The following is a 57,671-nucleotide window of genomic DNA, read 5'->3' on the forward strand; positions in this document are numbered from 1 at the left end:
GCGGGCCGCTAACCCTACGGGATTTCCACATCGCCTTCTTCATCGTGGCAGCCGTCTCGGCGGCGGCATCGATCACCTTCATGCGGCTTGCGCCGGAGGCCGGCAACGCGGTCTCGGGCCACGGCCGGCTGACCAAGCCGAAGACGCTGGAAACGGTGGGGACCGCGGGGAAGTGAGCGCCGCTTCTCCTTCTCCCCTTGTGGGAGAAGGAGAAGGCGCTAGCCTTTGAACTCCTTCGCCAGCAAATACAGCTCCACCGATTCATCGCGCGAGGCCGGCGGTTTCACATGATGGACGGATCGGAAATTCTGCTTCAGCAATGACAAAAGCTCGTTCTCGGCGCCGCCCTGAAAAGTCTTGGCGAGGAAATGTCCGCCGGGCTCCAGGACGTGCAACGCGAAATCGGCCGCGACTTCGCACAGATGCATGGTGCGCAGATGGTCGGTGCGGCGATGCCCGGTCGTGGGTGCCGCCATATCGGACAGCACCACATCCGGCCGGCCGCCGAGCGCCTCGGCAAGTTTTTGCGGCGCGTCGGGATCGAGGAAATCCATCTGCAGGATGACGGCGCCCGGAACCGCGGCCATCTCGAGATAGTCGATGCCGACGACATGTGGGTTTTCCGCCGTCGACTTCGTCCGCGCGGCCGCTACCTGGCACCAGCCGCCGGGCGCAGCGCCGAGGTCGATGACCTTCATGCCGGGCTTCAGCAGATGATGCTTGTCGTCGATCTCGATCAGCTTGTAGGCGGCGCGCGAGCGGTAGCCGTCGGCCTTGGAGCGCTGCACATAGGGATCGTTCATGTGGCGCTCGAGCCAGCGGCGCGAGGATTCCTTCAAGCCGCTCTTCTTCTTGATCCTGGTCTTGAGGACGCGAATGCCGGCGGAACCCGGCTTATCCGGTTTTCTAGCCATCAACGGCCTCGCCCGCCATCGCGCCAGACACCGTCATCAGCCATCAATTCGCTCAGGATCCCCTCGCGCAGGCCGCGGTCGGCGACGCGCAAGCGCTCGGACGGCCAGACACCGCGGATCGCTTCCAGGATGGCGCAGCCGGCGAGCACGAGGTCGGCGCGGTCGGCGCCGATGCAGGGGTTGGCGCAGCGCTGCTGGAAATCCCAGCCGATCAGGCGCTCGATCATGCGATCGACGCTGTCGCGGTCCATCCAGAGGCCATCGACGCGGCGGCGGTCGTAGCGATCGAGATCGAGATGCACGCCGGCCAGCGTCGTCACCGTGCCGGAGGTGCCGAGCAGGTGGAAATTGGGACTTGCCAGCACATGTGCCAGCCGGTCGCGGCCGTCGAAGACCTTCAACCGCGCGGCCACGTCGTCGACCATGGCGGCAAAGGTCTCGCGCGTGACCGTGCGGCCGCCGAAGCGCTCGGCGAGCGACACCACGCCGACTGGCAGCGACGTCCAGGAGACAATGTGGTTGGCGAGCCTCGGAGAGCGCCGTCCGGTCAGGTCGATCAGCGCGATTTCCGACGAGCCGCCGCCGATGTCGAACAGCACCACGCCTTGCGTGTCGCGCTCGACCAGCGAGCCGCAACCGGAAACGGCAAGTCGGGCCTCGGTCTGGCGGTCGATGATCTCGAGCTTGAGTCCGGCCTCGCGCTCGACCCGATCCAGGAACTCGACACCGTTTGCGGCCGAACGGCAGGCTTCGGTGGCAATCAGCCTGGCTTTCCTGATCTTGCGGTTGCGCAGCTTCTCGCCGCAGATCTTCAGCGCCTCGACCGCGCGGTCCATCGCGGCTTGGCTGAGCCGGCCGCTGGCGGTCAGCCCCTCGCCCAGCCTGACGATGCGCGAGAAAGCGTCGATGACTCGGAACTGGCCGTGACGGCCAGGCACCGCGACCAGCAGCCGGCAATTGTTGGTGCCGAGGTCGAGCGCGGCGAAGACAGGCAATTCCTGTTGCGGCGGACGCTGCGGGGCCGCCAGCCTTGGCTCAACCGGCGAAAGCCCGCTCGGAGGCTGTTTTGTCGCCGTGGCGGCAGGCGCGGCATGCGGCACGGCGACGTTCTCGTCACGCGCGAACACCTTGCGGCCGCGCTTGCGCTTGCGTCGCTTGCGCGTCTTGCCTTTCGGTTGATCGCCATGCTGGTCGGCCTGGCTTAGGCCAATCTGTCGCTGGCCGGCATGTCTTTGGTGCGCACCCGCGTGGCGGCTGAATCGCGCCGTGTGCGGGCCCGCCGATTGCGTCGGCGATGCCCCGGACATGCCCACTGCCGACGCGCCCGCGCCGGTATCGTGGTCTTCCACTTCAGTTCCTTCCGGCGCCGCGCGAACCGGTAGCGGACGCAGCAGGCACCTCGATTTGTTCAAGTTGCCAACAGAGTAGCAGCGCAGTTCACAATCACCAAGAGCGCGAGGCCGAATTTCGCAAACGTCGCATTTTGCCAGATCACGTTGGGGCAATGTCTTGCCGGTTGAATAGCCGGCTTCAATCAGGCATGTCTGAAATGAAGGTTCGAAGGTTGGGCAACATCAAAATCAATGAGTTGCAACGCATGATGACGACGCCATGAATTGGAGGCGCTATTTCTGGCCGGTCATAGGCATCGCGGCCGTGGCGTTCTCGCTTTGGCTGCTCATCCACGAACTGCGCGGCGTTTCGCTCGACGACGTCTGGGCCGGCATTGCCGCCATCCCGCCGCGCGGCTGGGTGCTCGCGGCACTGAGCGCGGTCGTCGCCTATGCCTCGCTCGCCGGCTACGACCACATCGCGCTGCTGCATATCGGCAAGAAAGTATCGTGGCTGTTCGTCACGCTGTGCTCCTTCACCACTTACGCGGTGTCGCACAATATCGGCGGCTCGGTGTTTTCCGGCGCGGTCATCCGTTACCGCGCCTACGGCACGCGAGGACTGACCGGCCAGGAGGTCGGCGTGCTGGTGGCGATCTGCTGGTTCACCTTCATCCTGTCCAGCGTTTTTCTCGGCGGCCTCGTGCTGTTGCTGGAACCGCAGATCATCGATCGTTTCACGGGCGCGCCGCATCACGGCGCCGCATTCGCCGCAGGGCTCGCCATGCTCATCCTTGCCTGCGCCTACGCCTTCGGCAGTTGGCTGCGGCTGAGACCGCTGAAGATAGGCAGCTTCCAGCTGCACTATCCGGCGCTGCCGATCGTGGCGCGGCAATTGCTGATTGGGCCGGTCGAACTGCTCGGGGCCGCCGCGATCATCTATTTTGCCCTGCCCGAGATCGGCAATCCCGGCTATTTCGTGGTGCTCGGCGTGTTCATGGTGTCGTTCTCGATCGGGCTCCTGTCGCACGCGCCTGGCGCGCTCGGCGTGTTCGAATTCGTCTTCCTCACCGGGCTTTCGGACATGGATCCGGTCGGCGTGCTCGCCGCGCTTCTGGTGTTCCGCCTGTTCTATCTCATTGTTCCGCTGCTGATCGGCCTTGGCGTGGTGCTCTATTTCGAGCATTCCCAATACAGCAAAGGCGAGAGCTGAGCCTTCGGCGCCCGGCGGCAGAGCCAATGCATGTCGCCCAAAGTGCGGAACGGCTTTGGGAGAACGACATGCATCGGACAAAGGCTCAAAAAGCCTGCGTTGATCTCAGCTGCGGGCTTGACTATTTTCCGATGGCGGCTACAAGGCAGCGCTCGCGGCACATGAGCCGCCCGCATCGCGCGATACCAGACGCGCCTGCTGGGGAATAGGTTAACGGTAGACCCACGGACTCTGACTCCGTTAGTCCTGGTTCGAATCCAGGTTCCCCAGCCAAACTGGACTCCCTGTCGTCACAACGGTTTGCTTTGCGCCTGTTGCCGCTCCAGATGCGACCGTTTCCGCAAGTAGATCAAACGGTTGCCTGAAGACAGCGTGAACCTCACCTAGGTCCCATTGGCAGTTCGACAGCACGAGATTCAAGAGCCGCTTTTTCTCGTGCACAGGCTGTTTCGCAAACAGTCGGCTGGCGTTGCGCGCCAGTTCCAACAGCCGGATGCCGTCCTCCATGTATGATTCCTCGGCACTGCCATGGCGCTCTATCTCGCGAAGCAGCCGCGTCTGTTCGGTTCGCCACTGTGCCGACATTCGGTCGTAGAAGGCGTTGTCGATGCGGCCATCGAGCTTGTCGAGATACATGGCGTGCAGCCGATCCTCGAGCCGCTTGTACTCGACCTGGCATCGATGGATCGCCTGCTCGTGCTCACGGCGCTCGTCGGCATGGCTAGCCATGAGGGCCGCCTTTACCCATTCCAGTATCTCTTCGTCGAAATGCAACCGGTCGAGCAGGTTGGCGAATGCCTGATCGAGCACCTCCTCGCGGACGTATTTGCGGCGGCAATCTGCGTATCCGCCGCGGCCTTTGTTGGTATGCCCCGTGCAGTGATAGTAGACGTATTTGCCCTTCTTGATCTCCGCCACGATGGCGCAGCCGCATTCGGTGCAGGTCATCAGGCCGGTAAAGGCGAACTCGTTTCCTGTCGGGTGAGTTGGGACCGCATTGCGGCCCGTCAGAATGTCCTGGAACCCGCTCCCACAGTTCGATCGATACGAGAGGCTCGTGCTTACCCCGGTGCAATTTACCGTTCCACTGGAACATTCCCGTATAGAGGCGGTTGCGCAGGATCGTATGCACGGTGCTGACCGGAACCGGATTGCCGCTCTTGGGATAGATCAGCCCGTCGCCATGAGCTGCCTTGGCCAAGGCCTTGAGCGAATACTGTCCGGTTGCGTAGCGCTCGAACAGCTGTGTGACGACTGGAGCCAGTTCAGGATGCGGCTCGATAACCTTTCTGCCATCCTTCCCCGTGGTGTTGACATAGCCCAGCGGAGCCTTTGTCGGCCATATGCCCTGCTCCGCCTTCTCCATCTGCCCCTTGCGGGCTTCTTCCGACAGGTTGTCGATATAGTTCTTGGCCATCAAGACCTTGATGCCGTGCATGAACTTTTCAGATGAACGCGAGTCTCGCGACAGCGTCACACCTTCCTTGGCAAGGTGGATTTCCACATCAAGTTCATCAAGAGTCACCCAGTCCTTCAGGTTACGATAGAGTCGGTCGGTCTTCTCGACCAGGACGCTTCGAATGCCGGGATGCTTTCGCAGGTATTTGACCATCTCGGTGAAGTTGGTCCGGCCGGTGGTCTTGGCTGTCTCGACGTCGATAAACTCCTGCACAATGTCGAACCGCTGTTGCAGGGCGTAGTCGCGCAGCAGCTTGCATTGCGCGGGGATGGAGAAGCCTTCCTTCTCCTGCTCCTTGGAGGAGACGCGCGCGTAAAGCAACGCCTTAACAAGGCCTGGAGGCCTTGCCACTTTCATAAGACGCTGGTTCATCTAGGTGTCTCTTTCCCTCGGTGGTCATCGAGTTTGCGGATGTACAGAGCCGGCGATCAAGCGGCCATGAAGCGCCGGCTATTTGCCCCGGTCAATCCGGTCCCATTCGGCAAGGATGCGGAAGAATCCACCGAGATTGTCGACGATTTGCCGTGAGTCTTCCGTTGACATCGGTCGCCCCATGCGTGCCTCGAACAAGCGAGCTGTTCGTTCCAGAAATGCTTCGTCAATGGCACGTTGGCGCGAAAACAGATCGGTCTCGGCGTTCCGCTCAACGCTACGTTTTGTAACGCGCCGCTTCACGTTCAATGGTTTCGTCCCGACCACATCTGCATCGGGACAAGATTCGCTGAAGTTGTCTCAGCGGCGAATGGCCGTTATGTGCGCTGTTGTTTCTTTTCTTACTCCGATTTCTCCCAACGGCGGGTCGCAGCCTCAAGTCGAGAGATTCTCGGTTTTGGTCTGCAGAACTAAATCGGCGGCCATCGCCCGGTACCGCCTACAATCCGCATCAATGGCCGACCGGTCCGGCTGTTCCAGCGGTAGGCTCCCGGTGATTTCCTTCAAATCATCAAGTATCGAAGCAATATGCGGCCAGGGAAATTCGGTGGGATCGTCGATGTCGCGATCTGCGCCGGCGACGATTTCGAGCTTAGCGACGACGCCAAGAAGCGAGCGCGCCGGGGTTTGAGGCAGTTCGTCCTGTAGTTTCAGGGCAGCCGTCATAGCTTCGATTTCTGCTTGATAGGCGATCGAGTAGCCGAGCTTCTCATCCATAGCTTCCCGGGGCGCTGTGGCGAGTAAGCGAGCTTCCAAACGCTGCTGCAGACGACACAACACCAGCGAGGCTCTTTGGGCCTGCCGACAGTTCGTGAACAATGCAATAGCTGGATCAGAAGCAGCTTCGCGGCTCTTGCCGCTCTCCCGAGGCCGGGTCGGTGTTCCGCGGTTCCGACGAGAATTTGTATTCAAAGATCCAGCCATCATTCGGTCGACCATCCGGTTCCTGGCTCCTGTGCCCAGCCGTCAAGATGCTAGCACGACAAATTGTTGTAGAGAATACTCCGTGGTGAAATACTCTTCAACCCGTTGATCTCCCACCGATGGAGATACGTGAGGTATTCGCTCGGAATTTGCGAACGGCCCGACTAGCCAAAGGCCTGTCGCAGGAAGAGCTTGCACACCGCGCCGACATTGATCGTACGTACATCAGCTCTCTAGAGAGAGGCGTCTACAACGCCAGCATTGATGTAGTCGATCGTCTCGCCAAGGCGTTGGAAATCGAGGTGGCCGTGTTGCTCTCCAAGAATGAGTCGGGATCAATCAAACGAAATTGAGCTGGCGTCCGCATCCAACGATGTCGGATGGTCGGAATCGGTTTGCCTCGAAAACGAAGTTGAATTGGAAATAACGCGTGGCCGATGAGCAAGATTGCACTGCTCATTCGCCAGTTGCCTCAGGCCAAGACAAAACCCACTGGAGCTGGATATCGCAATTAATGGTACCGGCTACAATCAAGAGCGGCCACTTTGCGCCTCCATATTGGCCATTAGATTTTGCCCTAACGCTACCTGGATTCGCGGACAAGAAGGACGCAGTTCTGCCCCAAGCCAACCTCGAGGATATGAACATAGGCGCTCTACTCGAGCGCGGCTTCGACGTTGCGGCTTGCGATTAAACATTAGGCCGATGTAAGAGCTGATTAGGCTTGGAAAGCTCCACTTCGATTATTCAGTAATTTCGAGTTGTTTTGCGGGGCACGATGACGTTGACGGTGGCAAATGCAGAGATTCTCTTACGCCGATATGAAGCCCCCGCAAACCAGGATCTTTTCTTTGTTGGGTCAGCAGACCGACGTATCACATTCTATTCACAGCAGGTTCGCGCGCTTGAGCTAGCCCACGCGCTCGATGCAAGCGGGAGGCTTCTCCCAGACGACCGGATCGCAGTCATCGGCGGTGGCGCCGCAGGCCTTACCGTCGAGATGGCCCTTAACGTGCTTGGCGCCCGTGTTGAACTTTTCGAAGCTTCAGCTCAAGTTCTTAATCTTCAGCGAGGCTCGCCAAGGCTGCTGGACCCCAAAATATACGAGTGGCCTCGACCGGGAGCACTTGACCTACGTGCTGACCTTCCATTCCTCGACTGGAGCCGGGGCTTAGCTACTGCAACGCGAGAGGAGCTCATTCAAGGCAACGTGAAACTTGAGGCGCTTGTTGGGACGCAGCGCCAAGTTCAGCGCCATTTTGGCGTGAGAATCGCATCGGTTGAGAGGATCGCCAACAGGTGGGAGGTAACACCCGTTGGCGGCGCTCCCCAAGCTTTCACGAAAGTTATCGTCACATCCGGGTTTGGCGTTGAGCCTAATGTCGGAACTGCTGTTGCGCAGGCATACTGGAGCGCGGATGGCCCCCCGCAACCACAGCCTGCAAACGCTCGCTGCCTAATCAGCGGCGTTGGCGATGGCGGCCTGACTGACATGATGGCATTGCTGGTCGATAACTTTGAGCACCGTGCGTTTACTGAAGATTTTCTCAATCTCGTTTCAGCAGCTGAAATAGCGACGGCGGTCGATGCAGCCGAGGCCGCGGCTATCGGTACCGTTACGCTGCAGTCTCAATACGACCTCACTGTCCGACCAGTTTTGGAAAAATGGGGAGTCATAAACGACCTAGCTCAGAGGCTTGTCCCAGGACGTACGGTCGTCATGAACGCGACCAACGGATCTATTTTAGTGAAAGGGGCGGCATCAAAGCTCAATCAGGTGATGGCCTACGCTCTTCAGCTTACGGCGGCAGCTCAAAATCCGCCTCAGTTCTCTATTGCCAGCGGAAAGCTGAACAACGTCACAGATGAGGCCGGCCGCAAGCTCGCGCACGGTCCGGTCCTTCCAGATGGAACTCCTATTGGGGCCTTTGACCTGGTGATAGTGCGTCACGGACCAAAAAGGGAAGACCACCTCGCCTGGTTGGGCGATAAGTTCGAAATTTTTAAGGCGCATCGTTCGGGATTGGCCGCGGCTGATCCGGCCTCGGCTGATCCGCCCGTACTGTTAAACGACACATACGGTTTTTTCCATGAGAAGCAGGATCGTTTCGTTCAGCCGGCACAGAAATTAGAGCGTGCACATACTCGAGAGCGAAGAGAACATCTGATTATCCTGCAGCTTGACCGAGCTACTCGTAGCGTCGTCGAGCGAGGAGCAATGTCGCTCCTAGATGCGATTACTGGTAACAAGGCGGGTCTTGAGATTTACCTAGCCAACGCACCTGCATCGCTTGGAACTCTGCCGAGTGTACTAGTTCGGGCACTTCGTAGCGCCGGAGATCGGATAGCAGTCACCTGCAGACCTGATGATCACGCGGCTTGGATAAATGTGATTCCATGGATCAGTATGCGTATTGCGCAGCTTCCGGTCCCATATCCTCCAGTGCTCGCCCCTCCTCCGCAGACGCTATCTGAGGCAGTCGATGCCGTTCTGCTCGCGAAACTGGACCATGAGCTTTCTATGGTCTGGCAGTCAGGAACTTGCAATCTCGGTGCTGTACATCAAACCATTCTGGCAGCGATTCAGCCGGTCTGGGATGTATGGCGCACCGCGCTGCAAAATAGCCCCAAGTTGCGATCACACGTGTTGCAGACACTCTGGAATTGTGAGGGTGGCAGCAGCTGGGACGGCAATGGTGGTTGCATGGCGCGCCTGACGTCTGCGCTTGTTCTTATGCTAGCGACCAGCCTCGCGGTGGCTGGTTTGAATCCCGACGGGAGCAGCAAACAATCCAACCTTGCCTATGCTTCCGGCTTCGGACTCGGATCAGGCTGCGAATCCAGATCCGGAAAGCAGATCGACGACTGCAATGACCCTAGCGAATGGGACGCCGATATCATCATTCTGTCTGCCGCGGTTGAACTCGATTTTGAACTTGCAGGCACCCTCGGCTCGGCGGGAGGAGATCCAGCGCGGTCTCTCGCCGGGGCAGCGCGGGTAGCTCCCGCTCTGGTCAAACGTAGTACAAGGTGGCGAACGAAGCTTGCCGGTCCACTCCAGCACTGGCACGATGAAGTTGCCCTGGAACTGGAAGAGTTCGAGGCACGACGCGACGCGGGGATATCAGCGCTATGATAACGCTTGCCGGTTTCTCGGACCTCCTGACGGCACGTGCATCCTCGGTTGGCCTTGAAGTCAGGGCTGACCCCGGAATCATTGCGGATGGGTTTCGTGGCCGCGAGCCAAGTGATGCCAGACTTCCTACAGAAAAGGTCGGAATATGGTGCGGAACGTATCCGGTGATCATTGCGCCGTTGACTCCGACTGCGGCATCCGATTTCGGACCGCAAACGAAAGCACTGCACACTCAAGTCTTGATAGCCAGGTCTTACGTACCCCCGCAGTGCGTAGTCGACATGCACCTCTTCCTTCTTTTTCAGGCGGACTCGATCGACGATGATCAGGCAGCTGCGATCGATCGGCTGGAGCGCGACGAGAGCATCTGTCGAAAGCAGGTATTTGTTCCCCGGGTTAACACCGCTGAAGCCTTCGAGGCATTCGTCGACCGGACATTTCTCGCTCGCCCGTGGGCGGAACAACGGCCCAGAACGCGCGGATTTCAGTTGGACCAACCTGCAGCAGTGGTACGGGAGATACTGGAAAGGCAGGGGCTCGCTCCGGTTGCCGCCGAAGCATGGGTGCGTATAGCGGATGCTTATCGAAGTGGTGAGATCGCGGCGCCGAGCGAGTTGGTGAGAGATCTGGTTGCCGCAATGGATGAAAGCCATGTCTGATTTCTTCCTTACCAAGCTCCTCATCAATGAGTTTCGCACGTTTTCGGAGTGCGAGATCAGATTGCCGAATTCCCCTGGGGTATTGTTGGTTTGCGGACCAAATGGCCTCGGCAAGTCAACGCTTTTTGACGGCCTAGAGTGGTGTCTGTCGGGTAAAGTGGATCGCTTCGAGCATGCAAATAGAGGGGTGACTAGTGATCAATACCTTCGCAATTGGCATAGTCGGCTCGACCGTCAAACCTCAGTTGAGGCTACCTTCACGGGCGGTGAATCCACCCGGAGAAGGATTGTAGATCAGCAGGAGATCCAAGACGGCGAAGAACCGTCAAAACTCATGCAGTCGACCGCTTGGCGATCTCCAATTGGCGACCTTCACAACTATCTCCTTCTCACACACTTTCTTGGCCAATCAACCCTCACCCGCATGACCCACCGTCAAGCGACACAACGATGGGAATATCTCAAGGGGCCGGCCCGCAGTGATTGGGCGACCGAGATTGCTACCTCGCTGCACGGACATGGAAACAGCGCGGAAGCGAGAGCGTTCAACACTGCTGCAACCGAAGCTCAAGCCGAGGCGAAACGACTGGAGGACCTGCTAAGATCGGAGGAAGCCGTATTTGCCAGCAGCCGTGTGGCAGGTGCCATCGACGAGACGCAGTTGATTGCTCAAGCTGCGACTGTCCTGGACGACCTTCAACAATTGGACGCAGAGGTAACCATCAACGAATCGCCCGCGTCAGGCCAAGTCGCTTTGAACCATCTTTCCGAGACGATCGGTAAACTAAGAACTTGGCTTACCGGTCGGGAGACGAAACTTGAGCGTGCGGCAGCTTGTCTGAGGCAATACAATGAGGCGAATGCACGAGTTACCGAATTGCAAGCAAACCTCACGCCTGCAACAGCATCAATGACGGACCTGCAACACCGTGTCGAGTCTGCGACGTCGGACCTCAAAGAGGTTGAGGCCCGCCTTCAGCAAGCCAAGATAGCGTCGGCTGAGTTGAGCAGTAAACTTGCTGCGATCGAAACATTACGCAACCTCTTAGACACGAGGGCCTTGCAAGAGAAAAATCGCATCGAGCTGGATAGTGAGGTCGAACGGCTTGACCAAGACTTGGCGGCAGCCGAAGAGCGGGTACGCGTTGCGGATAAACGACTGAGGATCTCCCAGTCGATCGATGCTCGCCTCCGCACAATTTTACAAGAAATAAACGATGAAGAGGCCCGCCAAAAACTCGGGAGTGACATCTCGGAACTCGACGAACGAATTGTTGCTCAATCGGCGCAAATTGAATCGCTCCAAAAGGCGGCCCCCGACCTTGTGTCCCGCTTGCAACTAGCGAGAGGCAGGCAGCAAGCTGCCAGTGAAAGACTTCAAGCGAACAGGACAGCGCTCTCTTCAGCTCGGTCGGCAGTCGATCAACTGACGGCCGCCGTCGTTCAAGTTGCCGCACACATTGAGGATTCGACCTGTGTTTGCCCAATCTGCTTCACGGACTTTGAGCCCGGCGAATTGCGTCGTCGGGCCTCAGCTTCAGCGGAAGCACTGGGCCCGACCCTCGCACCTCTCGAGGAGTTGGTTCAGCAGGCGCAAAAGGAAGTTGATGATGCCGCGTCCGACGCTAGGACGCTCGCTGCGCAGGAAAGTGAGTTGCGAGAAGCTCACCAACAGTTGTCAGCGTTAGTCGAAGAACGGAGCGCCAAAGTAGTTCGGTGGAACGCATCGCTTGGTGTGGAAGGGAAGTCGGATCCAGCCCCTACGCAGCCGAACCTTTCGGCACTTCAACAAAGGGCAAACCGGCTACGGCATTGGATACGGATCATCGGAGAACCTGGCACCCTTCAAAGCGCGTGGTCTACCGAGCTCCTGTCCCGCAACAACATTGGTACTCGTCTCACTGAGCGCAGGAAGTCACGAGACGGAGAGGCGCTGCTTGTAGTCAGGGCGGAGGAGGACATTCAATTCACAGTCGGACTCCTTGGAATAGGCAACATCGACGGACTAGCCGATGAACTGCTCGCCATCCGAAGTCAAAAGGGGCAGGCGGAAAAGGCTTCCATCGATGCTGAGATCAATCTCCAACGCGCTCAAGCGGCTCTCGATGGCCTAGAGCGCGAACTTTCCGCCGCCATCACTCGGCAGAAAGGCCTTTCGGTTGCGCTCGAAGCTGCGCGAGGCGAAGTCGACCGGACAGTCACAGTCTGGGCGGGCCTGGGAATGCCCGGCGATCGCCCCACGGAAGATGAAAGGTCGAAAGCCGAGTTGCTTACCCACTCGCATAAAGCCCGTATTAGCACCGCTGAGCAAACCATGGCGCGGCTGCGTCTCGGGTTCAGCATTACTCTTCAGCAGGACGCCCACAAGGAAGCTTTTTCGCAATTGCAAGCAGCGGTCGACGCGTCGCCTTCGCTGGGGCGGGATGAGACGCTTCAATTGGTCAGATTGTCCCAAGCACAGGCGGTCGCGAGAGCGCAGAACTACCTCAGGGCACAGCGGATCGCACATACTGCCTACCAGCAGATTAATCAGCGCGTTGGCGCCTTCAATCAGCGTTATCTCAAACCGGTGAACGATCTTATGAATAAGATCAATCGCGCCATCCTCACCGACCCGGACGTCGGCTTGGATCTAGAGTTCTCACGCAACGCTGTCCGCCAAAGAACTCGCCCTTTACCGAAAGCTCCGCGCAACATTGAGAACTTGGACCCATTGCTAGTCCACAGCGAAGGCCAAATGGCTGCACTTGCCGTAAGTATGTTGTGTGCAGCCAGCATAACCTTCACGTGGTCCCGCTGGCGTGGTCTGGTGATGGACGATCCACTTCAGCACAATGACATAGTTCACGCATCCGCATTCGCGGATTTGATGCGGAACCTCATCCGCGAGAAGAATTACCAGATACTCCTCTCGACCCATGACCTAGGTCAGGCCGACTTTCTGCGCCGCAAGTTTGTCGCCGGGGGAATCCCCTGCGTCTTGGTGCAACTCGTCGGGCGCGGGAAGGAGGGCACCCTTATTCAGGTGGACGATCAGTACTCGCATGCCGCCTAGACCAGCAGGTTGGCCGAGCCTCGATCCGAACTGACCTAGCGTCCGGTTTCCACGGCGAAGGAATTGGAGGTGTTTACCTCTACCATGGCAACTATTGCGCGACCTTGGTGATCAAACCGCTTGAGCCCACTCGCAGAATGAGCTTTGACAAGAAGCGAACTTAAGTGAACGGCAGCGGTGTGTCTGCCGACCCATTGCCCTTAATCGCGATTGTTCTGTCCCGATCCAGTGCGCCACGCAGCCGGATTACCGACCCATCGATTAATATCGGATTCCCGCCACCCCGCACCGTTGACGCTGATTTTCAGCTGAGCCGGGAAAGTGCCTTCGGCGATTTTGCGGTACATCGTCGAGCGGGACAAGCCAGTCCGTGCAAGGACAGTTCTTAGGCGAATGATACGATCCGGTTCAGGCATGGCTGCCTTACCTTTCGCTGGGAGCCTTTGGCACATCCTGGAACCAGACAGTGCAACTCAGGCTCGCGCAATCCGATTTGTCATCTTATCGATCTGTGGCGCGGGAACGGCGGCAATCGGAAGGAGTCACAGCCCGATGCCCCGTCCCATGCTGATGCCGTGGTTGAACATCAGTTCCACACCCAGGCGCCGGCCGGATTCGACCTGAATGCCGAGCGCCTTCTTATGATTGGCGAGCAGGGATTCCAGTTGCGGATCGCGTTCGAGGCTTTTGGCCATGTCGGACATTGCCGTGCGCGTTGACTTGTAGCCCGACATGTCGCCGGCCTGGTATTGGCCCTGGCTCGTGCGATCGAGCTTTTGCCAACGCTCCACGAAACGATCTGCGCGGCGGCTCGGATCGTTGTCCAGTCCGGTGCGGATTTCCGTTTCAAGCTGGAGAGCCAGCACGATACGATTGACCCGGCCGGCGCCCGTCTCATGAACCAGCTCGGGATTCTTGGCGTAGGCCGCTTCGGCATCGCGCCAGCCATGCGGCCGCACCTTCTCGAACGCGCTGCGGGCATCTCTCAATTCGCGCATCTGCTCGGCATTGCCCTGCCCGTCCGCATTTCCAGCACTGAGGATCGCGTCGAGCGCGCGCGCGTGGCGCACAAGCGCCCTCGTGCGAGCGCTGCGCAACGCCGCTTCCGCGTCCACCGGCACATCCGTATCGCGCTGCGCTCCCCTGTCGGAAGTATCTGTCCGTGGCGCAGCGCCGACATCGGTGCCCAGCACTTCAAAATTCTCCCTTCCCGGCCTGCGCCCACGGTCCTGGCCGGGCTCGGTATCTCCGGGCGAGCGCAATCCGTCCAGCAGTCCGCCGATCCGATCGCGGAGGTTCTCCGGAACGATGCGATGCACGATCTCGACCACACGCTCGCGGAAGGTGATGCCGCGCCTCTCGGCATAGCTCTGAGCTGGATCGGCTTGCCCGTAGTCCGACGCCATGTCCTTGGCGCGGTCGCGTGACAGGGCGCGGACAAGCCGTTCACGGGTGGCAAAGTCGTCGCTGCCATAATGCAGGTCCATCCCGTCTCGATGCCGTGACAGGGCGACGTAGCTGCCATGAGCATCCATGCCTGGCGTAGCGAGCACATGGGTGCGGTCGACTGTCATGCCCTGAGCCTTGTGGATGGTCGCGGCATAGCCGTGGTCAAGGTGGGCATAGTCCTTGAGATCGAACTGGACCGATCTGCCGTCGTCGGTGCGCACGGCCATGCTCTGTGTGCTGACCTCTTCGATTACAGCAAGCGTCCCATTCTTGACGCCGAGCCCGCGCTCGTTGCGCAGGAACATGACGCGGTCGCCACTGGCGAAGCTTCTCAAACCGCGTTCCACCTCTACCTGGACTTCTTCGCCGAGACCGCCGGCAGCGTGCATACGCTCGCGCGCTGCCTGGTTGAGTGCACGCACTTCGTCGTTTGTGTGGGTGAGAATAATCCGGTTCGCCTCGGGCTCTGCCTGCCTGCCGCGATCCCAGCGCTCGACCAGTTCGCTACGCGCCTCCTCGCGTGTCGCGGCCTGATGCACCATGCCTTGCGCGTCATACGCGCTGATCGCAGCGCCAATCTTGTCAGTTGCCAGATCGCGCGTGGCGTCACGCTGCCAGTCCTCGCGCTGCCGGCGCACCTGGCTAATTTCGACGCCGCCATGTCGCTCGTGGATGGAGCGGAATGCAGCGCCGGCCTCGATCGCCTGCAACTGCTGGGGATCACCGACCAGCACAACCTTTGCACCGACGTCCGCGGCATGGGAAAGCACGCGCTCCAACTGGCGCGTGCCGACCATGCCGGCCTCATCGATCACCAGAACATCACGAACGGTGAGCAGATCGCGGCCCTGTGCCCAACTGTGTTCCATGCTGGCGATGGTGCGAGACAAAATGCCCGATCCGCTCTCGAGATTCTCGGCCGCGATGCCAGAGAGTGCCGCGCCTCGAATCTCATAGCCTGCTGCCGCCCATGCCTGGCGCGCAACACCCAGCATCGCGCTCTTGCCGGTGCCGGCAAAGCCGATAACGACACCAAGACCGCGGTCATCCGTAATGTGAGCGAGTGCATCGGCCTGTGCACCCGAGAGGACAAGACCGCGCTGCTCTGCGTTTGCCAGAGCAGCATTGCGATTCTGATCACTCACCGCATGAAGCTCCTGACCAGCCATGCGTTCCGTAGCATGGTGAAGTCGCTGTTCGATCTCGATCATCCGCCTAGTGGTGAAGCGATCTTCGCCGCGTCCGTCCTTGCCGAGTTCGACCAGTTCGGGCGCCCCGCGCATCGCGCCGATCACCGCGTTGAACTGGTCGATCCCATCGCTGTGCCGATGCGCGAACTTCGCGATGTCCTTTCGGGTGAAGGTCGATTGCTGATGCGTGATGGCATCCAGCGCCAAGGACGGATCCGCGATAATCCGCGCGCCATTGCCGCGCGCGATTTCGCGATGCAGTTCGGCGCGGTCCGCTTCAATGCCGGCAGCGTCGAGGCCGCTGCCTTCAATGCGTTGAGCCGGAGCACCGATCTGGGTTTGCGGCTCAAGTGCAATGCCCTGCGCTTCCAGACTGCGATGATCGATACGGGCGTCGGTGTCGAGTTCGGCAAGCCGCTCATTGGCAAGCTCCGCCCATCGCTCGCGCCAGCGCTCGACCAGCTCCGTCTGGTTCCAGTCTCGAACCTTCGCACCAAAACCGTTCTCGTCGACGGACCGCATGGTCAGCATGACATGGGCATGCGGCTTGGGACTGCCATCCTCCGCCCTGTCCCAATGCACATTGAGATCGGCAACCATGCCTCGGCTGACAAACTCGGCCCGCACAAAGTCGCGCGCCAGTTCGATGCCTTGCGCCTGGCTCAGTTCGCGCGGGAGCGCAAACTCCACCTCGCGGGCAAGCTGGGCATCCTTCCTCACCTCGAAGGCCTCGACATCATTCCACAGCCGCTCGCGGTCGCTCCAGGCTCCCGGTGCATTCTCCGGCAGCATCACCTCGGAATGGACAACGCCGCGCTTGCCCGAGAAGTCATGCGTGCGTTCGATCCGATCGTCGCGCAGCCGCGAGGCCGAGCGGTAGGCGGCCGACGCCACGGCGCTTGACCCAGCCTTGCGGCCAATGACCTTGACGTGAAGATGATAGATCGCCATCGCGACCAGATCATTTGCACGGCAAACCGCACGTTGGCACGACGTATAAGCGCGCCCTCCCTCGAAAAAATCTCGGGATGGACCAGTCCGTCCCGGGCTGTCTCGGCAACTGTGAAGCCTTTCGGCAGGCGCTCCCCTATCATTGCCACATCGACAACCGATGGAGACAACCATGCGAAAGCCGCGGGACTTCGACGCCGAACTGAAGGCGCTGGAAGAAAAAGGGCGAGAGCTCAAAACCAGAAAAGTGCAGCAACTTGGCGAACTGGTGATCTCCACGGGCGCCGATCAACTCAGCACCGACGAACTGGCCGGGGCGTTGATTGCACTCGCCGAAACGAAAGACACCGCAAAGCGAGAGGCATGGGCTAAGCGTGGAGCGATGTTTTTCGAGAGCCGGTCCCGGCTATTTGCTCCTGCATCTCGGCGCAACCTGCGCGGCGCTCCGGCGCAACCGGGCAGCCCAAAATCGCCGGAAAGCGGCGATGGCTCGCAATGACATGCGCGTGTGGCAGGTCGAGCGCCGCAAGCGCACCCGACATTTGATTGAACTCGGTGGGCTGGTCGTCAAGGCAGGGATCATCGAACTGACCAATGACGATCGCGACATCATCTACGGAGCGATGCTCTGGATCGCCGCCAAGCTGCAAAATTATGAAGGCGAGCATGCGCGAGACCTGTGGGCCGCGAAGGGGAAGCAGGCATTCGATGCGGAACGGCATGAAGTCCATAAGAACCATCGAACATAGTCGTGGTTGGCGAGCAGCGGCGATGCAAAGCCGTCCATTTGGTGACACCCCGCCAACAACTAATTCAGTGTGAAATGGTCTTTCCCACTCAACTTCCGACGGCATTCATTTTTTCCGACGACGTTCATTCTTCCACCAAATCGCGAAGCGCCGAACGGATGCGCGGCCGAAGTGCATTCACAAATGCGTTGGTTCGCTCCTGAAGCCAGTTGAGGGCACGTTCGCGGTCTTCTGGATTCTCCAGGTCCCGCACGGTGAAGTCCTGCGCAATAATCGGCCTGTCGCCCTCAAAATCGATAGTCACCCCCGGGCCCAATTCCGCAGCCAGTTCTTCCGCTTGGGGGGCCAGCGCTTTAGACGCCCGCTCGCCCACGGAGTTTCGATTTGAGGAAAGGTCCAGACCGACGCGGTTGGTGCGCACATCACGGTAAACGGTCAACCAACTTGAGCCACCGGGAGCTCCGAACTTGAAGACGATATGGCCGCCAAGGGCAGGCGGGGGCCGCATCTGATCCGGATCGTCGAGATGGAGTCCCGACAGGAAATCTAGCCAGAAGCTCTGCCTGATGGCGTTGCGCCGCTCCCGCCCGGCTCTTCTTTCCGGTGACTCGATGGAAGCAGAAGATTCCCCTTCTTCGTCCTCAGACAGAGCGAGGCCTTCCGGAAGCGCGATAACGGTCCTCACAATTGTCTGCGTCTTGGCGAGCACACGCGGCACAACGATCCGTGCCCCATCTACTAGCTGGTAAATCGGCATTTCGACGAGGCCCAATGTGAAATGAAGTCCGGAATGACCTTGCAGATACTCAGCGATCGTCTCCACACCGACGCGAATACCATCACCAACAATCAGAAGCAGGAATCGCCCGCGCCTTAGGTTCAGCGTCAGCGCGTCATTGAAGCTTATCTCGTCCACATCGTTCCCTGCTGCCCGCACCAAATCGAGAATGACATTTCCTTCTCTGCCTACTCGTCGACTGGCCTCGCGCTGCAGGTCGGATGAGGTCCACAGAGCGAGTTCCTTCGCATAGTCGAGAATCTGCCCAACTACCTCCCGCCTGCCTTCTGGATTGCGCCAAAGCTTGCATTCAACGAGCACCGGCAGGCCAGTAGGCGTGACCATGAAGTTGTCGATTGGACCAGCCGGCGTCGAAAGCTCTCGGCAAATCGATACCGGGTTAGCGAATAACGGATCGATCTCGGCGATGGGCAGGCAAGATGGAAAGCGATGAATGAGGTCCTGAATCGCCGCCTCGGTCATGCCATGTCCCCCTCCGCCAAGCTCGAGGAGCCTTGCAGTCACTACCGAAGCTCCGTCGTCGGAGATAACCAGAGGCGTTGAATGCTGCCTCGCCATGCGTCATTCCTCCTGTTTAGGCTGCGGCTGAACCGCATTTGCCAGCGGCCCGATTGCCTCTCTGGGCAACAATTTCTTCTCCAAGCACCGCTTAGGCGCGCGGATTGAGTAGTTCTGTCGCGACCGCGCCGACCTCTGTCCCTATGTTCGCGCGCGCTTTGGCCCACAGCCTTCGCAAAAGTGGCTCAGGGACCATACCGTCGAACCTCGCTGTCTCGAGGTTCTCGACGAACTCCGAAATGGACTGAATATCCGGTGGACGTTCAGCTACCTGGCGAAGGACCGCCTCAGCTTCTTCAGGTGTAGTCTCCAGAACCGTCACACCGACGTCGTGCATCACGCATTCAAGGCCCGCCGAAACCAATGTGAAGGCGAGAACGGCATTGGCTTCGGTGCCTCTCCAGGTCAGGACCTGCGTATCCTTCACTGCCGGCAGGAATCTGGTCTGCCGCAGTCCGAACTCCGCATATGCCTCCCTCCCCTGGCGCAGGAAGTCGGCGGCGGTCGCATCGAGATAAGCGGGAATGTCGCCGCCTTCTAGGACCGCTCGCATCTCGGCCGAGAGCCTGTCGTGGACAGGTTCGCTCATCACGTTGTCGAACTGAGGAATCTTTCCGGACCGATGCCGCTCGACCTCGAGCACCTTGCTTCGGTCGTCCACCGATGCGATACGCCAGCGCTGTCCGGCGAAGGCAATCACCACTCCGACGGCTACCGGATTTGAGATCGGGATAGTCCCAAGAGTACGACCGCCGCAGACGATCCGCCACTCCTCGTCCGTCGAGAACACGGCGTAGAAGTCGCGGCCAGCCGTAAGCCGCTCCCCGAATTCGCCGAGCATAACGGTACCATCGGGCGCCTGCTCCAGCAGCCGGTTGTCCGCCGAGGCCATTCCGCGCAGCAACTCGACATAGTCGCCTTTTCCCAAAACAGAAAGCGGACCCGCCGAGCATATCGTCTCGAAAAGGCGATCAGCGCGCAGCCCCCCTTTCTGCGCGATCACAGAGAGTGTCTGGTGAAGCGCGACGGTCGCGACTGCGTCGACGGCAGAAGGCGGCTCGACGAACTTCGCGACGAGCAGGCGCACAGAAGCAACTGCACGCACCGTCTCCAGCCTCAGGTGATCTAGTGGGTCGGAATCCTGTCCGAGATTTCGCTCCCGCACATACATGCGAAGGATTGCAGGAACGCCGCGCCGCCGGCCACTGCGCCCCAGGCGTTGGCGGAGCGACGCGAGCGACCGCGGCGCCCCGACCTGGGCCACCGACTTGATCGATCCGATGTCGATGCCGAGCTCCAAAGTGGTCGTCGCGACCGCCGTCGTGGGCAGGTTGGCCTGCTTCAGCCTGTCTTCGAGCTCCTCGCGCAACTCCTTCGAGAGGCTGCCATGGTGAGGAAAGAACTCGTTCGGGACGCCGCCATTCTCGGATCGCGTCCGCAGCCTGTCCGCCAGGGCTTCCACGCGCCTGCGCGACCCGGCGAATACAAGGTTGTTCGCTCCGCGAAGCGTCGCGAACATATGGTCGGCGATGAAGTCCAGCGCGACTGGCTTCTCCTCCGCCTCCAGTCCGTCGATCTCTTCGGCGTCCTCGCCATCCCCGTACGCCCGCACCTGGAGCCTTAGCTCGGGCGAGTCCGCCGAGGACTCCACGATCGAAACGGACGAAGGCGAAGCCGGGTTCAGCCAGCCGGCGGCAACGGACAGGTCGCCAATAGTGGCGGACAGCCCGATCCTCCTTGCTGGCGCGGGTGACAGCGCATCCAGCCGCCGCAGCAAGGTAGCCAGATGGAGGCCGCGCGGCCCGCTCAGAAAGGCATGCAGTTCGTCGATTACGATGAAGTCCAATGCGCCCAGCATCCTCCTTGCATCGCCCGGACGACGCAGGAGCATCGCCTCAATGGATTCCGGAGTTATCAGCACGACACCGCGCGGGTCGCGTCTTGTACGCTGCTTGGCGGCTTGTGGCGCATCCCCGTGCCATCGAACGACGTCGATCTCCATCCGCTCGCAGAGGTCGTCCAGGCGGCGGAATTGGTCGTTGATCAGGGCCTTGAGCGGACCCACATAGAGGACCGACACGCCTGGCTCCGCCCGCGTCGCCACTTTCGTCAGAATTGGCAAGAAGGCGGCTTCCGTTTTCCCAGCCGCCGTTGCGGCCGCGATCAGGACATCATTCCGGCCGCCCAGGATCGCGGTGATCGCCTTGTCCTGGACATCGCGGAGTTCCTCCCACTTCTGCTCCCAGATCCAGCGCCGGATCGTTTCATGGAGCCTATCGAATCCGGAGGGAGCCTCAGAGCCTGACGGTGGCAAGATCCTCGTCCCCGCCCTCGGTTTCGCCCTCGCTCTCGTCCGCCGAAGAGCTTTCGGCGTCAGGCGCGATATCGACGCGGCCCACTAGGCTCGCCCATTCGGTTCCAGGATTCTGCTCAAGGATTGCCAGAAACTGCACGAACGCCTTTATCGTGTTCCGCGGCGTCCTGAAGTAGGCATCGCCAACGTGCTTGTTGCAATGCTCCATGAACGCTGGAAGGGCTTCATCCGGAACAAGGTTCTTGGCGGGATCGCCGGAGGCAAACACTGCTCGAATATTTGAAAGAAGGATCAGAAGGTCCTCGGGCGTGAGGCTTTGGAGGCGCAGCACCGGACCCGAAAGATCGACCAGGCCGTTCGTCGCGAACGCATTCTCGGAAAGGCGGGATTGCAGGGCCGAGTAGCTGTACAGGCCGCGGCGAGTGTCCATGAGGAACTCCGGCGTGCCGCCCAACGCGAAACCGAAGCCGCCAAAGCTGCCCTGCAATATGTCGTTGAGCATGCGCAGGATCTGCTCGAAGTTCTGGTTGCGAGCCTGGGCGCTCTGAAGCTTGTACAGGTTCACCATTTCGTCGAAGACGACGAACAGTCCGGCGTATCCTGCAAGCTTCACGAACGCTGCCAGCAGCTTGAGGGAATCATAGACGTTGTCGTCATCGATGATGTTGCGGACGCCAAGCGCCTGGCGCGCCTCCGTCTTCGTGGAGTATTCCCCGCGCAGCCAGCGGAGGGCGGAGGCCTTGAGAACCTCGTCGCCCTCCTCGCTTCCTTTCCAGTACGCCTTCAGGACCGTCGCGTAGTCATAGCCGCCGACATGTTCCAGCATGTGCGCGAGACGCTGGTCGATGATGCGCTCGACAAGCTCGCCCGCTTGTGCCGCCTCCTGGACGCACTCCGTCACGAAGCGCTCGACCACGCTCGGCAGTGCGCCGCCATCGGGCCGGGTCCGCGTCGCCATGTTCCGGACGGCTTCGGCATAGAGTCCCCTCGCCTGGCCTGCCGTCGCATGAATCCTGCGGTCGGGCGCGAGATCGGCGTGGATCGTGACGCATTTGCGCTCGAGTGCAACCAGTCGCACGAGGTTCATGAAGAAGGTCTTGCCGGCGCCATATTCGCCGATCACGAAACGGATCGCCGCGCCACCGTCGCAAATGCGGTCGATATCGCGGACCAACGCTCCCACCTCGGCGGCGCGGCCGACCTGCACGTGGCGAAGCCCCGTCTTGGGGACGACCCCGGCTGCGAGCGCCTGCAGAATGGCGTCGCGATCGCGCGTCTTGATAGTCGTCACAGCCGTCATGCTTCCACCCTTGTTTGCTTCAGCTTGTCCCTGAGATGCTCGGCGACTGAAATGCGTTCGTCGCCATCGACTACAGGTTCGTCGAACCTGTCGAAACCCCATTCGTTTATCGTTTCGATCGCGCCGTCGGGCAACAGCCGAAGCTTCCGTGCCTCGTCTTCGAAGGCTTGCCGATCAAGTTCGCCGCTCTCGGCCAGAAGGCGCAGCAACGTGGCGTGAGGGCCATCGAGACCCGCGAACTTCCCTTCCGAAGCTACAGGTTCCCTGACCTGAGGCGGAGAGGCTGTCGGCTCCTCTTCGATGAAGATGCCGGCGAGAAGTTCCGACACGGCCGAGGTCTCCGATTTGATCCGCTGCAGGCGACCATGATCTATCCTGACGCCGCCCGAGGAAGATGCAGGAGGCTGCGCGGTGATCGGAAGGCCGGTTGCGCGCGTCTCCCGAGCGACGGCGACGGGCTCGTCCAGCGCGACCGACCCGCGATGGAGGGCGGAATACAGATCTTCCACCGGGTAGCCGAGAGCCTTGTACAGCCGCTCGAGGAACTTGACCTCGTCAGGAGCCGCGTGTCCATCCGCCATGACTGCCGACAAGGCCGCCCTGACGACGCTAGCGCGGGCATCCGCACCGATGCTGCCCAATTTCTTGATGGCGGATTGCTGCGCCGCCGGGTCCCTGAGAAGCGTGCTGGCGTACGCCATCAGCCTGCCGCGCTCGACGCCACCCACGCCGGGAAACGAACGGATGTCCGCCTTGATCGATTCGAATTCGCTGGGCTCGACCCTTCCGTCGGAAACGGCCGCCAGCGCCGCCACTTCTACCATCGCCCTGGCGGCAGCATAGGCGGGGGCCTCGCCGTCCACGGGGGCCCCTTCCTTCGCCTTGAACAGCAGGATGTAGCCGTCGGCTTCCAGGCCTCGCGAGCCGTACCTGCGGTCCGGCTCGAAGCCAACATCCAGCTTGTCCATCAAGGCGCCGATCTGGTTGCACACGCCAGCGCCGAGTTTTCCCTTGGGCGGGATTTCCATTTCCAGGGCTTGCGCCAGTCGCGTCACCTTGACCCCCGCGATCCTATGATCGCCAAAAAGATCGTCAACGCGCTTGAGCGCCGCGGCTCCGGTCCCAGAGCTGGACGTCAGGATCTCCTTGGGCAACAGGAAAGCGGCCTCGACGGTATCCTTGGCCTCAGGTTTCTTCCCAAGAAGACGGCTGTAAGCGGCCAGCTCGTCCGTACAGGCGTTGAGAAGGTCTCTCAGTCCATCGATCGGCGCGGAAAGGGCAGCGACGTCGGGAAGCGGTCCGAGCTCGCTATCCAACAGGTCCACCCTGCCCCCGAAGCCTCCGCTCGCCGCCCGGTATTCCACTTTGATCTTGGTCCTCGGCGAATTGACCTTCAGCCCGTCCGGATACCGCGACCCGAACCGCACGTGCCAGAGTTCGGCGAGTTTCTCGAAGCATCTGGATGCGGGCGTGCGTAGTTGCGTATCCGGAAGGGACAGTACCCACAGAAGCGCGTCGGTGCTGTCGAAAGGAAGTTTGGAACCCAGCTTTCGTCCGAGATGCAGCCTTACGGACAGCGGCATCTCATAGCCGTCCCTCAGATCCGGCGAGAGTGCCGGGCGGGAGATGTCCGGGTTCGCCATCAAATCCGCCACGTCCAGGAACTTCGAAGCGTAGCCCTTGAAGGAGTAGTTCTCGCCATGGAGCGCAAGGAGGCGCCGGACCTCCGCGGCCATCGCCGACGCCTCGTTCCTGGCCTCGTCGACGAAGAGACGACGTTCGAGGCCGTAGAAAAATATGAAAACGTAGCCTATGCCGATCGAAGGATCGTTCCTGCCTCCTGCAAGCCACTCGAGATACGTCCGCCGCGCCGCCGGGGAGATCGACTGATATGATGGCCAGTAGGGCAACGTTTTGCCTTCGGGATCGCCTCGTACGGATCCGACCTGGCAAGTTGGATCAACCAGGCAGTTCTCCGCCCCGGATTTTCCGGCGAAGGACGCGCCGAGATAGAACATGCCCGAGTTGATTGAGACTCCCGCCACCCGAACATCTTCTCCAGAAGGTATCCATTTTGCCGGAGTTTTGGGCTGACGACCGCTATCGCGTGCGAGCATGCTAGCCGTGACCGGGCGCCTTTCCCACTGGCTGCTTCCATCGGTGAAGCGCCTGTCCGGACGAGATCGCGAATCGTGCCAAGGCTGCTGCGGCGACACAGTCCGCTCGCTCGTCGGCGCAGACCCGTCCTGCACAGGTAGGCGTGAGCGCTGCGGTGTCTCTGCGAGACTCTGCTTGCGTCCCAGATAGATCAGCCACGCAACCAACGCCGCGCCGATCAGGAACCATTCCATAGTCGTCCCCCCGGACCCTCAGGATATTCCGTTGACATCATGGCATGGTCTGCGGGTATCGGACAATCTTCGAACAAAGATTGCCGCCGATAGCAAACAACTTCGGTGACGAAGAGCACACTCCTGGTCATCGCCGCCAAAGAGAGCCGGACAATAGGGCTGCGTGTTGACCATGCGAGTACCACGCACCCCATTATCTTGCGGCTTCCGGGTGCCGCTACGTGGCGAAAGTTTCTTCCGCTAGAGTTTATTAACGACACGGAATGGAAATAGGCTCCGCAACAGCAATGGGGGACACGGTTATGCAGCTGGTTGCGGGCGAACTTCGGCTTAGCGCGAGTGACTTGGTAGGCCATCTAAGTTGCCATCATCTGAGTGTCCTTGACCGGGCAGTTGCGGAGGGACAGCTCGCAAAGCCCTCCCATTGGGACCCGCAGCTCGAGGTTCTGCGGGAGCGCGGCGCCGTCCACGAACGGAACTTCGTGCAGCATTTGATCGACAGCGGATTGGAAGCAGCACGGATCGACGGCGTCGACGTCTCTGACCCGGCCGTTGCGGCGACTCTCCGGTCGATGGCAGCGGGCACCGAGGTCATCGTCCAGGGAGCGCTGCGCTACGGTCGTTGGGGCGGTCGAGCCGACATCCTGCGGCGTGTGGAGAAGCCAAGCAACCTTGGCTCGTGGTCGTACGAGGTGCTCGACACCAAACTCGCACGGGAAACAAAAGCCGGAACGGTACTCCAGCTCTGCCTCTATTCCGACCTGTTAGAACGCGCGCAAGGCCTAGCGCCGGATCAAATGCATGTCGTGGCGCCTTGGTCCGATTTCGTGCCGCAGACGTTCCGCTTCGACGACTACGCGGCCTACTATCGGCAAGCAAAGCGTCGGTTCGAGCAGTCGCTTGAGCAGGAAGATGCTCCAGCCACGTATCCCGACCCGACTCCTCACTGCGACATTTGCCGCTGGCGCGACACTTGCGATGGCAAGAGGCGAGAGGACGATCACCCCTCCCTGATCGCCAGTGTCACGAAAGTGCAGATCAACGAGTTCGCGCAACACGGCGCCGCGACGATGGCCGGCATCGCATCGCTCCCCCTTCCCCTTTCCTGGCGTCCCGAACGTGGGTCGCTTGGCTCGTACCGCCGCGTTCGGGAACAGGCGCGCGTCCAGGTGGAGGCGCGGGAAACCGGAGAGCGCAAATTCGAGATGCTTGAGATCGAGCCAGGGTTCGGACTGGCGCGCCTTCCTGAACCATCCGACGGCGATATCTTCCTGGATCTCGAAGGGGATCCGTTCGTGGGAGAGCACGGCCTCGAATATCTCTTCGGCTACCTGTCCAGCGACGGTCAGCGCCAAAACGTCTATCGCGGCGAATGGGCTTTAAGCCGATCCGAGGAACGGCAGGCTTTCGAGCGGTTCGTCGATTTCGTCATGGCGCGCTGGGAGGCGTATCCGGACCTCCACATTTACCACTACGCGCCCTACGAGCCAGCAGCCCTCAAGCGTTTGATGGGAAGGTACGGCACGCGCGAGGACGAAATCGACCGCATGCTACGCGCGAAACTCTTCGTCGACCTCTATTCGGTGGTTCGCCATGCCGTTCGCGCCAGCGTCGAGAGCTACTCCATAAAACGCCTCGAACCTTTCTATGGCTTCATAAGGCAGGTGCCGCTCCCGGAGGCGAATAGCGCGCTCACAAACTTTCAGGCCAATCTCGAGCTCGGCGACGTCGCGTCCATCAGCGAGGAAACCCGCGCGACAGTGCGCGGCTACAATGAAGACGACTGCCTCTCGACGGCCGCCCTCCTCTCATGGCTCGAGGATCGGCGGGCAGAATTCATCGCCGCCGGCTCGGATGTCCCACGGCCTGGAGGCGGGGATGACGGTGCCCCGAACGAGAACGTCACTGCCTGGCTTGCGCGCATCGCTCCCGTTATCGAGCAGCTTCTGGAAGGCATCCCTGACGATCCTGCCGATCGCTCGGAAGAGCGGCAGGCGCGTTGGCTGCTTGCCAACCTGCTGGATTGGCACCGGCGCGAAGCCAAGGCGACCTGGTGGGAGCTCTTTCGCCTTGCAGCGGTGTCAGCCGAAGAGCTGCTCGACGAACGGGCGGGGCTGTCAGGGCTTGTGTTCGTCGGGGAAGTCGGCGGGACGGCTCGTGCTCCCATTCACCGCTACAGCTACGCTCGGCAGGAGAGCTCCCTGCGCGGCGGTGAAGACCTTCGCAATTGCGGCGGCGAGAAGCTCGGATCAGTCGCAGCGATTTCGCTTGAGGAGCGGACGGTCGACATCAAGAAGCGTCAGGACAGCGCGACCCTGCACCCTGAAGCCGTTTTCGCCCACAAGGTAGTTGGCGCCGAGGTCATTGCGAAAGCGCTCCTACGCATTGGCGAGCACGTCGTGGCCAACGGGATCGAAGGCCCCGGCCCGTACAAGGCCGCCCGGGATCTTCTGTTGAGGCGGCCGCCTCCAGTCGGCGAGCATCCCATCAGGGAGGCAGGCGAGAGCACGCTGGATGCCGCGTCGCGGCTGGCGGGGCATCTCGCTGAAGGCGCCCTGCCCGTCCAGGGACCGCCGGGTGCCGGAAAGACGTTCACGGCGGCGCGGATGATCTGCGACCTCGTTCGGCAAGGCAAGACGGTCGGGATAACCGCAAACAGCCACAAGGTCATCCGGAACCTCATCGACAAGGTCATCGAGGAAGCGGATGGGCTCGGCGTCGATCTCCAGTGCTGTCACAAGGCCGACGAGGAAGAAGAAGAACACCATCGCCTGACCATCGCCCGGCGCAGCGAAGACCTCATCGCGGCGATTGGCCATGGCGTACACGTCGGAGGGGGAACGGCATGGCTCTGGTCTCTCCCTGACGCCTTTGAGGCGGTCGACGTGCTTTTCGTCGACGAGGCAGCCCAGATGGCCCTCCCGAACGTGCTCGCCGTCTCGCAGGCAGCGAAGACGATTGTCCTCGTGGGCGACCCGCAACAGCTCGACCAGCCGATTCAGGGCAGCCACCCTGACGGCTGTGACGTGTCAGCCCTCGACCACATCCTAGGCGGCGCCCAAACCATTCCGGCGGATCGCGGCCTGTTCCTCGACGAAACGTGGCGGCTACACCCCGACATCTGCAGGTTCACCTCCGAGCTCTTCTACGCGGGGGAACTCCATCCTCGCCAAGGACTGGAGCGCCAGTTCATCGGCGGCGACACGCGTGTTTCAGGCGCCGGCCTCCGGTGGTTGCCAGTCGAGCACGACGGCAACCAGAGCAATTCGCCGGAAGAGGCCGAGGCCATCGCGGGTCTGGTGAACGAAGCTATCGCGGCGCGCGTCACCTGGACGGATCGCGACGGAAATCTCCGTCCTTTGACGCTGGACGACATTCTCGTCATTGCGCCGTTCAACGCGCAGGTTTTCGAAATCCAGAAGCGCCTGCCCGGGGCGAGGGTCGGGACCGTTGACAAATTCCAGGGGCAGGAAGCGCCGATCGCGATCTATTCCACGGCGACTTCAAGCCCCTCCGACGCACCGCGCGGCATGGAGTTCCTTTACAGTCTCAACCGCTTGAACGTGGCGACCTCCCGGGCGAAATGCGTATGCGTCCTGGTATCGTCTCCAATGCTGTTCCAGGCCGAGTGCCGAACGCCGCGCCAGATGCAGCTTGCAAACGCACTTTGCCGCTATTTGGAGCTCGCAACATCGCTCTAATCGGATACACATCCTCAGTGCGAAATGGCTATTTCGCCCTGAGCACCGTCACGAGGCCGGCGCCGGGAAAGGGTCGGCATGGTTCGCTTTTCCGGACGAACACAGCGACATTACAATAGCCGGGAATGCACCCGTCACACAGCCGCTCGCGCAGAGCGGCTCGTCTGTCACCGGGGGGTGAACCACCGTGCTGGTGACAAAGGAGCCTTCCTATGCTGCTGTTTTCACAATTAGCTTATATGCGGCTACTAACTCGCGGGTCAGTTGGCATGCTGTTCGCTGTCCATGGCCAGCTTCTTTTTGCTCTTGCGTACCCTGATCTCGATACGGCGTCTCGCCGGAGCATCACCAGACTGCGCCCCATCTGTTAGGCGATCGTCAGGAAGGATCAGCTGGCCTCCTGACATAGGAAGAATGTTGAGGTGATCGAGCCCTGGAAGCTTTTCAGGAGCGATGCGACTGATATCGCACGCGCGAGGCCTAGCCCAGCATTGTCGCCCGGCTCCATTTTGCTCACACCTTCATCGCCGGAAAGCACCCGCTTAAGAACGAAGTCCATATTGGACTGACGCGAAAGCCGCTGTTCGTCGGTGTGTCCAATGACCTCAACGACGTCGACATCATATCTCGCAACGATGTCGGCGATCTGAGAAGCGATATCGCCTTCAAGCTTCGCCCTGAAGTCCGGTTTCAATTCGGCACTGCTGACTTCAAACGAATAGCCGTTGGCTTCACTCAAATCGATGATCGGCGGCAGATCCTTGGGCTGCCGCGTCGTCTCAGCGAGTTGCTTCTCGGCGTCTGCCAGCTTCCGCTCCGCTTCGGACGCACGCTTGTCCGCCGACACGAGTTTGCGAACGTCGTCGGCATTTAACTTATTGTCACGGAGAACCGCTGTGGCTTCTGCCAAGTTGATGGCTTCTTCGGCCGTTAGCCCTTTTTGCTCAATTTGCTCGATTGCCTTCCTCGCAAGGATCAGCTTTCGCCATTCCTCGTCGGGCACCTTGTGTCCCGTGGTCTGGGCCATGAGCTCGGCAATTTGAGCCAGCAAATCCTTGTTCTCTTGTCTCAGTTGCTGGACCGCCGCCTCGCTGCGCGAAACCGTCTCCTGGGCGATGCGAAGCTGCTCCCGCGTCTTCTCAACAATGGCTCCAGCGACCAACAGCAGACAGAAAACGAGCAAGAGCATCGTCTCAGCCATTGTTAGGCCCAAAATCAACCCTCGGGCGTACCCCTTACGCTCGTAACCGACAGAAGCCCCGCTCGGTTCGCTCAGCGCCACCATCTCAACCTCGATTGTGCCCTCTCAACGATCGGCTCCGCGACCTCCGGCTGTGGCGGCACTTCGTTTGCGCCATTGTGAGAGGCCCCACTTGTATCGGGCTGCCCATCCTGCGCAGTTGCCTCTGACAGCGGGACAAAGATAGATGGCTGGACAACTGGTTCGGTGACAGCAACCGCGGCTACCGGTGGGATTTCGTTAGGGACGGGAGCGGCCCGATCGTGATCGAGAAGGCGCGACAACAATGCAGTCGTGCCAGCGTTTTGTTCCGACTGCTTATCGAGCTTTTCCAAGAGAATCTTCTGATGCGCTGCCATCCTGAGGACGGCATCAGAAAGCTTGTCAGTCCTTTCTCCCTGCTCTTTCGAAAGTGCTTCCGCTCGCTCCGTGAACTTCCCAACAGATGCAGCAAGAACCTTGAGGACCGTAACGACATCGGTCTTGAGGACCTCGTCGGGGATTACCACTTTCGAAAGCTTATCGGCTACAGCGTCAGCCTGAGCCTCGAATTTCGAGACCGTTCCGGCCATGGAGCCGTTCGCCTTGTCCAGGGATGCGGCAACAGTCTCGACCTTTTCGGCAACCCCTGAAAACCTGCCCTCGATACGGCCGAAAGTCTCCTCCAGGGTTTTGGCGATTTTTTCCGACGTCTCCTGGACCGGCTTTATTGCTTTGCTGGCCATCGAATCGAAGGCTTGTCGGACTTGGTCACCGTTCTTTTCTGCTTGGCGGGCGATTTCATCGAAACCCTCTTCCAGCATTTGGTTGCAAACTCGGCGGAAGTCGGCGAATTCTCGCGCAACGCTCTCCATTTCAGTGCGTACGCGACGTGTCATATCCGCAAGCTCGTGCCGAGTACTCCTGAATGCCCGTGAGGCGAGCCACGGCCGATCCGTGGCCCGCCCATCGATCACGCCTGCAACGCAAGGTTTCCTGTCCCCGCGAGCTCCGTGGACGATTCAGCCTGACGTGGTTCACTGATCCGGAACCACGCGACATAGAGAGCCGGTAGGAAGATCAGGGTTAGAACCGTCGCGACGGCGAGGCCGCCGATGATCGCGAAGGCCATTGGTCCCCAGAAGACAGTCGGCGCGATCGGCACCATGCCGAGTGTCGCGGCGGCTGCCGTGAGCAAGATCGGACGTGTCCGGTGAAGCGCGGCTGTGACGACGGCGTCCCACGGATGGGCGCCGGTCCTTCTTTCGGTCTCGATCTGATCGATCAGGATGACTGAATTGCGCGCGATCATGCCGGTCAGCGCCAGCACACCCAGGATCGCGACGAAGCCGAGCGGAGCTTGTGCAAGTAGCAGGGCCGCCACCACACCAATGATGCCGAGCGGAGCGACACTCAAAACCAGGAACATGCGCTGGAAGCTCTGCAGCTGGAACATCAGGATCGTCAGCACGAGAAGACCCATTGCCGGCAGCACCGCCATAACGGAAGCTTGGGCTTTGCCGCTCTCCTCCACTGAACCGCCAGTCGAGATGTGATAGCCGCTCGGCAGCGCCGCCACGAGTTTGCCAAGTTGAGGCTCAAAGGCCTTGACGGCCGTCGCTGGCAGCACACCGGGCACCACGTCGGCCTGCACGGTCAGGGTCGGAACGCGATCGCGCCTCCAGACGATTGGGTATTCCTGGGAATAGTCAAAGGTTGCGATCTGCCTTAATGGGACCACCCGCCCGCCCGGAAGCGGGATCTGCAATGAGCGAAGCGATTCAAGAGAGGTCCGCTCCGTCTGCGCGGCGCGCGCGACCACGTCGACCAAGTAAATATCGTCGCGAACCTGCGTCACCGTGGTGCCGGAGACAATGGCATTGAGGGCGGTCGCCACCACGGCGGAGCTAAGGCCCAGCTGTCTCGCCTGGTCCTGGTCGACTTTGACACGCATAATCCGTGATGGCTCGACCCAGTCGAAGTTGACGTTGCGGAGGCCCGCCGTCTTGCCCAGGGCATCGGCAACTTGCAGGGCAATTGAGCGAACCTGGGCCGGATCCGGTCCGTCCACTCGGTATTTCACCGGCCAGCCGACAGGCGGACCGAGTTCCAGCGGATTGACACGGGCGACGACCTGCGGGAACCGCGTCGCCAAAGCCTTCTCCAGACGCGCGCGAACCTGCTCGCGTTCCTTAAGCCCTTTGGTGACAATGACCGACTGGGCGAAGAACGGATTCGGCAGGGCCACATCGAGCGGCAAATAGAAGCGAATGGCGCCCTGGCCGACATAGGTCGAGAAATGCTCTACGTCAGGATCGGCGGCCACGATCTCGTCGAACTGTTGCACGACCTCGTTGGTCGCAAGGATCGAGGCATTATCCTGCAGCTTCAGATCCACCAACAACTCAGGCCGGTCGGAGGAGGGAAAGAACTGCTGCGGGATGAGACGGGCTCCAGCCAGGGCTGCAGCGAAGAGACCCGCCGTCACCAGGATGGTGATCCATTTGGCGCGCATCGAAGCCAGCAGAGCACGCTTGAACAAGCGCATCGGCGCGCTCAGCGTTTCACTGTGGGAGTGCTTTGGCTTTCCCAGGAGCGCAACGCCCACGACAGGGGCAAACAGGCCCGACACCACCCAGGAAGCGATTAGGGACAGCGCCACCACGGCGAAGAGTGAGAAAGTGTATTCGCCTGCGTCGCTGCGCGCAAAACCAACTGGCACAAAGCCAGCGACCGTGACCAGCGTCCCGGCAAGCCGCGGCATGGCAGTCGAAGCGTAGGCGAAGACGGCCGCGGTCGGCTTGTCGTCGCCACGTTCGAGACGGCTCACCATGGTTTCGATGGTGATCATGGCATCGTCGACCAGCAGCCCGAGAGCGATGATGAGGGCGCCAAGCGAGATACGCTGAAGGTCGATGCCCAAGGCCAGCATTGCCGCGAACACGATTGCAAGAACCAGCGGAATCGAGATCGCGACAACGGAGCCGGCGCGGAAGCCCAGGCTCAAAATACTCACGACAAGGACGATGGCGATCGCTTCCCACAGTGCTTCCATGAAGTCGCCGATTGCATGACTGACCGTCTCCGGCTGGTTGGCGATCATTGTGGGCTCGATGCCGACCGGCAAGTCCTTCCTGAGTTCCTTTATCGTTTCTTCGACGTTGCGACCGAGCGCCAGGACGTCGCCGCCGTCGCGCATGGAGATCCCGAGTCCCAGGCCAGGCTTGCCGTTGATGCGAAAGATTGGATCTGGCGGGTTGGCATCCTCGCGGCGCACTTGAGCGATGTCGGCAAGGCGAATGATGCGATCGCCCACTGCAAAGTTGACGGCGAGAATATCCTTCTCGGATTTCAGCGCGCCGCTTACCTGCAGTTTGATGCCTTCCTGATCGGTGACGATCTCACCCGAGGGAACCACGACGTTTTGGGCCTGCAGCGCTGTTGTCAGAGCTTCCGCGGTAAGGCCGTAGCCCGCGAGCTTTTGAGGCGAGAACTCGATGTAGATGCGCTCAGGCTGAGCTCCGATCAAGTTCACCTTGGCGACATCGGGCACCTGCAAGAGCCGCGAACGGACGCTTTCCACGTAATCCCGCAATTCGCGGTTGGAGTACCCGTCGGCGGTGAACCCATAGATGATGCCATAGGTATCGCCGAACTCATCATCGGCTACCGGGCCGATCACGCCCTGCGGCAAGGTCAGCCTGATGTCTTCGATTTTCTTGCGCACCTGATACCAGGTATCCGCCACCGTCTTCGGTGCCGTCGATCCCTTCAGATATACGAAGACGGTGGACTCGCCGGCCTTGGTGTAGCTCTTCAGGTAGTCGAGATGAGGTGTTTCCTGAAGTTTGCGCTCCAGGCGCTCGGTTACCTGGTGCAGCGTGTCATCGAGCGTTGCGCCAGGCCACCTCGCCTGCACCACCATGGTCTTGATGGTGAAGGTAGGATCCTCGTTGCGACCGAGCTGCAGGTAGGCTCCAATGCCAAGGACCAGGACAGCGAGCATTAGATAGTAGACGACCGAGCGATGCGCGAGCGCCCAAGCGGAGAGATTGAAGCGGCTCATTGGGAAGCTCCCAGCAGGTGGACGTTCTGGCCGGGCCTCAGCGCATGCACGCCGGCGGTCACCACGATTTCGCCGCTCTCGACGCCTCGAGAAACCACAATATGGGAAGAATCCTGTCGAAGCAGGTCGACGGTTCGAAGCGAGACTTGCTGCGTTTTGCCGTCGACGATCCAGACCGCCGGCCGGTCCTCTGCCGTCGTTAAGGCGGTTGCTGGCAGCTCTATGCCGCTCGCTACCTGTATATGCGTCTGACCGGTTACTGTTGCCCCAAGGCGCATCGCCTTCGGCCAGGCGCTGAGCCCAACTTTAACCCGATAGCTCCGGGTGACGGGATCGGCCTGTGGCGCCACCTCCCGGACCTGGCCAACGGCGCGCACCGACCGATCGTCGGTTAGCGCGATGTCGATCGACGCGTCAGGGGCAACCTGGCGCATGAGGCTCGCGGGCACGTCGAACACTGCGTCGGCACCGTCACCATGTGCGACCGTGACAATCATCTGACCTGCCCTGACGACCTCGCCGGCCTCCGCCCCGGTGGCGATCACGGCGCCGGCCGAGTCAGCGACCAGTTTGGTGTAGCCGAACTGGTCCTGAGCCGTGTGCAATACGGCCGCCGTGGAATCCACCTCGGCTTTCGCGCTCAGATATGCCCTCTCGGCGGCATCGAACTGGGCTCGGGTTGTCCAGCCCTGCCCGAGCAGCCTCCTTTGACGCTCCAGGGTGTTGGCGGCTTCGTGGACGGCCGCTCGCGCTGCCTCGTTCTGCGCCTGCGCGGCATGCAGGCCATTCTGCTGGGGCTGCGGATCGATTTCCGCGACGACGTCGCCCGGCTGGATTATCTGCCCCACGCTGGCCTTGCGGCTAATCATGCGCCCGTCAATGCGGAAGGCAAGGTTCTCCTCCGTGCGTGCGCGGACATGGCCCGTCAGCGAAACAGGCTCCCCTTCGGTGCTAGCGGAGGCGACCACGGTTCGCACTGGGCGAACCTCCGGTGGCGGCGGTGCGGACGCACCAACGCACGTAAAGACGGTTAATCCCAGGCAGGCAAGTGTGGATGCGGACTTCATTGACAGACCCTCTGTTGTGGCCAGTCCGATGAAATTCCTCGCTGGCCTCTACAATTTCGGGCTTGCTTATATACATTCGTGCATGTATGTAAATAGGGAAAGCCCTGGATGTATGTAAAAATTGACGCAGAGGAAGGATTTCACTGATGAGACGCACCAAGGCCGAGGCCGAACAGACCCGCGAGGCTGTCCTCGCTGCGGCCATCGACGTGTTCCTCGAGCGCGGCGTGACCCGTGCTACCCTGGAACAGATCGCAAGTGCCGCTGGCGTAACGCGCGGGGCTGTCTACTGGCATTTCCGCGACAAGCAGGAGATATTCGCTGCCCTGGAGCGGCGGGCGAACATGCCGAACGAGGAATTTGGCGATCGGCTTAAGGCTCGCCTCGCCGCCCACACCGACCTTGATCCGTTGCACGAGCTGGCAGACGCAATCCGGGAGGGGCTGCAGGCGTTCGAAACCCATCCGGAACGTTCCCGCATCCTTTCAATACTCTGGCTGCGTTGCGAATATTCCGAGGACATGCTGCCGGTGGTTACGCGTCAGCGGGAAGCGGACCTGGCGCTCCAGAAATTGTTCGAGTCCGTGATAGCACTCGCCGCAACCCGCGGCCGGCTCGCGGCTACTCTGTCGCCGGAATTGGCCGCGCGCGCGCTCCTGCTTCTGGTCAATGGATCAGTTCTCGATTGGCTCCGCGCTCCCGCGCAGTTGGAGCTCACAGCAACCACAATGCCCCTGGTGGCCGGGTTTCTCGAGACAATCGGCACGACAAAAGCCCAACCATCGGCCGGTCAGGCGCGGGGAGCATGATTCCTCGAAGTATGCGGGAGGGATGCGGTTCAGCATTGGCGCGGTCAATGTGCGCACCGGCCGGTCATCCGGCCCGAGCGCGTGATGCCGACTGGGTCTCTGACGGCCAGTCGACAGGCGCCAGCTGCGGCTCCTTCATGGATAGCTGGCGACCGGGACATGCTCGATGGGACGGCTCTGAAAAGAAAGTAGCTCGGAGGGACGCAGGGCCTTCCGAACACATCTCTCAAATGGATTCCACAATGCCCGGACGAGGCAACACCCGTGATTACACCGACAAGATGCTGCTTGCTGCTCTGCAGGAAGCGCAGACGACGGTACGGGCCTATGACACAAAGGCGCAAATCGTCGGCGTGGGCTACATCCTGGCGCTAAATCTTGTGCTCCATTTCGGCGATCTCCTGCCAACGCACGCGCCGCTCGGGCCACTGTTCTTCGCAGGTGTCTGGGGCGTTCTCATCATGCCGATTCTGCAGTTCGGGCAGGTTATCCACCCAAGCCGGACCCGCGCGGAAAAGGATCTTGTCGCGAAGAAGTTCTGTGGCTCGGAGCAGCGCATTTATTATGTCGACCCCAGCACATTCGCCAATCTCGGGGACTTCGTCCGCGAGGCGCTAACCGCCGATTGGACCTCTGTTCTTTCCGCCGAACTGCTCAAGGTGTCTCGCGTCAGGATCATCAAGCAGACGCGCTTCCGGCGCGCCTTGATGATGACGGTTGCCGCTTTCATCGTCCTTGCAGCCGATCAGTTTCTGCGCAGTCTGGCCGTCGGCCGATGAGAAGAGAACGTCACGCCTGGCCGAGGTTGAGGTTTCGTGTGCGTTGGTGGCGAGGCCTGCTCGTTCCCCCGATGCTGTGCCTGCTGATCAGCTGCGCCACTCGACCCGAAAAAGTTTTTCAACCTCTCCCCTTTGCCGCCAGTGATACTGGCCACGTCGACATGCTGGTCGCGACGACGCGCAAGCCATCCGACGATCGCGGCCAGCTCTATAGTGGCGATCGCGGAACGGCGATCTCGCTCAACAATATAGTCATCTCCATTCCTCCGGACCGGAACCGCACGGTCGGAAAGATCCAGTGGCCTCTGCTCGTGAAACCCGACCCCGAAAGGGAGTTCGCGGTACTCAGCGTGGGAAAAGTCGCCTCGCAAAGCGCAGTTCTTGAGTGGGTTCGCAGGAATCGCAACGGCAAGCGGCAGGTGCTTATCTTCGTGCACGGCTTCAACAACACATACGCCGATGCCGTCTTCCGCTTCGCCCAGATCGTTCACGATACCGGAACCGATGCAGCGCCGATTCTCTTCACATGGCCGTCGCGCGGTGATCCGTTTGACTATCTCTATGACAAGGAAAGCACCAACTACTCACGTCGCGCCCTGGAAGACCTGATCCTCCAGGCCACAAGCAGTCCCGACGTCGCCGACGTGACGATCCTGGCGCACTCAATGGGCGCATGGCTGACGGCCGAGGCGCTGCGCGATATCGCCATGCGCGACCAGACAATCCCGACGAAAGTCAGGAACGTGGTTTTCGCGTCGCCGGATATCGACATCGACGTGTTTCGGCGCCAGTTCATCGAGATGGGCCCGACCCGACCGCATTTCACGATCTTTACGTCAACCAATGACAAAGCCCTGCAAGTCTCTCGATTGCTTTCGGGAGGAGTTCGACGCGTCGGGGGAACTGATCTGAGACCATACGCTTCCGAGCTCGAAGAGCTTGGCGTTTCGGTTATCGACACCAGCGACATCACGCCCGGCGATCCGCTCGGCCACAGCGCGTTTGCCGATACCCCCGGCATTGTGCGCGTGCTTGGGCGACGGCTTGCGGGACAAAGCTTGGCCGGAGAAGAGCCGACTTACGCCGACAAGATCGGGGTCACGACCGCCGATTTGGCCGGTTCGGCAGCGCGGGTGGCCAGTGCTGCCCCAGCCGCAGTCATCAGCCCGAAGGCTCGCGAGATCTTGAAACGGGAGCTCTCCTCGGACGCGGGCCAGATACGGGACGGGCAGATTTCCTACTGATCGTCGCGCCTGGCTACAGGCGATTTGGTGATCCGAGCATACCGTTTGAGAGTGAACGATGACCCTTTCCAGCATGGCGAGCAACGATCATTCAGCCGATGAGAGATTTCCGATCATTCAAGCTGGCACGGCGGCTTGTCGCATGTATGGCCCCTCGAAAACGACAGTCGCAGACATCGCCCGACTGCTCGGAAAATCTCCCGCAAGCCTATACCGAATATTCCCCTCGAAGGCCGAGATATGGAACGCCATCGTAGCGGATTTCTATGAAAGTGACCTCAGCTATGCACTACTCCCCGCAGGGGGCTTGGTGAGCGCAGCAGACCAAATTAAAGAAACGATGCTTAGCCACCATCGCTTGCTGCTGCAGGCCCAACAGGCCGACCCGCAAATGTTCTGCCTGATTGTCGTTGCCGCGAGCAGCAACTGGTCGTCCTACAGACAATATCGAAATCGGCTTCAGGGCCTCGTGGGACAGCTTATTCGCGCCGGCATTGGCACAGATGAGTTTCAACCGACAGATGTGCGCGCGGCCTCCTGCTTGTGCGCCTCGCTCGCCGTCTTGTGGGATCCCCGATTTGTCAGTGCAACGCCCCCGAACTATTGCGAGACTTCAGCTCAGGACTCGTTTCCTTCGCGATTGAGGCCCTGCGGTGACTGGGTAGGCGCGCATTGATCACCGGAAAAAGGCCTGTGGGCGGCTCATGCAAAAAATGCTGACCTCAGCTTGCTGGAGTTCCGAGTTCCAGTTAGGTCGTGCTTGCGGTTAAGTGGCGCTCATGTGCGTGCAGGAATGATGTAAATTCGGCGAGAGCAGCCGCCCGATGGGAACCACTCGGCAAACCCTCTTCCAACAGATAAAGAAGGACGGTGAAGCTCAGTTTGCAAGTGGAGAAATACGGAGTTCACCTCCACCGGCAGATATGGGCGCAAAGTTGCCGTTCAGAACGTAGAGGGGTTAGGCCGACACACGTTGTCACGAAGGCGCAGAAGTTCGATGCCCCCTAGCCTACTCTAGATTCGAATCTCGTGGCCCACTTTGTCCATGAGCATCCGCAACTCGGGCTGAGCCGAGACCCAAAACGTTCGAAAAGCTTCCAGGAACCCCAGTCGATTGCGAATTGTAGAACTGTTTGTCGACCGTTTTGGGGCCGGAAGCTGACTGACAGCTTTGGGAACGCAGAATCGTGATAGCGGACAGTCCGACCGGGCGGGCGCGGGTTCGACAAAAACTCACAAGACGGTTCTCATCCACGCCAGGAAAGATTCCATCACCGCAGATCGCGGACCGTGCTGCATCCACACGACATAGAAGCTGTAGCCCGGCAAGGACAATGGATGCGCTTTGACGAGCGAGCCGTTTTCCAGTTCGCGGCCGACCACGATGTCACTTAAGATCGCAATGCCCTGCCCGGCGACAACTGCGTCGATCGCATGCAGTTCCTCGCGGAAGCTCAGATCCCAGGCCTTGTCCGGGATCAGGTCCGGATCGATTGAACGCGCCGTCGCCAGCCACTGGCGCCAAGTGGGAGCGTCCGGATCACGATTCATCCAGTCAAAATGGATCAGCGGATAACGGAGGAGATCGGCAGCACGCTCAATCGCCCGTCCGTCGCTTGCCAACAATCGCGGGCTGCAGACGGGAAAGAAGGAATCACGGCATAGCTCTTGCGCGGCAAAGCCCAAAGGCGGGCGACGCGTGTAGCGGATCGCCACATCCGCCGCGCCGGCGCGCAGATCGAGCAGCGCGTCCGTCCCGATGATCTCCAGTGGCACGGCCGGGTTGGCTTCTCGCCATTTCGGCAATCGTGGCACTAGCCATCGGCTGGCGAAAGCGTTCGGACTTGTCACCCGCAACGGCGCCTGAACATCCGGCTCGGCGACCGCCGCAAGGGAGCCGCCGAGAAGATCAAAGCCATTACTCAGGATAGGGAAAAGACGCGCTCCCGCACTCGTCAGCACGAGCGGGCGTGGGCGGCGCTGGAACAGCTTGAGACCGCAAATCTCTTCCAGCAAGCGGACCTGATGGCTGATCGCTGTCGGCGTCACGCCGAGCTCCGCCGCCGCGGCCTTGAAGCTGCCGTGTCGGGCGGCGGCCTCGAAGGCGTGCAAAGCGCGCAGCGGCGGACGGTTTCCCATGCCGGCAGCGTAGATGAATTCTGCTCATCCAGCAGCTAAGAATTTCGCTTTTGCAGAAGGTTGCGTCCCTGTGAGACCATCGTCCTGCTGGAACCGGGGGCGACATCGATGGAGATACCACGACAGACCGAAGCGTTATCGGGCCGCTCCCAATCTCCGGGCTCGCTGACCGAACAGCTGCGGCCGGGCTTGCGGGGCGAACTGGTGTTGCCGACAGATGCTGCCTACGACCGGGCGCGCAGGGTCTGGAATGGGGCGATCGACAAACGCCCAGCCGCAATTGTCTTTTGCGCCACTCCCGACGACGTCGTCCATGCCGTAACTTATGCCAGGTCGCAAGGCTGCCTCGTGGCCGTTCGCAGCGGCGGCCATAACGTCGCCGGTCTGTCGGTCTGCGATGATGGGATGGTGATCGATCTGTCCCGCATGAAGAAGATCTCCGTCGATCCTCAGCGCCGCATCGCCAGGGCCGAGGCCGGTTTGAACCTGGGCGAATTCGACGCAGCCACACAGGCGCACGGCCTTGCGACGACCATGGGTGTCAACGGCGACACCGGCATTGCCGGCCTGACGCTCGGCGGCGGCTTCGGCAAGCTCGGGCGCAAGCATGGCCTAAGCTGTGATAATCTCATCGCCGCTGAAATCGTCACGGCCGATGGACGGATGTTGCGAACAAGCGCCAGCGACCATCCCGAGCTATTTTGGGCCCTTCACGGCGGCGGCGGCAATTTCGGCATAGTAACGGCGTTCGAATACCGGCTGCACCCGCTCGGCCCAGCGCTTCTCGTGGGCTCGGTGCTTCACGCTTACAATCAGGCGCGCGAGGCGATGCGGTTTTACGATGAATTCTCCCGCGGCGCCCCCGACGAATTGAGTGTGGATGCCGCGCTTGTCACTCTGCCTTCAGGCGAGCGTGCCTTCAGCATCGCGGCCTGCTACGCCGGGCCGCTCGAAGCGGGCGAAGCTGTCATCGCGCCGCTGATGAAATTCGGATCCCCCGTCGAAAGCCGCCTGCAGGCCATTCCTTATATCCAAATTCAATCGGCGGGCGACAGCCTGTTTCCACGCGGACGACGCTATTACTGGAAAGCGCAGTTCCTGCGTGAGATCGCAGATGGTGCGATCGACGCGCTGCTCGACTGTTACGCGAAAGCTCCCAATCGCTCGTCCCTGCTGGTCTTCCAGCAGGTCGGCGGAGCGATCGCTCGGGTACCCGCGTCGGATTCGCCCTACGCCAATCGCGATGCGGCCCTCGACTGCTTCCCGATCGCGATCTGGGACGATCCAGTCGATGACGAGGCAAATATTGGCTGGGCGCGCGACCTGTGGAATGCGGTCAGGCCATTCTCCACCGGCGGCGTCTATGCCAACAATCTCGGTGATGAGGGCGACGAGCGCGTGCGGGATGCTTACGGCGGAAATTATGCGCGCCTCGCCGCTGTCAAGAAGCAATATGACCCGACTAATTTCTTCCGATTGAACCAGAATATCAGGCCTGGATAATTCGCAATCCGTGGGGGATCCGTGCGCAGCCGCTGGACAATTCTTGCTGTCCTGTTTGTCGCCCGCGCCGCCATGGCGTTTCAATTTCAGAGCGTCGGCGCCGTCGTGCCCCTTGTCCGCGACAACCTCGGCGCGAGCCTGGCCGACATCGGCATTCTAATCGGCCTCTATCTTGCGCCGGGGATAGCGTTGGCCCTGCCCGGCGCCACGATCGGCCGGCGCTATGGCGACAAGACGACCGTTCTCGCCGGCCTTCTGATGATGCTGGCGGGTGAAATGCTGATGACGGCGTCGACATCCTGGAGCCTGCAGATCGGCGGCCGGCTGGTTGCCGGCACCGGCGGCGTTCTCCTGAACGTCCTGATGACCAAGATGGTCGCCGACTGGTTTGCCGGCCGGGAAATCGCAACCGCCATGGCCACCTACATCAATTCGTGGCCAGCGGGCATCGCCATCGCTCTCTTGCTCTTGCCGGCAATCGGCACGACGTTCGGGATGACTGGCGTGGGCATTGCCGTTTCGGTTCTGATTGTTGTCGCCATCGGTCTGACGGCCTTCGTCTATCGCAGCCCGGGGGTAGCGCCTGCTGGTGGCGTCGAACGCCTCGGCATTTCGGCCGGCACAGCCTATGCCCTCGTCGCCGCCGGACTCATCTGGTGCCTCTACAACGTCGGCTTCGCAATGGTCTTCAGCTTCGGTCCGTCGATGCTCGTCGAGCGTGGCTGGTCCACCTCTGCGGCGGGGTCGACGATCAGCGTCGTGCTTTGGCTGGCGACCCTCTCCGTCCCCTTTGGCGGCATCCTGACAGATCGCACCAGACGCGTCGGCGCGGTACTTGTGGCGGGCTGTGTCGGCTTTGCATTGCTGATGCTGCTGCTGTCGCGAGGCGGAGCAGTGTTGCCCCTCACCTTTGCCATGGGGATCGTATGCGGCTTGCCTGCCGGCGCGATCATGAGCTTGCCCACACGCGTGCTCGATCTGAGGACGCGATCGATCGGGATGGGCGTGTTCTACACCGTCTATTATGCCGGCATGCTGGCCGCGCCGGCGATCGGCGGCAAGCTTGCTGTCTGGACCGGCACCGCGACGGCCGCACTTGATTTAGGCGCTGCCGCCCTCCTGCTTTGCCCTCTCCTCCTTTGGTCATTCCACCGGATCAGTTACCTTCGGCGGCGCTGTTCCGAGCTAATCTAGGCGACTGATCTTTGGCTGAGACCGAACGGAGCAAGAAGAGCAGGCACTCGGCGTGCTGCCAGTATTGTTACTCCGGCAGGCCAGCAATCTCCAGCGCCTCACCGAGGCAATTCGAGAGCGCGGGAGCACAGTTCACGCCTGCAAACTGGCGGCTGTAGCGAAAGCCAGGTTGAAGCTCGATCACGCGAGCGGCGGCTGCCCTCGCTTCGTCCAACCGGCCAAGCTTGGCCAGCGCGGCGGCCAATTGCACATAGGTGATGCTGTGCGCCGGATTGGCTTGGACGGACTTGTAGGCAGCACGGCAAGCCTCTTCGTAACGGCCGTGCAGCAAATGGCTCATCGCCTGCGCGTCAAATGCGGCCCAGGCCCATGAATCGAATGGGCTCAGCCGCATGCCCTGCTCGCTCCACTCTATCGCGCGCTCCGCTTCACCGCTCCATCCGAGCATGACGCTGCCGAGGATGTAGGTCAGCGCCGATGACGGGCTGATGGCGAGGGCGGCTTCCAATGCCGCGAACGCACCGGCGCGATCATGCGCATCCATTCCGATGGAAAAGCCCGCCCACGTCAGGGCGAGCGCATCATCTTGCCCGTGGACGATGGCCGACCGCGCGTGGCGGATCGAAGACGCACGATTGATCTCCTGCAGGCCGGCGCGAAGGAACAGGCAATGATGGCACATCGCGGCATTGCCATGCGCCAGCGCATAGGCCGGTTCGAGCGCGAGCGCACGCTCGAGAAGCACCAGCGCCCTGGTCACCTGATCCGGCATGCCTGAATCCACGTCAGGCTGGGCCTGCAGCACGAGATCGTAGGCATCGAGACTGCCAGGGCGCTTGCGCCTGACTCGTTCGATTTCGGCTTTCCGCACGCTTGGCGCAATCGCTCCTACTGCTGCCAGTGCGATCTCGTCTTGCAGCGCGAAGATGTCTTCGGAGCTGCGATCGTAGCGCTCGGCCCAGACATGCGCACCGGTCGAAGCATCGATCATCTGCGCGGTGACACGCACGCTGCCGCCGGCCTTGCGCACGCTGCCTTCGAGGACATAGCGAACGGCAGGGGCCGACGCGGCTAACTAATGATTATAGGCGTGAGTAACCGCGCAGTCTCCATGCCATACCCGTCAGTTGAGGGAGGGACGCATGCGTACGTGCTGATCAAGCTTGCCCCATAGCTCCTCCTGATATCCCGATCTCAGCCATGAGCACGCGCAATTTGGCCGCAGGTGCAAGGCAGAACGTTCGAAGAGCTTCCAAGAACCCGAGTCGCCGCCGAATTGTAGAACCGCCTTTCGACTACTTTGGGCCGTGAGCGGACCGGCAGCTTTCGGACTGGCGAGCCGAGAAACCGACGTTCCATTCGGCGCACCACGCCGTCAGCATCGGACCATGCTCTGCTTGGCTTCAGGTACCCAGAACTGCCTCGGCCTCTGTTCATTCCGTTGGCAGTGGCACAAGGTCGAGCTTCGGCACGAATTCCTCTATCTCATCGTCAAGCGGTGGCGGTTCTTCTTCAGCTTCCTGCTTCGGTTCGACCATCAGCAGGCCGACCACGATCAGCGCTAACGAAACCCAGGTGAGCGCCGGTATCGCTTCGCCCAGCAGCAACATGCTCCACCCTATACCGGCCGCGGTTACGGCGTAGGCGTTCTGGCTTGCGAACACAGCACCTGTGCTGGAGATCAGCGCAATGAAGAGCAGCATGGCCAGATTGCCGGCAACTGCCATCAGAATGACGATGATGCCAAGCCTTCCGGTCAACAAACCAACCGGTATGAAATCCCCATAAAAAGCCGCCAGGGGGATCAGCATCAGAAGCGAAGCAACAAGAACGATGCCGAGCATCGCGACGCTGTCTATGGCAATCGGTTTGAATTCAGAAAGGTAAATATCCTCCGTCGCATAAGTGACCGGGATGACGAGTGCGATGGCGAGCCACAACCAGTTGGCATTCATTTCCCCTGGCTCGCCAAAGAAAAGGATTATGACGATGCCGATGAGACCCAGTCCAAGACCCAGAAACCGTTTCATGCTGGGCGCTTCAGTCCGCATCAAAGCCGCAAAAAGGAATACGGCGAAACCCTCCAACACGATCACAATGGAGACGATAAAGGCGGGAAGCTTGCTCGCCAGCCAATAGACCAGCACCTGATTGACCACCGAGCTGATGAACGCCAGGATGATGACGAAACGCCAATCCGAGCGCTTGAGAGCAGATAGGCTCGGCATTGTCCCGCGCTTAAGGCTAATCCCGAGGCAGAACGCAGCTCCCATGAGATCAATAAGGATCGCTAGTCCAATTGGGTGAGCTTCAACGAGCGAAGCCATTTTCGACAGCGGGACGACAAGGCCCCACAATCCTCCGCAGGCCAACAGCAGCAAGGCTCCACGGAAGGTGCGGATGTTTTGCCGCATCTTGCGCTCGCGCTCGTAGACCTTTTGGGCCATCGTAGCGAACACACTGGCAAGTTTGCCCAGACCATCGGTTCGGGCTGCTACATCGCGGATGCCCAGCTTTGAAGGGTTGAACCTCCCGCTTTCCAGGGTTGCGGCCGCTTTAGTCAGCTTGGTCACCTGACGCAGATATTCCTTCTCTACATCGCGCAGTCGCTTTTTCTCGATGCACGTGGAAATCCGCGCCTTGAGAAGCGCCAGTTCAAAATCCTTGGGCAAGAAATCCTCGGCGCCCAATTCAATCGCCTTCACGACGCTGCTCATCTCATCGTCGAGCCCGGATACTACAATCACAGGCACATCCCGCGTCCGCGATGATGTCTTCAGGCTCGTCAGCACCTCGAAGCCGTCCATCCCCGGCATCATGATGTCGAGAAGAACAAGATCGAAATTTTTGGCTGCGAGCAGGTCGAGTGCCGCTCGACCGTTTTTTACAGCCTCGGCTTCATGGCCGAGAGCCTCGACCGATTTTTTGAGTTTGATCCTTATGGTCCGAGAGTCGTCGACGATGAGAATTCGGCCAGGGTTGCTCACGCTATTTCCCCAGATTGAAGATTGTTCGAAGCTCGGTGATGGCGACGTCAAACGCGCGCTGTGCATCGCCAATCTCGGCAAGACTGGCGGGCTCCCCGCTTGCGCACCGCGCCTCCACCCCTGCGCAGATCTGGCTGAGATCAAATGCACCCATATCCCGCGCATTCGATTTCAGGGAGTGGGCGGCCCGTCGGACGGCGGCGTGGTCGGAGGCATGACATGACGACCACATGTCCTGCATGATGGATGGCCCTTCCTCCAAGAAGGACTCCACAAGCTCCAGAAGGTCAGCTTCCTCGCCACCGACAAGCTCACGCAGCTTGTCCAGCGCCCCTCTGTTGATCGCCACAACATCCCCCGATGTATGCTTCGTCAAACTAAAACCAGCGCAAGAAAAGGTCTGCCGACGCTGTCAAAAACAAGCGAACTCGAACTCTCTACTACCTTTTTTCAGAGTTCCATGGCGTTGAAAAGACAGATTATCGTGGCAACCCTAAATTAGCGATAGCGCATGGATTCCAGCGATGCTGGCACGACGCCGGTGACGGTTCCCCCAACGTTGCCGTTCCATCTTAGGGACCGAGCACTCCGGGACCTCCGAAATCACCCGCTGCGCCCGCAAGCCTCTCACCGAGATTCATTACGGCTTTGTTCAGCGAAGCTATGAGATCTTCCACACGCAACGGCTTGCTCAGATAATCGTCCATTCCGGCATCCAGATATCTCTCGCGATCGCCCGTCATCGCGTTTGCGGTCAAGGCAATGATGAACGGCTGATGCGACTGCTTGGCATTTAAACTGCGGATCAATCTTGTCGCTTCCAGGCCATCCATGTCAGGCATTTCGATATCCATCAGAATGACATCATGGCTGCCCTGGCTATAGGCAGCGATCGCCGACTGGCCGTCGATTGCCAGTTCCGGCGTGTATCCCAGGCGTTCGAGCACCTTCGAGCCAAGCTTGCGGTTGGTGGCATTGTCGTCGACCAAAAGAATCTGAAGCGGAAGGGTCTTGGCCATCGAACCGTCAAAGGCGGAAGCCTTCGTCTGATCGGCTCGGATGGGGCGGGCCGGCGTCCCAACAAAGATCGACAGCAACGTGTTGAGCAATGGTGAAGGCTTGATAGGCTTGGATAGCGCTGCCGCAAACCGCAGGCTTTCCATTTCCTTCTTCCTGTCCTCCGACATGGGCACCATGGAACTAAGCAGCACCAGCGGAACGCTTTCCATGCCTTCGAGCGCGCGGATTTTTCTAGCGAGTTCGATCCCATCCATGTCAGGCATGTTCATGTCGAGAACGATGACATCGAAGACTTCCCCTGCTTCAAGCCTTCGCAGTGCGTCGCGCGGGTGTTCGCTCGCGGACGCGATCATATTCCATGACTGCGCCTGCAGGGCCATGATGCGGCGGTTGGTTGCGTTGTCGTCCACGACCAGCAACCGCTTGCCTGCCAGTTCGACGGTGGCCGTCGGGGCGTTTGCTAGTTCTTGGCGCGATGCCACAGGCGCGCGAATCGTGAAGAAGAAAGTGGTGCCTTTCCCTTCCGCGCTGTCGACCCAGATCTCGCCGCCCATCAACTCTACCAGACGCCTGCTGATGGCCAAGCCAAGTCCGGTTCCGCCATAGCGCCTGGTCGTAGAAGCATCGACCTGGCTGAAAGATTTGAAGAGCCGGTCCATCCGGTCGCCGGGTATACCGATGCCGGTATCGCGAACCGAAAACTGGAGCGTGCAGATCTTCCCCTCGCCGTCGTCGTTTGAACCATGGTTTGTGGCTGCGGACGCGACCGTCATCACCGAAAGGACGATCTCTCCCCGCTCAGTGAATTTGACAGCGTTATTAAGGAGGTTGATCAGCACTTGGCGAAGCCGACTACTGTCGGCAATGACGGTTTCCGGCGTACCGGGCTCGATCAAATAGCTCAGATCGAGCCCTTTTTCGGCCGTTCTCGGTGCGATCAAATCGATCGCACTTTCCAGGCAGTCGCGCAATTGGAACTGCCGAGGATCGAGATCGATCTTGCCCGCCTCGACCTTGGAGAAATCGAGTATGTCATTTATGACGGTGAGCAGAACCTCGGCGCTGTTGTTAATTGTCTCTCCAATTTCCCGCTGCTCATCATCTAATTTTGTCGCTAGGAGCAGGTTGGCCATGCCGATCACACCGTTCATCGGTGTGCGGATTTCATGGCTCATCGTTGCCAGGAACGTACTCTTAGCCTCGTTGGCCGCTTCGGCAGCCTCCTTTGCCTGCTGAAGGGCGAGGGAAAGTTGTTTGAGCTCAGTCACGTCCTGCGTGGATGACACAATGCGCGACCAGTCATTTGCCGGATCCTGCGGAAGCTGAACCGTCTCGACGAGATAGAGATCGCGCCCGCTGAAATCCTTGTCGCAGACCTCGGTCGAGGTGTGCAGGCGGCCGTCGAAATATTGGGCGACGGCATCTGGGTAGGTTGCCCAGGAGTGTTCCCCGGTGTCTGCCTCCAGCCGAGCCCGCAACGCATCTTTGCTTTCAGCTCCATAGAGCCGAACCAGCGCATCGTTGAAATCGATCCAGCGCACGGAGCTGTGGAGAGATGCGGCAATTTGCGGGTTATCGCGGAGATAGCCGCGGACATCACTGATCCCCTGCCGCAACAGGCCATCGACGATAACTTTGAGTCCGGACCAATCCTCCTCCCAAAGCGGAATTGGAGCTGACTCGAAAAGTTGGCGAAACCGTGCTTCGCTCTGGCGAACGGCGGCCTCGGTGTGCTTGAGCTCGCTGAACAGCTGCGCGTTGTGCAAGGCGGCGCCTGCCGTGGCGGCAATGGTAGAGAGCAAACGCAGAGAGTCATCGTTGAACATGCCCTCGCGTGTCGTGCTCTGCACGCTGATCACGCCGACATTTCCCTGGCCAGTCCTGATGGGAACACCGAGATAGGAGAGCGCATCCTTGCCCACCGGCGTTGCACCAATTTCAGCGCCGCGTTCGGCGACGTCCTGATTGATGAGCAAGGGCTCGCCTGTTTCGAGGATTTTGCTCGTCAGGCCTTCGCCAAGCCGAAGCGTGGTGAAGGCTTCGCCGAACTGGTAAGGGAAATGAATGAGCTTCGTCTTGGGATCGAGCAAGGCCACATAAACAATGTCGGCGCTGAAGATTTCTTGCATCTGATCGCCAATCATCTGGATCGTGTTGCCAAGCTCAGCTTCACCGACCAGCGCCTGACTGACCCTGCTGATAGCCCCCAGTTCGGCCGCGCGTTGTTGCGTTTCCTTTAGAAGTCTCTGGGTCTGGTCGAAGAGGCGGGCGTTGGCGATCGCAACTCCCATGTTGGAGGCTATCGTCTGCAGCAGGCGTACATGGTTCTCGTCGAATGCGTTCCTTTCGTAGCTTTGCACGCTGACTACGCCGAGCGTCTTATCGCCCGAATTGATTGGGACGCCAATGTATGAAGAGGTCCTGTCCTCTTCGAACGGGAAATAGGCACCGCGCCTTTTTCCTTCCTCCATGGTGCTGAAAACCAACGGCTTTCCGCTGGAGATGATTTCCGATGTAAGTCCTATTCCGAGCGGGAAGGCCTCGATGGTCTTGTAGCCCCTGTAGTAAGCGTAGGGCACTCTAACCAGCCCCGATTGGCTGTCGTGCAACAGAATTTCGCTGACCTCAGTGCCGAAGGCCTCCCTCACCTTGTCCCCCACCAGCCGAATAACAGTGTCGACGTTCAGCGACCTTGTCATCGCTTCGCCGACGCTATTGAGAATGGCCATCTCCTTGGCGCGGTCTTGAGCCATCTTCAGCAGCCGCTGCGTCTCGTCGAAGAGGTACGCGTTGGCTATGGCAACGCCCATGCTAGACGAGAGCCCCTGCAGCAGGCGCACGTGATCTTCGCTGAAGACGTTCTTATGGTAGCTCTGGACGCTGACCACACCGAGCGTTTTGTCCCCGACAATGATCGGAACGCCAAGATAGGACTCGGTCTTATCCTCCTCCGTCGGCATCAGTGCGCCCAGAGCAATGTGCTCTTCAATATTCCCCAAAAGAAGTGGCTTGCCCGACAGTATGACTTTAGAGGTCAAACCTTCGCCCATGACAAACGGTTCAGGCTCCTGGTAGTCGCGGTAATACGCGTAAGGGACAGTAATCAGATCGGACTTCTCATCGCGCAGCAGGATCTCGGTAACCTCGGTGCCAAACATCTCGCGAACCTTGTCGCCGACGATCCGGGTCACCGTCTTGACATTCAGCGTTTTGGCGGTCGCTTTGCCGACGCTGTTGAGAATGGCTAGTTCCTTTGCGCGGTCCTCCGACACTTTCAGCAGCCGCTGCGTCTCGTCGAAAAGGCGGGCATTGGCGATCGCTACGCCCATGCTTGACGACAAGGCTTGCAGCAGGCGCAAATGATCTTCGCCGAAGGCATTCTTTTCGTAGCTTTGAACGCTGACAACGCCCAGCGTTCTGCCGCCGGCGATGATTGGTACGCCGATATAGGATTCTGCCCGCTCCGCTTCGGTGAGGGCGATCACATTGAATTCGAGGGACTGTTCAAACGTCCCGAGAACCAGTGGTTTCCCAGAGAGGATGACCTTGGAGGTCAGCCCCGTGCCCAAAGTGAAAGGCTCGACTTCTTGGTACTCGCGGTAGAATGAGTATGGCACGGTGATGAGATCGGAGGCCTCGTCGTGCAACAGAATTTCGGTTATATCAGCCCCGAATATTTCTCGCACCTGATCGCCCACGATGCGGGTCACCGTCTTGACATTCAGCGTCTTTGCCATCGCTTCACCGACGCTGTTGAGGATGGCCAGTTCCTTGGTGCGTTCCTCGGCCAGTTGAATCAGGCGCTTGTTTTCGGCGGAAAGTCGATCAAGCTCGATTGCCGCGTCTGCATTGCTATTTTCCAGTTCGGCAATACGGCGATTGGCGGATTCCAAGAGACTGGCGAGGTCGCCTCCCACTGCCCCCTGCATGTTGGCTTCTCCCAAAAGGACATTCGCAGCTTCAGCGGGATGCTTCTCACCCCGTATATTAGCAAGTAGTGTTGCACGCCAGACGCGCGATTGACAGTACCGGCACACGCCTTGAGGCAATGCAATATCTACTGCGGCGGACGAGATGAAGGGCTTACCATCTTCGCGCCCGGCCGGCCGGATCAATCCCGCGGCACGCCTGGCGACGCGCTCCCGCTGCCGGCCTCGAAAGGCAGCTGGTTCCTGATCGCGGCGACGGTCAGCTCCGGATGGCTTTCCAGCAGTCGGCCGCAAACGCGCTGCGCTTCATCCTTGCGCCCGGCATAGACCAGCGTCGTCACCAGCCAGCGCAGTGCCCAGGTGGCGCCGGGCTGCCGGCTGATCCCACGCTGCGTCATAAGCAATGCTTCCTCATATCGTTCGGCAATGTAATGGGCGGCACCGATGCCGATCTCGGCCATATGCTCGAATTTCCAGATCGCGGCCTCGGACACCAGCGAGGGACGTCGAGCCGCCCAGGCGGAATTCGGGTCAATAGCGCGTGCCCGCGTCAGATGCATCTCGGCAACTTCTCAAAGGACACCATCGAATCATCAAGTCATGCGAACGTGGCGCTCTGCCAATGAAAAAGGCACAGAAGCCGGAGCTGGACAAACACCCCCAGCAGCGCGCCAGTCGAATCGAAGGCGGCAACCGGCGCTTTGCGGGCGGGTTGGGGATCAAAGCAGTCGGTTGCCCGAGACGAAGGGGCCATATCTGTTGGGGAATGCCTAGGCCCTGACATGAGAACCAGGATCCCGACTTCACGTTCCCCGTCTCACGTAGAAAAAAGGCCGGCCCCTTAGCAGCCCAAACCGACAAACGTCGCGTAACCGGTCGGCGATTCAGAAGCCGGATAAAACGAACCACGGGCTGGAACTATAGCCCAACCGCGGCTCTAGCGCATTTTGGGACCCATCCGATCCTTGCACAACGGTCCCTGTCGACTTGCAATCAAGTTTCGGAGTGACCTTACCGTTTGCGCTTGTGGAACACAGGCTCACTCCCTGCTTTACGGCCACCTTCTTTTCTTTCGCAACGGCAGCACCAGTCATGGCCAGTACGATGGCTGCGCCAATAGAAATAGCGAACCTCATGAACACGCCCCTTCACCCTGCACACCCAAAATGGATGCGCCATGTTGACGTTACGGTAACCATACTTCGCCAGCAAACTAACTTGGACCTATGCGTGGCGTTTTGGGACCTCAGTCGCTCAGCTAGTCAGCCAAGCGGAGTAGCCCGACCACATTAGCAGCCGGGCCAAATTCATCACGCTGCTGGATTTCAGAGCCCTCGCCCGGGCCTCGGTCAAGCCGGGCTAGTCATGTTCAGTCTTGTCTGCCTCGCGCTCCTCATCGTGCTGCGGGTCGTCATTAATGTCTCCACCATGTTGATTTTCTTTCTTCGCAATTTTCGTGAGGGCTTGCGCAGCCATCATCACAAGCCATGATGCTCCATGCCACAGGACAATGCTGAGAACGATTCTGACTCGGCCAGGTGAGCCGATGCGGCTCGTCGCAGACGTAATCGCTATTCTAATGCTGCTGGCATTGCCGCCATGGCATATGGCCACTATCAATTACTTCGCGTCCTGGGGCTTTTTCGCCGGCATCTATGGCGGTGCCATGTTCTTGTCGGGCGCCGCGGCCAGCACACGCGCCCGCGTGGCGCTGCTGGCCTTCGGTTAATCAGGTCCTCTGTTCGCATGGCAGATATATTATCCTTAGCTGATATAATGGAATCAAGCCGGCGTACTGTTCCTACCCCGTACCCCGCGCCGGTCAGGCCCAGCTCGTGGGCGTTCCCCCCGCTTTCCGAGCTGGGCCGCCCTCTGCTTCTCCAACAGCACATCAGCATGGCGCGACGCCAAGGCGAGCGGCAGCCCGAGAGTCCATAGAAGCTGGTCGTGCCGCAGTCTCGCCGCGCCGGCATGCAGGGCAAGCACGATATCGGCGACCGCATAGGCCGCCAGCCCGCCGCCGCCGAACGCAATCCAGGCAAGATCGCGGCGTCGCATCGCGCGCAGCCCGGCGACCAGCTCTCGCCAGAGCAATGTCAGGACAAGCCTGTCGTGCCGCATTGATCCGTCGTCATCATGGTTCCGATGTCGAGATAGTCACGGCAATCGCACCGGCAGTGGGGCGACCGCTCATCCGCCGCCGGCGGGCTTCGCGTTGACGTTCTTCATGGCGGCAAGCAGATAATCCTGCACCGTTGCCTGAAGATTGGTCGTGGCGGCGCGCACCGCCGCCATCGCCTGCCTTACCGCCGCCTCGTCGAAAGGCTGCGCCTTCTCGGCCGCAGCCAGGTCGGCGCGCGCCGCGCGCAACTGCCGCAGGGCTTCGAATGTGCGAGCGCGGTTGTCGCGCATCACCGCGCGGAACTCCTTGCGCACCTCTGGCGAGTGGGCCCCCGCGACCTCCGCCAGCAGCCCGCGCGCGACCGCCGCCTGGCGCAGGCCATGCGCGGCATAGCCGACGAAGAAGAAATTGAGCGCCAGCGAAAGGGCTAGCACAACCAGCACCGCAGCCGAAATCCATGAACGACCGGTCATAGCGCGTCCCCCTCGCCCGGATCGGCCGCGATTCCCGGTCCGCCGTCGTCGGGAAGCCTTACGCCGGTGGCGAGCGCCAGAAGCTCGGAATCCTGCGGCTGGTCCTGAAGGCGCGCCACCTGGTAACCGGCGATTGTCGCGGTGACAAGCAAGGCCGCGGCGCAAACGGCGATGCCGGCCGGCGCGACGAGGAAGCGCGGCAGCAGCGAAGGACGCGCTGCGCCGCGATCGATCCGCGCCATCACCTTGCGCGCCAAAGCGCGGTCGTCGCCCTCGACCAGCGCGGCCTGCCGCACTAGCCTGTCGAGCGCCGCGTCGGCGCCGGCATCGCCTTCCAACGCCATGAATGCCAGGGCCGGGCCTTTCAAGGGCGCCGGCCAGGCGTCGATGTCGTCGCCGAAGCGGCGCCGGTTGTTCTCGAATTCCTCGCGTGTCATGAGGACTTCCTTTCGCGGCCCCCGGCCGCATCTGCCAAATGATCCCTGAGCGCGCGGCGTCCGCGCACGAGCAACTGCTCGACCGAGCCCGCGCTGGCGCCCATCACCTCGGCTATCGCCGCGATGTCAAGCTCGCCCACCGCCCGCAGAAGCAGCGCCATCCGCTGGCGCTCCGGCAGGCGCGACAGGCCATCGCGCACGATCGCCAGCTCCTGCCTGGCAGCCGTCGCGGTCTCGGCATTCGCTTCCAGCGCGGCCGGCTCCTCGCCGATGTCGTCCAGGCCGAAGAAATTGCGCAGCGCGCGGCGCCGGCGCTGGTCGATGCAGCGGTTGGCCGTGATCCGGTAGAGCCATGTCGAGGCGCGCGCCCTGCCGGGATCGAAGCGCGCGGCCTGTTTCCAGACGGTCACGAACACCTCCTGCACCACGTCCTCGGCATCGGCCGCATGGCCGAGATAACGCGTGGCGAATGTCCGCAGCCCACGGCCGTGGCGGGCCATGAGCGCGGACAAAGCCGCCTGGCTGCCCGCGGCGATGCGGGCCAGAAGCTCCTCGTCGCCATGGGAGGCTTCATCCCGCACGGCGGCGGGCACCGGCCGAGGAGCCTCCGGCGGCGAGGGAGAAATCTGCGACGATCCGGCTCGGGAGAAGAACGAATTCCGACGTCAAGTCCACCACCAGATATCAGCGGCGCCAACGGCGGAAGCCGCGAACCGTGTTGCCGTTCGGGCCCGTGAAGCTGCCGACAGAACGGCCGCCAAACGGTCCGGCCGCGCTGTAGCGCTGACCTGAAACGGTCTTGCCGTTCGGCCCGGTGGCAGAATAGCTCCTGGAGCAGCGGTCAACAACGCCGACCTTGCAGGTTGAATTGGACGTGTAGGTGCCGCCGTTCGGTCCGGTGCGCGTTGTCGAGCCGGTGTAGACATTGCCGTCCCGATCGACGCTGCGGCTCAGTTCGCCGCCATGCGCGGTCTTGCGCGTCCACTCCTCGGCGGAGGCCGGGGAAGCGGCCGACCAGACGACCATCGCGCCAAGGCAAAGCAGCGGAAGTTTGAACCTTGAAAGCATGTCATTTCCTTTCTGGCAGGCAGATTGGTCAGTTGGCGTGAGCAGCCACGATCTTGCGGATCGCCGCGATCTCATCGGCGGAGAGCCTGCCGTCGCCATTGCGGTCGGCGAGATCGAAGAGCGGCGTGCTGGCCTGGAACTCGCTCTCGGTGACCTTGCTGTCGTCATTCCTGTCCATGCGCCGCCAGCGATTGCCGAGGCGGGCCTCGGCTGCCAGGGCGCGGTCATCGATGGCCTGGCGGGCGGTCTCGATCTCGTTCTCGTCGATGACGCCGTCGCCATTGCGGTCGAGCCTTTTGAAGAGACGTTCGCGGGCGGCGAGCATCTCGTCCTTCGAGATCGCGCCGTCGCCATTGGTGTCGAGACGCTGCACGATGCGCTGGCCGGGCATGTGCTGCGCAGCGGCGGCGCAGAGCGGAGCGAGCCCGAGAAGCAGACCCGCAAGAATTGCTGAGTGTTTCATGGGTGGTTCCTTTCGATTGTGACGTCGCGAGGTAACGACTGTCGGTCAATACGCAGCCCGGTCCGTGCTCCTACGCCGGCGGCCGGATTTTTTTCGTTGGCCGCCATGGCGTCGGTACCGGGCATCGAGCTCTCGAAAAAAATTGCGGGCGGCGCGTAGGAGCCGTCGAACTCCCGCGTAGGAGACGCTGCAGGGACGGGCCGCGGCGGGCCGTCGATTACAGTGGAGACTCAGATGACCAAGATCGTAACCGCCCTTGCGGGGCTGCTTCTGTGCGGCTGCAGCGCATTCGCAGCCGACCAAGGCGCCCGGGAGGCGTTCCGGCGCATCGACACCAATGGCGACCGGAAGCTCGAGTTCAGCGAAATCCAGGCAGCGCGGGCGCTGATGTTCGACCGGTTGGATGCCAACCACAATGGCGTGCTCGAGCCTGGCGAGGTGCAGGCGGTAATGGAAAAGGTCAAGTCGGGGCGCGACGTCCAGGCCGCACGGTTCACCGGCCTGCAGGCCGAAGCAAGCCGCATGGACCGCAACGGCGACGGCAAGATCTCGCGCGACGAATTCACGGCCGCCATCCCCGACAGACTGCTGCAGGCGGACAGCGATGGCGACGGCGCATTGTCGATCGCCGAGATGCGAGCGCTGCGGCGCCAGTGATCCGTGCCAACCAGATCAGACGAGAAAATCGATGAACAGAACGATCACCGCTTTCCGCGGCGTGATGCTCGCAGCTGCGACCTTGGCCTCGCCGGCAGAGGCCATGCCGCTTGCGGCGCCGGCAGCGCCGACGTCCGTGACGAGCCAGGCAACGCCGATCTGGTGCCGGCGCGGCTTCTACGTCGTCGGCGGCGCCTATTACTACAATGGTTACCGGGGTTATTGGCGCATGCTGCCCGGCTATCGCTACTACAAGGGCTACTGGTTCCCGGCCGCCGCCTTCGCGGCCGGCGTGGCGGCTGCCACGGTCGCGCCACCCCCGCCCCCCGCGGCGCGCCTGGCGGCGCCCCATGTGCGCTGGTGCTTTGATCACTACCGGTCCTACCGCGCCTGGGATAACAGCTACCAGCCCTATGACGGCCCCCCGCAGCAATGCCGGTCGCCCTATAATTGAAACTCGGCACTGCCGTCATCGACGCCGGAAGGAGGCTCGTCCATGCAGAATCGCTCCATGCCTGCAAATACGGTCACACCGGTGCTTGCCTACCCAGACGTGGAAGCGGCGAGTCGTTGGCTCTGCGAAGCCTTCGGATTCGAATTGCGGCTGACGATCGCCAATCATCGCGTCCAGCTCGGCTTCGGTGGCGGGGCTGTTGTGGTCACCACCCTGAAGAGCGGCGAATTCGTGCCGACGAAGGATGAGGCATTCTCGGTGATGGTGCATGTCGAGGATGTCGATGCGCACCACCGCCGCGCGATGCTCCATGGCGCCATGGCGCTGACCGCGCCGACGAGCTACCCATATGGCGAACGGCAATATTCCTGCCGCGATCTCGCCGGCCACGCCTGGACGTTCTCGCAAACGATCGCCGATGTCGCACCCGAGGAATGGGGCGGCAGAGCCGAGCGTCACGTCGAAACGGATTCAGACGACACGCTTTAAGCGTTGTTTTGACGTATGCCGCTGCCTGCATGGGCGCAAAGCTGTCGTTGGGAATACTTAAGCGCTCGTGCTGACGCGCGCTATCAGCAAGGCACCCGTGCCAGAGGTCGACGCCTCTTACCCGAAAATCGAATCTACTGATCCACCTTATCCATAAGCAACTGCAACTCGGCCTGCGGCGCGATCCAGAAAGTTCGAAAAGCTTCCAAGAACCCCAGCCAGTTTCGCTTTTCACAGTAAAAACAACGGCTTAGTAAGGGCGCAAAAATCACAATCGGAACACTTTTCCGGGGCATTGAGCCGGAATTTTGCCCGATTCGGGACATTCCGAGGATCTCGATCGTCGGTCCGCGCCGTTGAACCCCGCTCTTTCGCAAAAGCGAACTAAGGCTTTATCGTGACTGCCATCGTTGCGCAAAAGGCCTCAGCCGTCACATCGAATGGAACGATGCACAACCTCGTATCTTTGACAGTCGTTCCTGCTATAAAGAATACCGATACATTGCCATCCATGCTTGGAGCGATCGGAGTCGGCAAGTTCGTTTTCACAGCGTAAATGGGCGTCGACGACGCAGTATTATCCGCCGTTTCTACGCAGGACGCTAATGCTCCATTGTTCGGATTTACATCAATCACATAGGTTCCTGAGGACATTTTATATTTTGCCTTAACAGTAGCGATGCATGCATAGATTCTTTTGTCAACGAAGCTAACGATAGTAGCGACCGATTGACAGGAATAAAAATGATCTGTGGAAACTTGGCATATTTGTATCTTTGGATCTACAACTTTTGCTTCTTGTGCAAACCCTTGGGGCGTGTCGAATAAAACCGCAAAAATCACAAATACTTGAAAAAGAATAACCCTTTTAATCATGACATTCTCCTTCACGTTGACGAGTGTCTGGCCAGGGCAATAACTAGGCCAACGTCGCGAAGAAGGCGACCCTTCCACACAACGTTCGGCGGTCAGGACGAACACCTGAATTCAGTCGAGTTCCAGGTCGCGCACCAAGGTGTGCAAGCGCGGAGCACGGCAGCCGAAGGCCAATAGCGAATACTGGAAAC

Annotated in this window: 46 protein-coding genes, 1 tRNA gene and 3 pseudogenes (1 of these 50 running past the window's edge); 21 read left to right on the forward strand and 29 right to left on the reverse strand. The window is 60.5% G+C overall.

Annotation, left to right across the window (positions count from 1 at the left end):
- A protein-coding gene (locus tag CK219_RS16050) for an MFS transporter (protein WP_095767719.1) crosses the window boundary here: on the forward strand, positions 1–176 show its 3' portion. The gene continues 1,246 nt to the left of window position 1, outside the view; only the last 176 of its 1,422 coding nucleotides appear in the window; its start codon lies off the left edge, out of view; the stop codon is at positions 174–176.
- Between the two features lie 42 nt (positions 177–218).
- Here the strand turns inward: CK219_RS16050 and CK219_RS16055 are convergent, their stop codons facing one another.
- Both CK219_RS16055 and CK219_RS16060 read right to left on the reverse strand, forming a co-directional pair.
- A complete protein-coding gene (locus CK219_RS16055; protein WP_095767720.1) occupies positions 219–914 on the reverse strand; it encodes an RlmE family RNA methyltransferase in 696 nt (231 codons plus the stop codon).
- Complete coding sequence (locus CK219_RS16060; RefSeq protein ID WP_095767721.1) at positions 914–2,263, reverse strand: Ppx/GppA phosphatase family protein; 1,350 nt, start codon at positions 2,261–2,263, stop codon at positions 914–916. Before CK219_RS16060 ends, CK219_RS16055 begins: the two co-directional genes overlap by 1 nt.
- 262 nt (positions 2,264–2,525) lie before the next feature.
- On the opposite strand from CK219_RS16060, the gene CK219_RS16065 reads away from it, so the two are divergent.
- A complete protein-coding gene (locus CK219_RS16065; protein WP_095767722.1) occupies positions 2,526–3,458 on the forward strand; it encodes a YbhN family protein in 933 nt (310 codons plus the stop codon).
- A 199-nt stretch (positions 3,459–3,657) separates the two neighbouring features.
- Positions 3,658–3,731: transfer RNA gene (locus CK219_RS16070), tRNA-Gln, on the forward strand.
- On the opposite strand, the gene CK219_RS32175 is transcribed toward CK219_RS16070, so the two are convergent.
- The 5 genes and pseudogenes from CK219_RS32175 to CK219_RS16080 form a co-directional block, all read right to left on the reverse strand.
- On the reverse strand, positions 3,699–4,187 hold the full coding sequence (locus tag CK219_RS32175) for a hypothetical protein (RefSeq protein ID WP_245340511.1): 489 nt from the start codon (positions 4,185–4,187) through the stop codon (positions 3,699–3,701). The genes CK219_RS16070 and CK219_RS32175 overlap by 33 nt on opposite strands.
- 114 nt (positions 4,188–4,301) lie before the next feature.
- Positions 4,302–4,406, reverse strand: a pseudogene (locus CK219_RS32180) (hypothetical protein); the annotation flags it as partial.
- 133 nt (positions 4,407–4,539) lie between these two features.
- Positions 4,540–5,289, reverse strand: a pseudogene (locus tag CK219_RS32185) (recombinase family protein); the annotation flags it as partial.
- Positions 5,290–5,367: 78 nt separating this feature from the next.
- Positions 5,368–5,598: a hypothetical protein gene (locus tag CK219_RS31205; RefSeq protein ID WP_141245349.1), complete on the reverse strand. Its 231-nt coding sequence runs from the start codon at positions 5,596–5,598 to the stop codon at positions 5,368–5,370.
- A 126-nt stretch (positions 5,599–5,724) separates the two neighbouring features.
- Complete coding sequence (locus CK219_RS16080) at positions 5,725–6,066, reverse strand: hypothetical protein (RefSeq protein WP_176477027.1); 342 nt, start codon at positions 6,064–6,066, stop codon at positions 5,725–5,727.
- A gap of 326 nt (positions 6,067–6,392) precedes the next feature.
- Here CK219_RS16080 and CK219_RS16085 point away from each other — a divergent pair, with 326 nt between their 5' ends.
- The 4 genes from CK219_RS16085 (at position 6,393) to CK219_RS16100 (ending at position 13,123) form a co-directional block, all read left to right on the forward strand.
- The gene (locus tag CK219_RS16085) at positions 6,393–6,626 is read left to right on the forward strand and encodes a helix-turn-helix transcriptional regulator (protein WP_095767723.1); all 234 of its coding nucleotides are present in this window, start codon (positions 6,393–6,395) and stop codon (positions 6,624–6,626) included.
- A 425-nt stretch (positions 6,627–7,051) separates the two neighbouring features.
- Positions 7,052–9,409, forward strand: a complete 2,358-nt coding sequence (locus CK219_RS16090) for an ABC-three component system protein (RefSeq protein WP_095767724.1) — start codon at positions 7,052–7,054, stop codon at positions 9,407–9,409.
- On the forward strand, positions 9,406–10,068 hold the full coding sequence (locus CK219_RS31210; protein ID WP_141245350.1) for an ABC-three component system middle component 1: 663 nt from the start codon (positions 9,406–9,408) through the stop codon (positions 10,066–10,068). The genes CK219_RS16090 and CK219_RS31210 overlap by 4 nt, the downstream gene beginning before the upstream one ends.
- Positions 10,061–13,123 carry an AAA family ATPase gene (locus tag CK219_RS16100; RefSeq protein WP_176477028.1) on the forward strand — a complete coding sequence of 1,021 codons (3,063 nt, stop codon included), beginning with the start codon at positions 10,061–10,063 and terminating at the stop codon, positions 13,121–13,123. Before CK219_RS31210 ends, CK219_RS16100 begins: the two co-directional genes overlap by 8 nt.
- 200 nt (positions 13,124–13,323) lie before the next feature.
- Here CK219_RS16100 and CK219_RS16105 read toward each other — a convergent pair whose 3' ends face one another.
- Together CK219_RS16105 and traA are read right to left on the reverse strand one after the other, a co-directional pair.
- Positions 13,324–13,539 carry an AlpA family phage regulatory protein gene (locus tag CK219_RS16105; protein WP_095767904.1) on the reverse strand — a complete coding sequence of 72 codons (216 nt, stop codon included), beginning with the start codon at positions 13,537–13,539 and terminating at the stop codon, positions 13,324–13,326.
- A 126-nt stretch (positions 13,540–13,665) separates the two neighbouring features.
- On the reverse strand, positions 13,666–16,713 hold the full coding sequence (traA, locus tag CK219_RS16110; protein WP_095767727.1) for a Ti-type conjugative transfer relaxase TraA: 3,048 nt from the start codon (positions 16,711–16,713) through the stop codon (positions 13,666–13,668).
- A gap of 172 nt (positions 16,714–16,885) precedes the next feature.
- Between traA and CK219_RS16115 the strand changes: the two genes are divergently transcribed.
- On the forward strand, positions 16,886–17,212 hold the full coding sequence (locus tag CK219_RS16115) for a conjugal transfer protein TraD (protein ID WP_095767905.1): 327 nt from the start codon (positions 16,886–16,888) through the stop codon (positions 17,210–17,212).
- Positions 17,199–17,462 (forward strand): conjugal transfer protein TraD, encoded by a 264-nt coding sequence (locus CK219_RS16120; RefSeq protein WP_245340494.1) that lies wholly within the window; start codon positions 17,199–17,201, stop codon positions 17,460–17,462. The genes CK219_RS16115 and CK219_RS16120 overlap by 14 nt, the downstream gene beginning before the upstream one ends.
- 124 nt (positions 17,463–17,586) lie before the next feature.
- On the opposite strand, the gene CK219_RS16125 is transcribed toward CK219_RS16120, so the two are convergent.
- The 4 genes from CK219_RS16125 to CK219_RS16140 form a co-directional block, all read right to left on the reverse strand.
- Positions 17,587–18,723: a hypothetical protein gene (locus CK219_RS16125; RefSeq protein ID WP_245340495.1), complete on the reverse strand. Its 1,137-nt coding sequence runs from the start codon at positions 18,721–18,723 to the stop codon at positions 17,587–17,589.
- A gap of 187 nt (positions 18,724–18,910) precedes the next feature.
- Positions 18,911–21,133 carry a DEAD/DEAH box helicase gene (locus CK219_RS16130; protein WP_245340496.1) on the reverse strand — a complete coding sequence of 741 codons (2,223 nt, stop codon included), beginning with the start codon at positions 21,131–21,133 and terminating at the stop codon, positions 18,911–18,913.
- The gene (locus tag CK219_RS16135) at positions 21,114–22,433 is read right to left on the reverse strand and encodes an ATP-binding protein (protein ID WP_095767731.1); all 1,320 of its coding nucleotides are present in this window, start codon (positions 22,431–22,433) and stop codon (positions 21,114–21,116) included. Before CK219_RS16135 ends, CK219_RS16130 begins: the two co-directional genes overlap by 20 nt.
- The gene (locus tag CK219_RS16140; RefSeq protein WP_095767732.1) at positions 22,430–24,784 is read right to left on the reverse strand and encodes a TerB N-terminal domain-containing protein; all 2,355 of its coding nucleotides are present in this window, start codon (positions 24,782–24,784) and stop codon (positions 22,430–22,432) included. The genes CK219_RS16135 and CK219_RS16140 overlap by 4 nt, the downstream gene beginning before the upstream one ends.
- Positions 24,785–25,086: 302 nt before the next feature.
- Between CK219_RS16140 and CK219_RS16145 the strand changes: the two genes are divergently transcribed.
- Complete coding sequence (locus CK219_RS16145) at positions 25,087–28,485, forward strand: TM0106 family RecB-like putative nuclease (RefSeq protein ID WP_095767906.1); 3,399 nt, start codon at positions 25,087–25,089, stop codon at positions 28,483–28,485.
- Positions 28,486–28,873: 388 nt separating this feature from the next.
- Here the strand turns inward: CK219_RS16145 and CK219_RS16150 are convergent, their stop codons facing one another.
- The 4 genes from CK219_RS16150 to CK219_RS16165 all read right to left on the reverse strand — a co-directional run bounded on the left by CK219_RS16150 (position 28,874) and on the right by CK219_RS16165 (position 34,747).
- Positions 28,874–29,686, reverse strand: a complete 813-nt coding sequence (locus tag CK219_RS16150) for a hypothetical protein (RefSeq protein WP_176477029.1) — start codon at positions 29,684–29,686, stop codon at positions 28,874–28,876.
- Positions 29,687–29,757: 71 nt separating this feature from the next.
- A complete protein-coding gene (locus tag CK219_RS16155) occupies positions 29,758–30,603 on the reverse strand; it encodes a hypothetical protein (RefSeq protein ID WP_141245352.1) in 846 nt (281 codons plus the stop codon).
- 74 nt (positions 30,604–30,677) lie between these two features.
- Entirely contained in the window at positions 30,678–33,770 is a 3,093-nt protein-coding gene (locus CK219_RS16160) for an efflux RND transporter permease subunit (RefSeq protein ID WP_095767735.1), read from the reverse strand.
- Positions 33,767–34,747: an efflux RND transporter periplasmic adaptor subunit gene (locus CK219_RS16165; protein ID WP_176477030.1), complete on the reverse strand. Its 981-nt coding sequence runs from the start codon at positions 34,745–34,747 to the stop codon at positions 33,767–33,769. The genes CK219_RS16160 and CK219_RS16165 overlap by 4 nt, the downstream gene beginning before the upstream one ends.
- A 236-nt stretch (positions 34,748–34,983) precedes the next feature.
- On the opposite strand from CK219_RS16165, the gene CK219_RS16170 reads away from it, so the two are divergent.
- From CK219_RS16170 to CK219_RS16185, 4 genes are all read left to right on the forward strand, one after another.
- Positions 34,984–35,646 carry a TetR family transcriptional regulator gene (locus CK219_RS16170; protein ID WP_095767737.1) on the forward strand — a complete coding sequence of 221 codons (663 nt, stop codon included), beginning with the start codon at positions 34,984–34,986 and terminating at the stop codon, positions 35,644–35,646.
- A gap of 242 nt (positions 35,647–35,888) precedes the next feature.
- Positions 35,889–36,425 carry a hypothetical protein gene (locus CK219_RS16175; RefSeq protein ID WP_176477031.1) on the forward strand — a complete coding sequence of 179 codons (537 nt, stop codon included), beginning with the start codon at positions 35,889–35,891 and terminating at the stop codon, positions 36,423–36,425.
- A gap of 71 nt (positions 36,426–36,496) precedes the next feature.
- Complete coding sequence (locus CK219_RS16180) at positions 36,497–37,669, forward strand: alpha/beta hydrolase (protein WP_245340497.1); 1,173 nt, start codon at positions 36,497–36,499, stop codon at positions 37,667–37,669.
- 58 nt (positions 37,670–37,727) lie between these two features.
- Complete coding sequence (locus CK219_RS16185; protein WP_095767740.1) at positions 37,728–38,345, forward strand: TetR/AcrR family transcriptional regulator; 618 nt, start codon at positions 37,728–37,730, stop codon at positions 38,343–38,345.
- A 557-nt stretch (positions 38,346–38,902) separates the two neighbouring features.
- Here CK219_RS16185 and CK219_RS16190 read toward each other — a convergent pair.
- The gene (locus tag CK219_RS16190; protein WP_095767741.1) at positions 38,903–39,808 is read right to left on the reverse strand and encodes a LysR substrate-binding domain-containing protein; all 906 of its coding nucleotides are present in this window, start codon (positions 39,806–39,808) and stop codon (positions 38,903–38,905) included.
- A gap of 108 nt (positions 39,809–39,916) precedes the next feature.
- Between CK219_RS16190 and CK219_RS16195 the strand changes: the two genes are divergently transcribed.
- Positions 39,917–41,311, forward strand: coding sequence for an FAD-binding oxidoreductase (locus CK219_RS16195; RefSeq protein WP_095767742.1), 1,395 nt, complete (start codon positions 39,917–39,919; stop codon positions 41,309–41,311).
- 21 nt (positions 41,312–41,332) lie between these two features.
- Entirely contained in the window at positions 41,333–42,505 is a 1,173-nt protein-coding gene (locus CK219_RS16200) for an MFS transporter (RefSeq protein ID WP_095767743.1), read from the forward strand.
- Between the two features lie 67 nt (positions 42,506–42,572).
- Here CK219_RS16200 and CK219_RS16205 read toward each other — a convergent pair.
- The 5 genes and pseudogenes from CK219_RS16205 to CK219_RS16225 form a co-directional block, all read right to left on the reverse strand.
- Positions 42,573–43,559 (reverse strand): annotated as a pseudogene (locus tag CK219_RS16205) (tetratricopeptide repeat protein); the annotation flags it as partial.
- Between the two features lie 379 nt (positions 43,560–43,938).
- Complete coding sequence (locus CK219_RS16210) at positions 43,939–45,492, reverse strand: response regulator (RefSeq protein ID WP_210200005.1); 1,554 nt, start codon at positions 45,490–45,492, stop codon at positions 43,939–43,941.
- A gap of 1 nt (position 45,493) precedes the next feature.
- Positions 45,494–45,841, reverse strand: a complete 348-nt coding sequence (locus CK219_RS16215; RefSeq protein WP_141245354.1) for an Hpt domain-containing protein — start codon at positions 45,839–45,841, stop codon at positions 45,494–45,496.
- A gap of 223 nt (positions 45,842–46,064) precedes the next feature.
- A complete protein-coding gene (locus tag CK219_RS16220) occupies positions 46,065–50,441 on the reverse strand; it encodes a GAF domain-containing protein (RefSeq protein WP_095767746.1) in 4,377 nt (1,458 codons plus the stop codon).
- A 182-nt stretch (positions 50,442–50,623) separates the two neighbouring features.
- Positions 50,624–51,001: a tetratricopeptide repeat protein gene (locus CK219_RS16225; protein WP_141245355.1), complete on the reverse strand. Its 378-nt coding sequence runs from the start codon at positions 50,999–51,001 to the stop codon at positions 50,624–50,626.
- A 986-nt stretch (positions 51,002–51,987) separates the two neighbouring features.
- Between CK219_RS16225 and CK219_RS31215 the strand changes: the two genes are divergently transcribed.
- Positions 51,988–52,170 (forward strand): hypothetical protein, encoded by a 183-nt coding sequence (locus CK219_RS31215; RefSeq protein WP_141245356.1) that lies wholly within the window; start codon positions 51,988–51,990, stop codon positions 52,168–52,170.
- Positions 52,171–52,388: 218 nt separating this feature from the next.
- Positions 52,389–52,565, forward strand: a complete 177-nt coding sequence (locus CK219_RS31700; RefSeq protein WP_176477032.1) for a hypothetical protein — start codon at positions 52,389–52,391, stop codon at positions 52,563–52,565.
- 66 nt (positions 52,566–52,631) lie between these two features.
- Here CK219_RS31700 and CK219_RS16240 read toward each other — a convergent pair whose 3' ends face one another.
- From CK219_RS16240 to CK219_RS16260, 5 genes are all read right to left on the reverse strand, one after another.
- Positions 52,632–53,036 (reverse strand): periplasmic heavy metal sensor, encoded by a 405-nt coding sequence (locus CK219_RS16240; protein ID WP_095767749.1) that lies wholly within the window; start codon positions 53,034–53,036, stop codon positions 52,632–52,634.
- On the reverse strand, positions 53,033–53,473 hold the full coding sequence (locus CK219_RS16245) for a hypothetical protein (protein WP_095767750.1): 441 nt from the start codon (positions 53,471–53,473) through the stop codon (positions 53,033–53,035). The genes CK219_RS16240 and CK219_RS16245 overlap by 4 nt, the downstream gene beginning before the upstream one ends.
- On the reverse strand, positions 53,470–54,066 hold the full coding sequence (locus tag CK219_RS16250) for a sigma-70 family RNA polymerase sigma factor (protein WP_095767751.1): 597 nt from the start codon (positions 54,064–54,066) through the stop codon (positions 53,470–53,472). The genes CK219_RS16245 and CK219_RS16250 overlap by 4 nt, the downstream gene beginning before the upstream one ends.
- Before the next feature lie 91 nt (positions 54,067–54,157).
- Positions 54,158–54,541: a hypothetical protein gene (locus CK219_RS16255; protein WP_095767752.1), complete on the reverse strand. Its 384-nt coding sequence runs from the start codon at positions 54,539–54,541 to the stop codon at positions 54,158–54,160.
- Positions 54,542–54,569: 28 nt separating this feature from the next.
- Entirely contained in the window at positions 54,570–55,004 is a 435-nt protein-coding gene (locus tag CK219_RS16260) for an EF-hand domain-containing protein (protein ID WP_095767753.1), read from the reverse strand.
- A gap of 234 nt (positions 55,005–55,238) precedes the next feature.
- On the opposite strand from CK219_RS16260, the gene CK219_RS16265 reads away from it, so the two are divergent.
- Genes CK219_RS16265 through CK219_RS16275 form a run of 3 tightly spaced genes read left to right on the forward strand, consistent with a single transcriptional unit; the run spans position 55,239 to position 56,604 of the window.
- Positions 55,239–55,661, forward strand: coding sequence for an EF-hand domain-containing protein (locus CK219_RS16265; RefSeq protein ID WP_095767754.1), 423 nt, complete (start codon positions 55,239–55,241; stop codon positions 55,659–55,661).
- A 31-nt stretch (positions 55,662–55,692) separates the two neighbouring features.
- A complete protein-coding gene (locus tag CK219_RS16270) occupies positions 55,693–56,115 on the forward strand; it encodes a BA14K family protein (RefSeq protein ID WP_095767755.1) in 423 nt (140 codons plus the stop codon).
- Positions 56,116–56,157: 42 nt separating this feature from the next.
- The gene (locus CK219_RS16275; protein ID WP_095767756.1) at positions 56,158–56,604 is read left to right on the forward strand and encodes a VOC family protein; all 447 of its coding nucleotides are present in this window, start codon (positions 56,158–56,160) and stop codon (positions 56,602–56,604) included.
- Positions 56,605–56,988: 384 nt separating this feature from the next.
- On the opposite strand, the gene CK219_RS31220 is transcribed toward CK219_RS16275, so the two are convergent.
- Positions 56,989–57,480: a hypothetical protein gene (locus CK219_RS31220; RefSeq protein WP_141245357.1), complete on the reverse strand. Its 492-nt coding sequence runs from the start codon at positions 57,478–57,480 to the stop codon at positions 56,989–56,991.
- Positions 57,481–57,671: the final 191 nt, after the last annotated feature.

It is taken from the genome of Mesorhizobium sp. WSM4313 (assembly GCF_002294725.1).
Classification (GTDB): domain Bacteria; phylum Pseudomonadota; class Alphaproteobacteria; order Rhizobiales; family Rhizobiaceae; genus Mesorhizobium.

Coding starts and splice junctions, on each gene's coding strand:
- CK219_RS16055 (WP_095767720.1), bottom strand. CDS start 914: ATGGCTAGAAAACCGGATAAGCCGGGTTCCGCCGGCATTCGCGTCCTC.
- CK219_RS16065 (WP_095767722.1), top strand. CDS start 2,526: ATGAATTGGAGGCGCTATTTCTGGCCGGTCATAGGCATCGCGGCCGTG.
- CK219_RS32175 (WP_245340511.1), bottom strand. CDS start 4,187: ATGGCTAGCCATGCCGACGAGCGCCGTGAGCACGAGCAGGCGATCCAT.
- CK219_RS16080 (WP_176477027.1), bottom strand. CDS start 6,066: ATGGATGAGAAGCTCGGCTACTCGATCGCCTATCAAGCAGAAATCGAA.
- CK219_RS16085 (WP_095767723.1), top strand. CDS start 6,393: ATGGAGATACGTGAGGTATTCGCTCGGAATTTGCGAACGGCCCGACTA.
- CK219_RS16090 (WP_095767724.1), top strand. CDS start 7,052: ATGACGTTGACGGTGGCAAATGCAGAGATTCTCTTACGCCGATATGAA.
- CK219_RS31210 (WP_141245350.1), top strand. CDS start 9,406: ATGATAACGCTTGCCGGTTTCTCGGACCTCCTGACGGCACGTGCATCC.
- CK219_RS16100 (WP_176477028.1), top strand. CDS start 10,061: ATGTCTGATTTCTTCCTTACCAAGCTCCTCATCAATGAGTTTCGCACG.
- CK219_RS16105 (WP_095767904.1), bottom strand. CDS start 13,539: ATGCCTGAACCGGATCGTATCATTCGCCTAAGAACTGTCCTTGCACGG.
- traA (WP_095767727.1), bottom strand. CDS start 16,713: ATGGCGATCTATCATCTTCACGTCAAGGTCATTGGCCGCAAGGCTGGG.
- CK219_RS16115 (WP_095767905.1), top strand. CDS start 16,886: ATGCGAAAGCCGCGGGACTTCGACGCCGAACTGAAGGCGCTGGAAGAA.
- CK219_RS16120 (WP_245340494.1), top strand. CDS start 17,199: ATGGCTCGCAATGACATGCGCGTGTGGCAGGTCGAGCGCCGCAAGCGC.
- CK219_RS16125 (WP_245340495.1), bottom strand. CDS start 18,723: ATGACCGAGGCGGCGATTCAGGACCTCATTCATCGCTTTCCATCTTGC.
- CK219_RS16135 (WP_095767731.1), bottom strand. CDS start 22,433: ATGACGGCTGTGACGACTATCAAGACGCGCGATCGCGACGCCATTCTG.
- CK219_RS16140 (WP_095767732.1), bottom strand. CDS start 24,784: ATGGAATGGTTCCTGATCGGCGCGGCGTTGGTTGCGTGGCTGATCTAT.
- CK219_RS16145 (WP_095767906.1), top strand. CDS start 25,087: ATGCAGCTGGTTGCGGGCGAACTTCGGCTTAGCGCGAGTGACTTGGTA.
- CK219_RS16150 (WP_176477029.1), bottom strand. CDS start 29,686: ATGGCTGAGACGATGCTCTTGCTCGTTTTCTGTCTGCTGTTGGTCGCT.
- CK219_RS16155 (WP_141245352.1), bottom strand. CDS start 30,603: ATGACACGTCGCGTACGCACTGAAATGGAGAGCGTTGCGCGAGAATTC.
- CK219_RS16160 (WP_095767735.1), bottom strand. CDS start 33,770: ATGAGCCGCTTCAATCTCTCCGCTTGGGCGCTCGCGCATCGCTCGGTC.
- CK219_RS16170 (WP_095767737.1), top strand. CDS start 34,984: ATGAGACGCACCAAGGCCGAGGCCGAACAGACCCGCGAGGCTGTCCTC.
- CK219_RS16175 (WP_176477031.1), top strand. CDS start 35,889: ATGCCCGGACGAGGCAACACCCGTGATTACACCGACAAGATGCTGCTT.
- CK219_RS16180 (WP_245340497.1), top strand. CDS start 36,497: ATGCTGTGCCTGCTGATCAGCTGCGCCACTCGACCCGAAAAAGTTTTT.
- CK219_RS16185 (WP_095767740.1), top strand. CDS start 37,728: ATGACCCTTTCCAGCATGGCGAGCAACGATCATTCAGCCGATGAGAGA.
- CK219_RS16190 (WP_095767741.1), bottom strand. CDS start 39,808: ATGGGAAACCGTCCGCCGCTGCGCGCTTTGCACGCCTTCGAGGCCGCC.
- CK219_RS16195 (WP_095767742.1), top strand. CDS start 39,917: ATGGAGATACCACGACAGACCGAAGCGTTATCGGGCCGCTCCCAATCT.
- CK219_RS16220 (WP_095767746.1), bottom strand. CDS start 50,441: ATGCAGGGGGCAGTGGGAGGCGACCTCGCCAGTCTCTTGGAATCCGCC.
- CK219_RS16225 (WP_141245355.1), bottom strand. CDS start 51,001: ATGCATCTGACGCGGGCACGCGCTATTGACCCGAATTCCGCCTGGGCG.
- CK219_RS31215 (WP_141245356.1), top strand. CDS start 51,988: ATGCGGCTCGTCGCAGACGTAATCGCTATTCTAATGCTGCTGGCATTG.
- CK219_RS16240 (WP_095767749.1), bottom strand. CDS start 53,036: ATGACCGGTCGTTCATGGATTTCGGCTGCGGTGCTGGTTGTGCTAGCC.
- CK219_RS16245 (WP_095767750.1), bottom strand. CDS start 53,473: ATGACACGCGAGGAATTCGAGAACAACCGGCGCCGCTTCGGCGACGAC.
- CK219_RS16255 (WP_095767752.1), bottom strand. CDS start 54,541: ATGCTTTCAAGGTTCAAACTTCCGCTGCTTTGCCTTGGCGCGATGGTC.
- CK219_RS16260 (WP_095767753.1), bottom strand. CDS start 55,004: ATGAAACACTCAGCAATTCTTGCGGGTCTGCTTCTCGGGCTCGCTCCG.
- CK219_RS16265 (WP_095767754.1), top strand. CDS start 55,239: ATGACCAAGATCGTAACCGCCCTTGCGGGGCTGCTTCTGTGCGGCTGC.
- CK219_RS16270 (WP_095767755.1), top strand. CDS start 55,693: ATGAACAGAACGATCACCGCTTTCCGCGGCGTGATGCTCGCAGCTGCG.
- CK219_RS16275 (WP_095767756.1), top strand. CDS start 56,158: ATGCAGAATCGCTCCATGCCTGCAAATACGGTCACACCGGTGCTTGCC.
- CK219_RS31220 (WP_141245357.1), bottom strand. CDS start 57,480: ATGATTAAAAGGGTTATTCTTTTTCAAGTATTTGTGATTTTTGCGGTT.